Origin of the sequence: Pseudoalteromonas sp. SWYJZ12 (genome assembly GCF_015864395.1) — a bacterium.
Taxonomy (GTDB): Bacteria; Pseudomonadota; Gammaproteobacteria; order Enterobacterales; family Alteromonadaceae; genus Pseudoalteromonas; species Pseudoalteromonas arctica.
The window spans coordinates 1-57,671 of the sequence record NZ_JADYXH010000020.1; the positions used below are offsets into that span (position 1 = coordinate 1).

50 protein-coding genes and 10 tRNA genes (1 of these 60 running past the window's edge) are annotated in these 57,671 nt (G+C 39.7%); 40 read left to right on the forward strand and 20 right to left on the reverse strand.

The window, feature by feature from the left end; translation table 11 throughout:
- Position 1: 1 nt before the first annotated feature.
- The 5 genes from I6F42_RS16680 (at position 2) to I6F42_RS16700 (ending at position 1,224) form a co-directional block, all read left to right on the forward strand.
- A tRNA-Glu gene (locus tag I6F42_RS16680) sits at positions 2 to 71 on the forward strand.
- Positions 72 to 164: 93 nt separating this feature from the next.
- A tRNA-Glu gene (locus tag I6F42_RS16685) sits at positions 165 to 240 on the forward strand.
- Positions 241 to 333: 93 nt separating this feature from the next.
- Positions 334 to 409, forward strand: a tRNA-Glu gene (locus I6F42_RS16690).
- 183 nt (positions 410 to 592) lie between these two features.
- Positions 593 to 668 (forward strand) — tRNA-Glu (locus tag I6F42_RS16695).
- A gap of 289 nt (positions 669 to 957) precedes the next feature.
- The gene (locus I6F42_RS16700; protein ID WP_007585315.1) at positions 958 to 1,224 is read left to right on the forward strand and encodes a DksA/TraR family C4-type zinc finger protein; all 267 of its coding nucleotides are present in this window, start codon (positions 958 to 960) and stop codon (positions 1,222 to 1,224) included.
- A 283-nt stretch (positions 1,225 to 1,507) separates the two neighbouring features.
- Here I6F42_RS16700 and gloA read toward each other — a convergent pair whose 3' ends face one another.
- Complete coding sequence (gloA, locus tag I6F42_RS16705) at positions 1,508 to 1,909, reverse strand: lactoylglutathione lyase (protein ID WP_166379483.1); 402 nt, start codon at positions 1,907 to 1,909, stop codon at positions 1,508 to 1,510.
- Between the two features lie 647 nt (positions 1,910 to 2,556).
- On the opposite strand from gloA, the gene I6F42_RS16710 reads away from it, so the two are divergent.
- The 10 genes from I6F42_RS16710 to I6F42_RS16755 all read left to right on the forward strand — a co-directional run bounded on the left by I6F42_RS16710 (position 2,557) and on the right by I6F42_RS16755 (position 17,307).
- The gene (locus I6F42_RS16710; protein ID WP_007585320.1) at positions 2,557 to 3,435 is read left to right on the forward strand and encodes an NAD(P)-dependent oxidoreductase; all 879 of its coding nucleotides are present in this window, start codon (positions 2,557 to 2,559) and stop codon (positions 3,433 to 3,435) included.
- Between the two features lie 148 nt (positions 3,436 to 3,583).
- Positions 3,584 to 5,842: a polysaccharide lyase 6 family protein gene (locus tag I6F42_RS16715; protein WP_197152852.1), complete on the forward strand. Its 2,259-nt coding sequence runs from the start codon at positions 3,584 to 3,586 to the stop codon at positions 5,840 to 5,842.
- A 5-nt stretch (positions 5,843 to 5,847) separates the two neighbouring features.
- Positions 5,848 to 8,058, forward strand: a complete 2,211-nt coding sequence (locus I6F42_RS16720; RefSeq protein ID WP_024591531.1) for a heparinase II/III family protein — start codon at positions 5,848 to 5,850, stop codon at positions 8,056 to 8,058.
- A 5-nt stretch (positions 8,059 to 8,063) separates the two neighbouring features.
- Entirely contained in the window at positions 8,064 to 8,408 is a 345-nt protein-coding gene (locus tag I6F42_RS16725; RefSeq protein WP_002962963.1) for a cupin domain-containing protein, read from the forward strand.
- 2 nt (positions 8,409 to 8,410) lie between these two features.
- The gene (locus I6F42_RS16730; RefSeq protein WP_024592292.1) at positions 8,411 to 9,718 is read left to right on the forward strand and encodes an MFS transporter; all 1,308 of its coding nucleotides are present in this window, start codon (positions 8,411 to 8,413) and stop codon (positions 9,716 to 9,718) included.
- Between the two features lie 74 nt (positions 9,719 to 9,792).
- The gene (locus I6F42_RS16735; protein ID WP_197152853.1) at positions 9,793 to 10,725 is read left to right on the forward strand and encodes a sugar kinase; all 933 of its coding nucleotides are present in this window, start codon (positions 9,793 to 9,795) and stop codon (positions 10,723 to 10,725) included.
- Between the two features lie 428 nt (positions 10,726 to 11,153).
- Positions 11,154 to 11,771, forward strand: a complete 618-nt coding sequence (gene eda, locus I6F42_RS16740) for a bifunctional 4-hydroxy-2-oxoglutarate aldolase/2-dehydro-3-deoxy-phosphogluconate aldolase (protein ID WP_007585331.1) — start codon at positions 11,154 to 11,156, stop codon at positions 11,769 to 11,771.
- Positions 11,772 to 11,785: 14 nt separating this feature from the next.
- On the forward strand, positions 11,786 to 12,868 hold the full coding sequence (gene fbaA / locus I6F42_RS16745; RefSeq protein ID WP_007585332.1) for a class II fructose-bisphosphate aldolase: 1,083 nt from the start codon (positions 11,786 to 11,788) through the stop codon (positions 12,866 to 12,868).
- The gene (locus tag I6F42_RS16750) at positions 12,865 to 13,827 is read left to right on the forward strand and encodes a class 1 fructose-bisphosphatase (RefSeq protein WP_010555334.1); all 963 of its coding nucleotides are present in this window, start codon (positions 12,865 to 12,867) and stop codon (positions 13,825 to 13,827) included. Before fbaA ends, I6F42_RS16750 begins: the two co-directional genes overlap by 4 nt.
- Before the next feature lie 441 nt (positions 13,828 to 14,268).
- A complete protein-coding gene (locus tag I6F42_RS16755; protein ID WP_197152854.1) occupies positions 14,269 to 17,307 on the forward strand; it encodes a TonB-dependent receptor in 3,039 nt (1,012 codons plus the stop codon).
- A 154-nt stretch (positions 17,308 to 17,461) separates the two neighbouring features.
- Here I6F42_RS16755 and I6F42_RS16760 read toward each other — a convergent pair whose 3' ends face one another.
- Together I6F42_RS16760 and gloB are read right to left on the reverse strand one after the other, a co-directional pair.
- Positions 17,462 to 19,042 carry a LysM peptidoglycan-binding domain-containing protein gene (locus I6F42_RS16760; RefSeq protein ID WP_197152855.1) on the reverse strand — a complete coding sequence of 527 codons (1,581 nt, stop codon included), beginning with the start codon at positions 19,040 to 19,042 and terminating at the stop codon, positions 17,462 to 17,464.
- A 155-nt stretch (positions 19,043 to 19,197) separates the two neighbouring features.
- Positions 19,198 to 19,971 (reverse strand): hydroxyacylglutathione hydrolase, encoded by a 774-nt coding sequence (gene gloB / locus I6F42_RS16765; protein WP_165735687.1) that lies wholly within the window; start codon positions 19,969 to 19,971, stop codon positions 19,198 to 19,200.
- Between the two features lie 53 nt (positions 19,972 to 20,024).
- Here gloB and I6F42_RS16770 point away from each other — a divergent pair, with 53 nt between their 5' ends.
- Positions 20,025 to 20,810, forward strand: coding sequence for a class I SAM-dependent methyltransferase (locus I6F42_RS16770; RefSeq protein WP_101217180.1), 786 nt, complete (start codon positions 20,025 to 20,027; stop codon positions 20,808 to 20,810).
- Between the two features lie 162 nt (positions 20,811 to 20,972).
- Here I6F42_RS16770 and rnhA read toward each other — a convergent pair whose 3' ends face one another.
- Positions 20,973 to 21,437, reverse strand: a complete 465-nt coding sequence (gene rnhA, locus I6F42_RS16775) for a ribonuclease HI (protein ID WP_007378210.1) — start codon at positions 21,435 to 21,437, stop codon at positions 20,973 to 20,975.
- A 68-nt stretch (positions 21,438 to 21,505) separates the two neighbouring features.
- Between rnhA and dnaQ the strand changes: the two genes are divergently transcribed.
- The 8 genes from dnaQ (at position 21,506) to I6F42_RS16815 (ending at position 24,344) form a co-directional block, all read left to right on the forward strand.
- Entirely contained in the window at positions 21,506 to 22,219 is a 714-nt protein-coding gene (dnaQ, locus tag I6F42_RS16780) for a DNA polymerase III subunit epsilon (RefSeq protein ID WP_007586004.1), read from the forward strand.
- Between the two features lie 9 nt (positions 22,220 to 22,228).
- Positions 22,229 to 23,599 carry a TIGR03503 family protein gene (locus tag I6F42_RS16785; RefSeq protein WP_010555338.1) on the forward strand — a complete coding sequence of 457 codons (1,371 nt, stop codon included), beginning with the start codon at positions 22,229 to 22,231 and terminating at the stop codon, positions 23,597 to 23,599.
- Between the two features lie 97 nt (positions 23,600 to 23,696).
- Positions 23,697 to 23,773: transfer RNA gene (locus tag I6F42_RS16790), tRNA-Asp, on the forward strand.
- 27 nt (positions 23,774 to 23,800) lie between these two features.
- Positions 23,801 to 23,877: transfer RNA gene (locus tag I6F42_RS16795), tRNA-Asp, on the forward strand.
- Positions 23,878 to 23,904: 27 nt separating this feature from the next.
- Positions 23,905 to 23,981 (forward strand) — tRNA-Asp (locus I6F42_RS16800).
- A gap of 41 nt (positions 23,982 to 24,022) precedes the next feature.
- Positions 24,023 to 24,099, forward strand: a tRNA-Asp gene (locus I6F42_RS16805).
- A gap of 37 nt (positions 24,100 to 24,136) precedes the next feature.
- A tRNA-Asp gene (locus I6F42_RS16810) sits at positions 24,137 to 24,213 on the forward strand.
- A gap of 54 nt (positions 24,214 to 24,267) precedes the next feature.
- Positions 24,268 to 24,344: transfer RNA gene (locus tag I6F42_RS16815), tRNA-Asp, on the forward strand.
- A gap of 714 nt (positions 24,345 to 25,058) precedes the next feature.
- Here the strand turns inward: I6F42_RS16815 and fadE are convergent.
- Complete coding sequence (fadE, locus tag I6F42_RS16820) at positions 25,059 to 27,515, reverse strand: acyl-CoA dehydrogenase FadE (RefSeq protein ID WP_197152857.1); 2,457 nt, start codon at positions 27,513 to 27,515, stop codon at positions 25,059 to 25,061.
- A gap of 324 nt (positions 27,516 to 27,839) precedes the next feature.
- On the opposite strand from fadE, the gene I6F42_RS16825 reads away from it, so the two are divergent.
- Entirely contained in the window at positions 27,840 to 28,604 is a 765-nt protein-coding gene (locus tag I6F42_RS16825) for a class II glutamine amidotransferase (RefSeq protein WP_010555339.1), read from the forward strand.
- A 38-nt stretch (positions 28,605 to 28,642) separates the two neighbouring features.
- Here the strand turns inward: I6F42_RS16825 and I6F42_RS16830 are convergent, their stop codons facing one another.
- The 5 genes from I6F42_RS16830 to cmoA all read right to left on the reverse strand — a co-directional run bounded on the left by I6F42_RS16830 (position 28,643) and on the right by cmoA (position 32,990).
- The gene (locus I6F42_RS16830; RefSeq protein WP_007586948.1) at positions 28,643 to 29,377 is read right to left on the reverse strand and encodes a DUF3108 domain-containing protein; all 735 of its coding nucleotides are present in this window, start codon (positions 29,375 to 29,377) and stop codon (positions 28,643 to 28,645) included.
- A 16-nt stretch (positions 29,378 to 29,393) separates the two neighbouring features.
- Complete coding sequence (gene purN, locus I6F42_RS16835; RefSeq protein ID WP_007586949.1) at positions 29,394 to 30,041, reverse strand: phosphoribosylglycinamide formyltransferase; 648 nt, start codon at positions 30,039 to 30,041, stop codon at positions 29,394 to 29,396.
- The gene (purM, locus tag I6F42_RS16840) at positions 30,041 to 31,093 is read right to left on the reverse strand and encodes a phosphoribosylformylglycinamidine cyclo-ligase (RefSeq protein ID WP_002959993.1); all 1,053 of its coding nucleotides are present in this window, start codon (positions 31,091 to 31,093) and stop codon (positions 30,041 to 30,043) included. The genes purN and purM overlap by 1 nt, the downstream gene beginning before the upstream one ends.
- Before the next feature lie 190 nt (positions 31,094 to 31,283).
- Positions 31,284 to 32,252: a tRNA 5-methoxyuridine(34)/uridine 5-oxyacetic acid(34) synthase CmoB gene (gene cmoB / locus I6F42_RS16845; protein ID WP_007586955.1), complete on the reverse strand. Its 969-nt coding sequence runs from the start codon at positions 32,250 to 32,252 to the stop codon at positions 31,284 to 31,286.
- Positions 32,253 to 32,264: 12 nt separating this feature from the next.
- Positions 32,265 to 32,990: a carboxy-S-adenosyl-L-methionine synthase CmoA gene (gene cmoA, locus I6F42_RS16850; RefSeq protein ID WP_007378000.1), complete on the reverse strand. Its 726-nt coding sequence runs from the start codon at positions 32,988 to 32,990 to the stop codon at positions 32,265 to 32,267.
- Between the two features lie 116 nt (positions 32,991 to 33,106).
- Here cmoA and I6F42_RS16855 point away from each other — a divergent pair, with 116 nt between their 5' ends.
- Positions 33,107 to 33,793, forward strand: coding sequence for a DUF3334 family protein (locus I6F42_RS16855; protein ID WP_007586957.1), 687 nt, complete (start codon positions 33,107 to 33,109; stop codon positions 33,791 to 33,793).
- 152 nt (positions 33,794 to 33,945) lie between these two features.
- Here I6F42_RS16855 and I6F42_RS16860 read toward each other — a convergent pair whose 3' ends face one another.
- The 6 genes from I6F42_RS16860 to I6F42_RS16885 all read right to left on the reverse strand — a co-directional run bounded on the left by I6F42_RS16860 (position 33,946) and on the right by I6F42_RS16885 (position 40,544).
- Entirely contained in the window at positions 33,946 to 34,623 is a 678-nt protein-coding gene (locus I6F42_RS16860; protein WP_197152859.1) for a response regulator, read from the reverse strand.
- A 4-nt stretch (positions 34,624 to 34,627) separates the two neighbouring features.
- Complete coding sequence (locus I6F42_RS16865) at positions 34,628 to 35,986, reverse strand: ATP-binding protein (RefSeq protein WP_231616389.1); 1,359 nt, start codon at positions 35,984 to 35,986, stop codon at positions 34,628 to 34,630.
- Positions 35,987 to 36,208: 222 nt separating this feature from the next.
- Entirely contained in the window at positions 36,209 to 36,718 is a 510-nt protein-coding gene (locus I6F42_RS16870; protein ID WP_002959982.1) for a hypothetical protein, read from the reverse strand.
- Positions 36,719 to 36,754: 36 nt separating this feature from the next.
- A complete protein-coding gene (locus I6F42_RS16875; RefSeq protein ID WP_197152863.1) occupies positions 36,755 to 38,938 on the reverse strand; it encodes a YHYH protein in 2,184 nt (727 codons plus the stop codon).
- A 232-nt stretch (positions 38,939 to 39,170) separates the two neighbouring features.
- Positions 39,171 to 39,671, reverse strand: a complete 501-nt coding sequence (locus I6F42_RS16880; RefSeq protein ID WP_007586965.1) for a M48 family metallopeptidase — start codon at positions 39,669 to 39,671, stop codon at positions 39,171 to 39,173.
- Between the two features lie 24 nt (positions 39,672 to 39,695).
- A complete protein-coding gene (locus I6F42_RS16885) occupies positions 39,696 to 40,544 on the reverse strand; it encodes a DUF72 domain-containing protein (RefSeq protein WP_197152865.1) in 849 nt (282 codons plus the stop codon).
- Positions 40,545 to 40,791: 247 nt separating this feature from the next.
- On the opposite strand from I6F42_RS16885, the gene aspS reads away from it, so the two are divergent.
- From aspS to I6F42_RS16900, 3 genes are all read left to right on the forward strand, one after another.
- On the forward strand, positions 40,792 to 42,570 hold the full coding sequence (gene aspS, locus I6F42_RS16890; RefSeq protein WP_121954345.1) for an aspartate--tRNA ligase: 1,779 nt from the start codon (positions 40,792 to 40,794) through the stop codon (positions 42,568 to 42,570).
- A gap of 130 nt (positions 42,571 to 42,700) precedes the next feature.
- Complete coding sequence (locus I6F42_RS16895; RefSeq protein ID WP_197152867.1) at positions 42,701 to 42,931, forward strand: hypothetical protein; 231 nt, start codon at positions 42,701 to 42,703, stop codon at positions 42,929 to 42,931.
- A gap of 16 nt (positions 42,932 to 42,947) precedes the next feature.
- Positions 42,948 to 43,544, forward strand: a complete 597-nt coding sequence (locus I6F42_RS16900) for a pentapeptide repeat-containing protein (protein ID WP_024591307.1) — start codon at positions 42,948 to 42,950, stop codon at positions 43,542 to 43,544.
- Positions 43,545 to 43,616: 72 nt separating this feature from the next.
- On the opposite strand, the gene I6F42_RS16905 is transcribed toward I6F42_RS16900, so the two are convergent.
- The gene (locus tag I6F42_RS16905) at positions 43,617 to 43,940 is read right to left on the reverse strand and encodes a hypothetical protein (protein WP_010555318.1); all 324 of its coding nucleotides are present in this window, start codon (positions 43,938 to 43,940) and stop codon (positions 43,617 to 43,619) included.
- Between the two features lie 129 nt (positions 43,941 to 44,069).
- Between I6F42_RS16905 and I6F42_RS16910 the strand changes: the two genes are divergently transcribed.
- A complete protein-coding gene (locus I6F42_RS16910; protein WP_197152868.1) occupies positions 44,070 to 44,837 on the forward strand; it encodes an alpha/beta hydrolase in 768 nt (255 codons plus the stop codon).
- Positions 44,838 to 44,895: 58 nt separating this feature from the next.
- Here I6F42_RS16910 and I6F42_RS16915 read toward each other — a convergent pair whose 3' ends face one another.
- Complete coding sequence (locus I6F42_RS16915; protein WP_197152869.1) at positions 44,896 to 46,098, reverse strand: bifunctional alpha/beta hydrolase/OsmC family protein; 1,203 nt, start codon at positions 46,096 to 46,098, stop codon at positions 44,896 to 44,898.
- 267 nt (positions 46,099 to 46,365) lie between these two features.
- Here I6F42_RS16915 and I6F42_RS16920 point away from each other — a divergent pair, with 267 nt between their 5' ends.
- On the forward strand, positions 46,366 to 47,205 hold the full coding sequence (locus I6F42_RS16920) for an isopenicillin N synthase family oxygenase (RefSeq protein ID WP_033028806.1): 840 nt from the start codon (positions 46,366 to 46,368) through the stop codon (positions 47,203 to 47,205).
- Between the two features lie 200 nt (positions 47,206 to 47,405).
- Complete coding sequence (locus I6F42_RS16925; protein ID WP_165726647.1) at positions 47,406 to 48,800, forward strand: DEAD/DEAH box helicase; 1,395 nt, start codon at positions 47,406 to 47,408, stop codon at positions 48,798 to 48,800.
- Positions 48,801 to 48,971: 171 nt separating this feature from the next.
- Here I6F42_RS16925 and I6F42_RS16930 read toward each other — a convergent pair whose 3' ends face one another.
- Complete coding sequence (locus I6F42_RS16930) at positions 48,972 to 49,715, reverse strand: DUF3307 domain-containing protein (RefSeq protein ID WP_197152870.1); 744 nt, start codon at positions 49,713 to 49,715, stop codon at positions 48,972 to 48,974.
- Positions 49,715 to 50,338 (reverse strand): hypothetical protein, encoded by a 624-nt coding sequence (locus I6F42_RS16935; protein WP_165726645.1) that lies wholly within the window; start codon positions 50,336 to 50,338, stop codon positions 49,715 to 49,717. Before I6F42_RS16935 ends, I6F42_RS16930 begins: the two co-directional genes overlap by 1 nt.
- Positions 50,339 to 50,488: 150 nt before the next feature.
- On the opposite strand from I6F42_RS16935, the gene I6F42_RS16940 reads away from it, so the two are divergent.
- The 8 genes from I6F42_RS16940 to I6F42_RS16975 form a co-directional block, all read left to right on the forward strand.
- Positions 50,489 to 50,992, forward strand: a complete 504-nt coding sequence (locus tag I6F42_RS16940; RefSeq protein WP_024594121.1) for an NYN domain-containing protein — start codon at positions 50,489 to 50,491, stop codon at positions 50,990 to 50,992.
- 174 nt (positions 50,993 to 51,166) lie between these two features.
- Positions 51,167 to 52,087, forward strand: a complete 921-nt coding sequence (nudC, locus tag I6F42_RS16945) for an NAD(+) diphosphatase (RefSeq protein ID WP_197152879.1) — start codon at positions 51,167 to 51,169, stop codon at positions 52,085 to 52,087.
- A 9-nt stretch (positions 52,088 to 52,096) separates the two neighbouring features.
- Positions 52,097 to 53,278, forward strand: coding sequence for a cystathionine beta-lyase (locus I6F42_RS16950; RefSeq protein WP_024608065.1), 1,182 nt, complete (start codon positions 52,097 to 52,099; stop codon positions 53,276 to 53,278).
- Positions 53,279 to 53,421: 143 nt separating this feature from the next.
- Positions 53,422 to 54,249 (forward strand): ABC transporter permease, encoded by an 828-nt coding sequence (locus I6F42_RS16955; protein ID WP_197152871.1) that lies wholly within the window; start codon positions 53,422 to 53,424, stop codon positions 54,247 to 54,249.
- The gene (locus I6F42_RS16960) at positions 54,246 to 55,154 is read left to right on the forward strand and encodes an ABC transporter ATP-binding protein (RefSeq protein WP_197152872.1); all 909 of its coding nucleotides are present in this window, start codon (positions 54,246 to 54,248) and stop codon (positions 55,152 to 55,154) included. Before I6F42_RS16955 ends, I6F42_RS16960 begins: the two co-directional genes overlap by 4 nt.
- Positions 55,154 to 55,528: a PH domain-containing protein gene (locus I6F42_RS16965; protein ID WP_008172599.1), complete on the forward strand. Its 375-nt coding sequence runs from the start codon at positions 55,154 to 55,156 to the stop codon at positions 55,526 to 55,528. The genes I6F42_RS16960 and I6F42_RS16965 overlap by 1 nt, the downstream gene beginning before the upstream one ends.
- Positions 55,529 to 55,727: 199 nt before the next feature.
- On the forward strand, positions 55,728 to 56,522 hold the full coding sequence (locus tag I6F42_RS16970) for a putative porin (RefSeq protein WP_197152873.1): 795 nt from the start codon (positions 55,728 to 55,730) through the stop codon (positions 56,520 to 56,522).
- Positions 56,523 to 57,198: 676 nt separating this feature from the next.
- Positions 57,199 to 57,671: the 5' portion of a putative porin gene (locus tag I6F42_RS16975; RefSeq protein WP_197152875.1), read on the forward strand. The gene runs 331 nt beyond the window's last position; the window shows 473 of its 804 coding nt (coding positions 1-473); it begins with the start codon at positions 57,199 to 57,201; its stop codon lies off the right edge, out of view.

The window sequence follows — 57,671 nt, forward strand, 5'->3', positions numbered from 1 at the left end:
CATCGTCTAGAGGCCTAGGACACCGCCCTTTCACGGCGGTAACAGGGGTTCGAATCCCCTTGGGGACGCCACTTACTTATTTTAAATAGGGAAGTGAAGTGTTATTAAGAAAGCTCGCCTGAAACGAGTCTAAAAATTCAGTTGTCCTAGTGACACATTTATGTGTCCCCATCGTCTAGAGGCCTAGGACACCGCCCTTTCACGGCGGTAACAGGGGTTCGAATCCCCTTGGGGACGCCACTTACTTATTTTCAATAGGAAAGTGAAGTGTTATTAAGAAAACTCGCCTGAAACGAGTCTAAAAATTCAGTTGTCCTAGTGACACATTTATGTGTCCCCATCGTCTAGAGGCCTAGGACACCGCCCTTTCACGGCGGTAACAGGGGTTCGAATCCCCTTGGGGACGCCACTTACTTATTTTAAGTATTGTGTAAAGCAGTGTGACACCGCACTCTCTATGCACGACGTTATCAAGAGTACTAATCTCTTGGGGACGCCACTTACTTATTTTTAATAGGGAAGTGAAGTGTTATTAAGAAAGCTCGCCTGAAACGAGTTTAAAAATTCAGTTGTCCTAGTGACACATTTATGTGTCCCCATCGTCTAGAGGCCTAGGACACCGCCCTTTCACGGCGGTAACAGGGGTTCGAATCCCCTTGGGGACGCCACTTACTATTTTAAGTATTGTATTAGCAGTGTGATACCGCACTCTCTATGCACGACGTTATCAAGAGTACTAATTTCTTGAGGGCGCCAATTACTTGTTTTTTAATAGGGAAGTGTAGTGTTATTAAGATAAAATCCAAAAATCCAAAAATCCAAAAATCCAAAAATCCAAAAATCCAAAAATCCAAAAATCCAAAAATCCAAAAATCCAAAAATCCAAAAACATTCAGTACTTATAAAGATTCTATTTGGTAGCATAAATTTAAACATCCAACTTTATTAGGAGGATTTATGGCAAGTGGATGGGCACGAGACGGTGCAATTCAAGATCAAATTGATGCGAGTGTTAATGACGCCGTACAGTATGCAAGAAGCAATTTAATATCTGGCGCAAGTGCAGAGTTATGTGATGAGTGCGATGAGAAAATCCCACAAGCACGAAGGCTCGCGTTACCAGGAGTGCGCTACTGTGTTGTATGCCAAGCTGCAATAGAAGGTAATGATGCTAGCGCTAAATCGTTTAATAGACGTGGCAGTAAAGATAGTCAGTTGCGTTAAAAAGGTGCTGAAAAGCACCTTTTTATTTAATACCAACCTGCATAAATATTTGAACAATTTATAAAATTAAACCCCCCATAGTTATACCAACCAGCATAAATCTTTGATCAATTTAACGAATTAAATTGCACTATAACGTCGTTAAAAATTTTTTATTTAGAACAACTAGATACAAAAATTATTGCCTAGTCCTAGCGTAATTTTCTTAACGTTAAATAGACCCCATATATAAGCAGATTGGCATTAAGCAAATTGTTATAACTTGAACTAGTTGTTAAGTAATTTAAAATTTACTCATGTCATCTTTTTTCTGAATAAGTTCTATTGAATAACCATCAGGGTCTTTTACAAAAGCAATTTCAGTAGTGCCGCCTTTTACTGGTCCAGGTTCACGACTAACATTACCACCGGCTGCTCTAATATCAGCACAGGCCTTGTAAATATCATCAAACTCAATGGCAATATGACCATATCCATTACCCAGGTCGTAGCTATCCTCGTCCCAGTTATAAGTTAACTCTAATACTGTATTATCTGCTTCGTCGCCATATCCAATAAAGGCAAGAGTGTATCTGTATTCACTGTTATCAGCTCTGCGTAATTCCTTCATACCTAATACTTCAGTATAAAAAGCAATTGATTTGTCTAAATCCGCTACACGCAGCATAGTATGTAATAAACGCATTATTCAGTTCCTTTAGTGATTTTTCAAAGTTCAGTATATTTTTAACTAAGCGCTATTATTAAGCGCATTTTGTGGTTTTTATATGTATTAGCCATATATGTAGGCGTTACGTACAAATCACAACCTCAATACCATTTAGAGTTGGAAGCTGTTGACGTATGATCCTTATAATTTTACCAATAACATCAATTGTAAATTACCAATTAATGAACCATTTTATTGAATTTTGCATATTTAAATAAAGAACACTCAATTATTGGTCAACCTATTAGTATAAAAAAAGTTACTGATTGTTCAACAAAAGTTAACCTATGCCTGATTGGGTTTGTGATATCTAACTTTTTGTTTTTAATTGATATTAAATTTATTTGTATGTAATTTGTAAAAATATGGGATTTACTTGGTTAACTTATTGGTTGACAAAAAAGACGTATGGTAATACAGTTTTTGCATACCAATTGGTAAGTTGCTTGGTTTGAGTGAATACAATGTATTGGTAATTAATCAGAGTTACGTTTTGCACAGGTTAATTTATAAATAACTCAAGCTTAAAGTTACTCTACAAATTGAAACAAAGACACAGCGTATTTTAAAGTAGATTTTACTTGTTCTTATAAAAGTATGCGCCACATATTTAGGAGTTATTCATGTCAAAACCAGTCATCGGTTTCATCGGCTTAGGCTTAATGGGCGGCAACATGGCCGAAAATTTACAAAACAAAGGCTATGAGCTAATTGTTATGGACCTTAGCAAAGATGCGGTTGCAGCATGTGTCGCTAGAGGCGCAAAAACAGCAAGCACTGCTAAAGAGCTAGCTGAAGGTTCAGATATTGTTATGTTTTGTCTTACAACTTCTGCCGTTGTAGAAAAAATCATTTATGCAGAAGACGGTATCCTAGCGGGTATTAAAGAAGGTGCAGTACTAGTTGATTTTGGTACTTCTATTCCATCATCTACTAAAAAAATTGGTGCTGATTTAGCAGCTAAAGGCGCAGGCATGATTGATGCTCCTCTTGGTCGTACACCAGCACATGCTAAAGACGGCCTTTTAAACATCATGGCTGCAGGCGATATTGATACATTCAATAAAGTTAAACCAGTACTAGAAGATCAAGGTGAAAACGTTTTCCATCTTGGCGAGCTAGGTGCAGGTCATACAACTAAGCTTATCAACAACTTCATGGGCATGACTACAGTATGTGCTATGTCACAAGCATTTGCAGTTGCAGAGCTTGCTGGTGTTGACCGTCAACAACTTTTTGACATCATGTCGACTGGTCCATCTAATTCGCCGTTTATGCAATTTTGTAAAAACTATGCAGTTGATAATGTTAGCGACCTTGGTTTCTCGATTGCTAATGCAAACAAAGATTTAGGCTACTTCCTACAAATGGTAGAAGACCTAGGTACTGAATCAAAAATCGCTGAAGGTTCATCAGCTAACCTACAAGCAGCGTTTGACGCTGGTATGGGTCAAGGTAACGTTCCTGAAATTTTTGATTACTTCAAAAAGCTAGAAAAGTAATACTTCTCGACCTTATTGAGCGCTTTAAGCTTTTGGCTTAAGGCGCTTTAACACACATGACACCAATTGACTAAAGTCTTTGTGCAATGTCAGCTTTTTTAAATTCTGATGAAGCACTACTTTCAGTCACAACGAAAAAGAGTTAACTATGCGTTTGATTAACACAATAAAGCTTAGTCTAGTTCTCATCGGTTGCATATCCACACAAATAGCGGCCAAAGATTATTTTGTAGAAAGTAAACAAGCTTTTAATGATATCGCAGCTAATCTAGTTGCTGGCGACAAAGTAGTACTTAAAAATGGTACTTGGTCTGACTTCGAAATCCTACTTGAAGGCCAAGGTACAAAAAACTCTCCTATTTTATTGACCGCTGAAACTAACGGTAAAGTAATTTTATCGGGTCAATCGAACCTAAGACTTGCAGGTAAATACCTTGAAGCCTCAGGTTTAGTATTTAAAGACGGCTACACACCGAGCTCAGCTGTAATAGAGTTTCGTAAAAATAAAAATGAATTAGCCTACAATTCACGAGTTACTCAAACAGTAATCGATAATTACAGTAATCCAGACAAACGAGAGTCTGATTATTGGGTTGCATTATATGGACAACATAACCGCTTTGATCATAGTCATTTAGTTGGCAAACGAAATAAAGGTGTGACAGTTGCTGTTCGTTTAAACACTCAAGCAAGTCAGGAAAACTATCACCGCATAGACAACAACTATTTTGGCTACCGTCCAACTTTTGGTTCAAACGGTGGTGAAACCCTTCGTATTGGCACCAGCCATTACTCATTAACTGATTCACATACATTGGTAGAAAATAACTATTTTGAACGCACCAATGGTGAAGTAGAAATTGTTTCGGTTAAGTCAGGCAAAAACATTCTTCGTAATAACGTATTTTATGAAGCGCGCGGTACATTAACGCTGCGCCATGGTAACGGTAACCTTATAGAAGAAAATATTTTTATTGGTAATGGTGTTGACCACACAGGTGGTATTCGCGTTATCAATAAAGACCAAATTGTAAGAAATAACTACCTACAAGGTCTAACAGGGTATCGTTTTGGCAGTGGCTTTACTGTGATGAACGGCGTACCAAATTCATCTATAAATCGTTATCACCAAGTTGAAAATGCGACAATTGAAAACAACACATTTATAAATGTGCGTCATATTCAACTTGCCGCTGGTAGCGATGCTGAGCGTAGCGCTGCACCTAAAGATAGCGTAATGAAAAACAACTTAATCATAAATCAAGATAGTGAACAGCCATTTACAACATTTGATGATGTAAGCGGGCTGGTACTAAGTAACAACATTGCTGATACAAAAGTACTTTCTGAGCTAACGTACGGTGTAAAAAGAGAAAAAATCACGCTTAAAAAAGCAAGTAATGGTCTACTTTACCCAACATCTAAAAGTTTAAATGTAGGTGCAAAACGCGACTTAAAAGTACTTAAAAAAGAAGATACCGGTGTTAGCTGGTATGCAAAAGTACCAGCACTTGTTGAGTTTGATTCTGGTAAGACACATTCTGTTAAAGCTGATGTAAGTGCATTACTAGACGCTATTGATAATGCAGAGTCGGGCGATGTTCTAGAACTAGCGCCTGGCCAGTATGATGTTTCTAAACTGGTTAAAATTGATAAAACGTTGACAATTAAAGCAAAGCAGAACAAAAAGTCTAAACTTACTTTTCAACGCTCTACCTTGTTTGAAATACATGATGGCGGCAGCTTAAAACTAGATGGTTTATCTATTTCAGGTGAAAACGCGCCAGATGCAATAGGTAACAGCATTGTTCGTACGCAAAAATGGGGTATGGTTGATAATTACCGCTTTGTAATGACCAACTCAGAGTTAAATGCTTTAGATATTAATCATTCATTCCATTTCTTTATCACTGGTAAAGGTGCAATGGCTGACGAAATTATTGTTACAGGTAATACCTTTAATACAGTAACAGGTGACATTTTACGTCTAAATACTGAAATTGAAGACTTAGGTGTTTATAACGCGGAATACGTTATTGTAAATAATAATACATTTAATGATGTAGAAGGCGGTGTACTTAAGCTTTACCGTGGTGGTACTGATGAAAGTACATTTGGCCCTCATTTTGAAATGACAAATAACACGCTTAATAACGTCGGCCTTGGTAAGCGTAACAAAGAGCAAGCGAGCATTTATGTTCACGGTGTTCAGGTTACTAATATCAAAGATAATAAATTTGTTAAATCTGCTCCTATTGTTGTAGAGCACACAGTAGGCGAGCCTAAAACTGAAATCTCAGACAATACATTTGATGTAACTAAAGCACCAAGTGTTAAAGAACTAAGAGTTAAAGGCCCACATACAGCAGTATTAAAAAATAACAACATTTTAAATAAGGCAGGGTAAATACTATGTACTTATTAAAATGCCAAACAGGTTTTAAAATAGCGGCTGTAGCAGCACTTACATTACTTACATCATTGGGTGCGCATGCAGCGCACCCAAACTTAGTAATTACTACTGATGACGTAAGTCATATGCGCCAAGCAATAGGCAGCGAAGGTAAATTTTCTACTGCGTTTGAGCTATTAAAAGCGCAAGTAGACGAACAAATAGCTCAACCAATTGCGGTACCTGTACCAAAAGATGGTGGTGGTGGTTATACACATGAGCGTCATAAGAAAAATTACCAACTTATGTACAACGCGGGCATTATTTATCAATTAAGCCAAGATGATAAATATGCAAATTACGTGCGTGATATGTTGCTTGAGTATGCAAAATTATACCCAACGCTTGGTCTGCATCCAAAACGTAAAATGGACTCGCAAAATCCAGGTAAGTTTTTTTGGCAAAGCCTAAATGAAGCAATGTGGCTTGTGTACACAATACAAGCTTATGATCTAATTCATGACTCGTTAAATGCCGATAACATTAAAACAATCGAGGATGACTTACTACGTCCTGTTTCGTTGTTCACATCAGTAGGCCAACCCTCTACATTTAATAAAGTACATAACCATGGAACATGGGCAACAGCGGGTGTTGGCATGGCAGGGTATGTATTAGGTGAACCTGAGTGGGTAGAAAAATCATTATACGATTTAGAAAAGTCGGGTAAAGGTGGCTTTATTAAGCAGCTAGAAATGCTGTTTTCACCACAAGGTTACTATAACGAAGGTCCTTACTATCAACGCTTTGCACTATTACCCTTTGTAACGTTTGCTAAAGCGATTGAAAACAACGAACCACAACGAAAAATCTTTGAATATCGTGATGGCATATTATTAAAAGCGATTGATACGACGATTCAACTTAGCTACAACGGTTTGTTTTTTCCAATTAACGATGCAATAAAAAGTAAAGGTATCGATACTATTGAGTTAGTTAATGGTGTAACTGCAGCGTATGGATTAACTAACGACGCAGGCTACCTTGATATTGCTAAGCAACAAGACCAAATAATTCTCTCTGGTGATGGACTAAAAGTAGCTCAAGCACTTGATAACAACATGGCAAAACCTTATTCGTTTAAATCTGTTGCCTTCGGCGATGGTAATGACGGTAAACAAGGTGCTCTAGTTGTAATGAGAACGCAGGTAGGTGGCGATCAAGCTCTACTATTTAAACCTGCTGCACAAGGCTTAGGTCACGGTCATTTTGATAAACTAACATGGCAGTTTTACGACCACGGTAATGAAATTGTATCTGATTATGGCGCAGCACGTTTTTTAAATGTAGAAGCTAAATACGGCGGTCGTTATTTACCTGAAAACGAAACTTACGCTAAACACACTGTTGCGCACAATACGGTAGTGGTTGACGAAACAACGCATTTTAATGCAAATGTTGAAGTAGGAAATAGTAATTACCCTACACTTAACTTTTTCGAAACGAATGAATACGGCACGGTTTCAAGCGGCGAAATAAGCACAGCTTATAAAGGCGTTGATCTTGAGCGTACGCTTGCACTTATTAACTTACCTGAACTACAAAGTACAGTTGCACTTGATATATTTGATGTTGCAGCAAATAAAGCACATCAGCTTGATTTGCCTTTGCATTATAAAGGTCAGCTTATAGATACCAGCTTTGAGCTAAAAGCGAATGCAACACAACTGTCTGCATTAGGTACTAAAAATGGCTACCAGCATCTATGGCTTAAAGCTCAAGCGCAACCTCAAAGTGGTTTAGCTAAAGTAACGTGGTTAAACGAAAATGGTCGCTTTTATACGCAAACGAGTTTGGTGAAAGGTGATGAGTCTTTCTTGTTTACTCAAATAGGCGCAAACGACCCTGATTTTAACTTACGCAACGAAAACGGTTTTATTCGTCGTGTTGAGGGTCAAAAGCATCATAAATTTATATCTGTATTAGAGCCTCACGGTGAATACAATCCAAGTAAAGAATATACGTTAGAAGCTGTTAGTAGAGTTACAAAGCTTGAATATAGTCAGCAGGGCGATTTAACACTTGTTGAACTTGATATTAAAGGCAAGTCATATTTAGTGGCTATTAATAAAGCACCAACCTCAGCTAAAAATACATTCAATTATCAAAATAAAGAGTTCACTTTAAATGGCCGATTAGGCGTTTATATGATGAACAATAATCAGGAGTAAATAGGATGCAAAAGCAAAGCGCAAACTTTTCATTTGGCAACGAGACCGAAATTGAAGATTTAGGAAATGGTCTAAAACGTCAAATGCTAGGTTATAACGAAGAGCTAATGGCTGTTAAAATTTGGTTTGAGAAAGGGGCTATTGGTTATAACCATGCTCACAGACATTCTCAAGTAACGTATGTTGTTGAAGGTGAGTTCCACTTTAACATTGATGGCGTCACTAAAATCTTAAAACCGGGTGATAGCTGCTTAATCCCACCATTTGCTGATCATGGAGCTACCTGCCCAACAGGCGGAATCCTGATTGATACTTTTAGCCCAGCGCGTGAAGACTTTCTTGAGGATTAATTATGCAACTTAAAGGCTTACGTTGGTGGGTTATAGCGCTAATTGCGCTAGCTACCATTATTAACTATATCGACCGTCAAGCACTTAGTGTGCTTTGGCCGGACATCGTTGAAGATTTATTTCCTGATGAATCAGCGCTAGAACGCAAACAAATATACGCTAATATTTCAATTGTGTTTGTATTTGCTTATGCATTTGGTCAAGCCATATTTGGTAAAATATTTGACTGGGTAGGCACACGCTTCGGTTTTGTTTTATCGATAGGTGTTTGGTCTATTGCAACCGTTGCACATGCATTTGCACAAGGTGTACTTAGCCTTAGTATTTTTCGCGCAATCTTAGGTGTAGCAGAAGCCGGTAACTGGCCGGGCGCAGCTAAAGGTAATGCTGAATGGTTTCCTACTAAAGAGCGCGCCTTAGCACAGGGTATCTTCAACTCTGGCGCCGCAATTGGCGGTATTATTGCTATTCCTTTAATTGCTTATTTAACTATCTACTTTAGCTGGCAAATGGTGTTTGTTTTTGTGGGCGTATTAGGTTTTCTTTGGTTAGTGCCTTGGTTAATTTTAGTTAAAGCGCCGCCTAGCTCTCATCCTTGGCTTACTGCACAAGAGCGTGAATATATCTTAACAGGTCAAAGACGTGTTGATGATAATGGCGATGTAACAGGTGAAGACGAAGAAGAATATAACCCTTCAACTGCTGAGTTACTTTCTCGTAAGCAAAGCTGGGGTGTAATTATTGCCTCTGCTGCGATTGACCCTATTTGGTGGTTATTTGTTTTTTGGATACCTATTTACCTAAACGAAGTATACGGCATGGATGTTAAGTCTATTGGTATATATGGTTGGGTACCTTATGTTGGCGCTATGTTTGGTGCTTGGTTTGGTGGCTTATTAGCTCAAAACCGACTCAAAGCCGGTTGGAATACAGATAAAACACGTAAGCTAACTATAACGCTGGGCTGTTTAATTATGTTACCTGCATTACTTGCAATGGCAAATCCAGGCGGACCAACGACAGCGGTACTAATTATGGCTGTTATATTATTTGGTTTTCAAACTGCAATTGGTAACGTGCAAACACTACCAAGTGATTTGTTAGGCAAAAAAGCTGTAGGTACATTATCAGGTTTCTCTGGTATGGCGGCAAAACTTGGTGCTGTAGGCCTTACATCGCTTGTGCCTATTCTTACTGCTGATGGTAACTATACGCCAGCATTTGTTATTGGTGCTTCTTTAGCCATTATAGCAATGGCAGCTGTTTGGATTTTAATTCCAAAAATAGAACCTCTTAAAAAGCCTCAATAATCTAGATAATAACTGCTATGCCTACATGTTTTGTATAAGCGCATAGCAGTTAACTACATAGGGTAACTTCCAAGATGAAAAATATTTACTTTATCGGTGAATGCATGGTCGAGCTTAGAGCTATGAGCGCAGCCACACTACACCAATCATTTGCAGGCGATGTTTATAATTCTGCAGTGTATTTAAAACGTTGCTTCCCGCAGGTTACTACTTCGGTTGTTACGGCTTTAGGTCAAGATAATTTAAGTAAAAAAATGCTAGAACGCTTTGAAAGTGAACAAATAAATACACAACTCGTATTTGCTCACGATACCAAAGTACCTGGCATGTATTACATAGAAACCGATGAGCATGGTGAGCGTAGCTTTATTTATTGGCGTAATGATTCTGCAGCTAAAAAGGTTGTTGATTTTTTAGCTGCTGATGCACTCGAGCAACTTAGCCAAGGTGATATGTTTTTCTTTTCAGGAATTTCATTAGCAATAATTGAAGAAAGTGCACGTGAGCATTTTTGGAAAGTTGTAAAGCAGCTCAAAGATGCTGGGGTTAAAATAGTTTTTGATCCTAACTACAGAGCGCGTTTGTGGAATAGTGTAGAGGAAACTAAAGAGCAATATCATTTAGCCTTTACGCTTGCAGATATTACCCTACCTGGCGTTGAAGATTTAACAACACTTTATGACGTTCATAGCGTAGAAGCGGTTGTTGAATATTTAAAACCTTACCAAATTGAAGAAATTGTTGTTAAAAATGGCCCTGAATCAGTAGTGACAAAAGAGGGCAATACTCTTCAAAGCCACACTATAATACCGGTAACAAATGTTGTAGATACGACATCCGCAGGCGATGCTTTTAACGGTGTTTACTTAGGTGCTCGTTTATCTGATAAACCAATTTCGAGTGCTGTACAACTTGCTGCAAAAGCCGCCGGTGCGGTTATACAACAGCCAGGCGCTATTGCTCCAAAAGATATATTTCAGCTAGCAATGGTTGAAGCTGGTATCTGATACCAATTTTATTAAAAACATGATCACCTTAGCGTATTAAATAACTCACTAACTACGTTAAAAATTATTTATATAGAACAACTATGTATCATAATTTTAGCCTTGTTATTGAGCTATTTTCTTGTCGCTATAATAGCTCATTAATTTAATGCAATTGGTATAACAAAATAATTAACCTGAACTCTGGTTAAGAGATTTACTAACATATTGAATCATGGTGATATTTAAAATTATTTTCTCTAGCTAGAGATTTTCAGTGAAAACAAGGCGAATTTACGCGTCAATAGCGGGCCTATTGCAAGTAAATTCAACGCAGTTAGCGCTGAAAATAGCTGCTTGAGATAGATTTATTATCTAGAGTTCAGGTTAATCAAACATTAAAGGCCGCCATACCTCGGCCGCATTACTTTTTATAAAGGAACAACGTTATGACTCGCTTTTCTGAACTTATGTCAGGACAAACACTGCTACCTATAATTCAAGCTGATACGCCAGAGCAAGGTGTTCAAATAGCGAAAGCTATGGCTAACGCTGGCCTTACTTTAGTTGAAGTAGTACTAAGAACAGAGGCTTCTTTAGAAGCATTAAAAGCTATTAAGGCGCAAGTGCCAGAGCTAAAAGTCGGTGCGGGTACAGTCATAAATACTGACATTTTAGAGCAAGCACTTGAAGCGGGTTCTGACTTTATTGTAACGCCAGCGGTTTCTCCAGCGCTACTTACTGCTCTTGCTAAATGTAATGTGCCGGTACTTCCTGGTGTATCAAACACCGGTGATATTTTAATGGCGCTTGAATATGGCTTTGAAGAGCAAAAATTATTCCCAGCATCGCTTGCCGGTGGCGCTCCTTTTGTATCAGCTGTGTCGTCAGTATTTAGAGCAGTCAGCTTTTGCCCTACAGGTGGTGTTAGCGAAAGTAACAAAATGGACTATCTTTCTTTAAATAATGTATTCGCCGTTGGCGGTACTTGGATAGCGAAAAAAGAGTGGGTTGAACAAGAAAATTGGCAAGCAATTACTGATTCTTGTATCCAGGCTTTAAAATAGAAAGGATTTCATAAATGAATTATTTAGCCCCAACAATACTGCCAGGTGTAATCGTTGGCGATGAAGTAAGTGCTGTGTATGAACATGCGCGTACTAATCAATATGCGTTGCCAGCGGTAAATGTTGTTAGTACAACATCTATAAATGCGACGCTAGAAGCTGCTAAAAAGAAAAACTCGCCCGTTATTATTCAGCTTTCTAATGGTGGAGCTCAATTTTTTTGTGGTAAAAGCTTATCTTTACCGGAGCAACAATCAGCAGTGCTTGGGGCGGTAAGTGCTGCAAGATATGTACATTCAGTGGCAGCACATTATGAAGTAGCAGTGATGCTTCATACTGATCACGCAGCTAAAAAGCTACTACCTTGGATTGATGGTTTGCTTGATGAAGGTGAAAGACACTTTGAACTGACTGGCAAACCACTGTTTAGCTCGCATATGATTGATTTGTCAGAAGAGCCTTTAGAAGAAAATATCGAAATTTGTGAACGTTACTTAACGCGTATGGCAAAAATAGGTATGACGCTTGAAATTGAGCTTGGCTGCACGGGCGGCGAAGAAGACGGTGTTGATAACTCACACCTAGACAGCTCTTCTTTATACACTCAGCCTGAAGATGTTGCATTTGCTTACGAACGTTTAAGTCGTATTAGCCCTAACTTTATAATTGCAGCGTCTTTTGGCAATGTTCACGGTGTATATAAGCCAGGAAACGTTGTTCTTACACCAACTATTTTAAAAGATTCACAAGCTTACGTATCAGAAAAATTTAATCTACCAAGCAACTCAATTAACTTTGTATTTCATGGTGGTAGTGGTTCTGAGTACGATAAAATTGCAGAGTCTTTAACCTATGGTGTAGTTAAAATGAATATTGATACCGATACGCAATGGGCGTGTTGGACAGGTATTTTAGACTACTACAAAGATAACCAAGCATACCTACAAGAGCAAATTGGTAACCCTGATGGGGATGATAAGCCAAACAAAAAATACTATGACCCTCGCGTATGGTTGCGTCATTCAGAGCAAAGTATGGTTGCAAGACTAGAGCAATGCTTTGACGATCTAAATTGTGTAAATAGGTATAGCGCATGAAAAGACTAAATACAGTATTAAAAGAAGACGGTGTAGATACCGATCTTATTTTGCTTATTCGCACAATTTTAGCGACCAGTAAAGAAATTGCTTTTCGAGTAAGCCAAGGTGAATTAGCCGGTGTTTTAGGTTCAACATTGAATGAAAACATCCAAGGTGAAGTTCAAAAAAAGCTAGATGTAATTGCAAACCAACTACTTAAAGACATACTACTTGACGACAGCAGCGTTCGATCAGTTGCATCAGAGGAAGAAGATCATGCGGTAGGTGGCCATCCTGAAGGTAAGTTTATTGTTGCTTTTGACCCACTAGATGGCTCTTCTAATATTGATGTTAATGGGCAAATAGGCACTATATTTACTATTTACTTAGCCCGTGATGATGTTGCCTTCGACAGCGACGAGCAATTTAGTCAGCCTGGTGTAAATCAAGTATGTGCAGGCTATGTGTTATACGGCCCTTCATCATTACTTGTAATGAGTACTGGCGGTCCAACGCGTTGTTATACATTAGACTCAACGCATGGCGGTTATCTACTGACAAATAAGCAGTTAAGTGTGCCAGAGCAGAGTCGTGAATTTGCCGTTAATATGGCTAACTACCGTTATTGGGACGAACCGACACAAGTGTATTTTGATAAATTGCTTTACACCTGTGAAAGCTTTGAAAAAAGCTCAATGCGTTGGAATGCAGCGATGGTAGGCGACGTTCATCGTATATTATGCCGAGGCGGGTTATTTTTGTATCCGCAAGATAAACGCAGTGGTAACGATAACGGAAAAATAAGACTGCTTTATGAAGCAAACCCGTTAGCGCTTTTAGTTGAAAACGCAGGTGGTAAAGCAACCTCTAGAGGAACGCGTATTTTAGATATTGCGCCAACTAGCTTGCATCAACGTGTGCCTGTTGCTTTGGGCTCAAATGAGCCTGTAGAGTTTTATAATAACGCTATTTTATAAAGCATCACTTAGTATATAAATAAAGTAGGGGCAAGATAATAACCCCTACTTTTTAACAATTTATCTAACGCATTCCTAATATCCACTTCCCTTACTCAATCGGTATCAGAATCTAATTTCTTAAATACCTATTAAGTAACAGCATTAATTAATCCTTCAAACTTGGGTGTTATTAGCTCCGAGTACCTAGTTTTATTTGATTTAATTTTACTAATCATTCCTTGTTCTCAATTATTAGTATTCTTCGCTTCAAACCTATCTGACACCACGGTAATGATTGAAAGTGATAATTGGTATACCTATTGGTAATATTTAAATCTAAAATTGGTTGATCATCGTGCTGGGTTTAAGTATATTAATGTCAAAGGTCACATAAAATATACATCAGCATAACAAGCTAACACACTAAAATCACACAACAACAACCAGCGGAGAATTCAAATGTCGTTGAAGTCACGAGATAACAATAATTCTACAACAGGGCAGTTTGCAATGCGCCCAGTTGCAAAATGGGTAAGAACAGCGGTCATCGCAGGTATGGCAAGTTCTTGCGTATTTACAGCAAGCGCACAGGAAGATCAGGGAAAAGCGACAGAAGTTGAAGAAGACGTTGAAATAATTAGTGTTACAGGTACACGTAGAACGATACAAGACCAAATAGCAATTAAACGTGAAGCAACAACGGTAGTTGATGGCCTGTCATCTGAAGATATTGGTGATTTACCAGCACTGTCTATCGGTGAAGCACTGGAATCAATTACAGGTGCTGCATCTCACCGTGAAAACGGTGGTGCAACAGAAATCACTATTCGTGGTCTTGGTCCATTTTTAAGTGCAACGCATATCAATGGTCGTGAAGCGACTAATGGTAGTGGTGACCGCTCAGTTAACTTTTCGCAGTTTCCGTCTGAACTTGTAAAAAAAGTAGCAATTTATAAAACGCAAGATGCATCAATGATTGAAGGTGGTGTTGCAGGTGTTATTGCACTTGAAACAATAACTCCACTTGATTTTGGCAAACAACGTGTATCAGCTGAAGTTAAACTAAATTACAACCCAGATGAAGGTAATGTAGATAACTCACTTCAAAGTGACGCGGGTTACCGTGGCACGTTTAGTTATGTTGACCAGTTTGAATTTGATGACGGCCAAGCCGTTGGTGTATCGTTTGGTGTCCAGCGCCAAGATATTAGTCAACCAGAAGCTGAATACAGAAGCTCTAGCCCATCTGGTTCTTCATTATGGGCGTGTCTAAACGATCCAAATAATACCAATGAAGGTTTTTATCGAAGTAAAGCAGGCGACTGTGAAGATCAAGTAAGTGGCGAAAAATTAAAAAACCAAGGCTACCAAACCAAAATTGATTCACAAACGGGTAAAGCCGAAAGCGATGGTACTCCGTATGCTTGGACTGGCAGTAGCCGTAGTTACCGCCAAAACGAAACATCAGATGAGCGTGATGCCATGTTTTTTGCACTGCAGTACCAGCCGTCAGCTGATTGGGATGTTAACTTTGATGCACAAATATCAGATAGAACACAAAAAGAAGCACGCCACGATTTAATCTTTTTACAAAAACGTGCAACACCCGGTGTAACCGGACCAACACTTGTAACTAACGATGTAGGCGGTATTTTACATTGGGAAGGTGAAGAGCGCATTGAATCAGCGGGTGAGCAATTTTCTCGTGAAGAAAACTACCAAGGTTATGGCATAAATATAGAACATACAGTTACAGATAGATTAACTGTTGATTTAGATTTAGCGTACTCAAAAACAGAACGCGAAGAACTTCAAATATCTAACCGTGGTAGAACCTCAAGCCAAACTTTCTTTTCTTGGGACATGGGCGATGAGATCCCTCATTTCACACTGACAGATTTTGACGTAACAGATATTTCAAACTTTACAGATAGCCTAAGAACACGACTTGACCGTGAAAACGTACGTGAAAACGAAGTTATTTCAGCGCGATTAGATTTTGACTATGCGCTAGATGGCAATGTTTTTACCAGTGTTCAAGGTGGTATTAGAACATCTGAAATGACCTTCCTACAGTATGGTGGTGGCCAAGGTAACGGTTCAAGAAACGAATTTACACTAGACTCTGGTACTGAAGCGCTTGACGTATTACAAGGTTGTCAAATCGATTTCCCTGAATCAGGCTTTTTATCGAGTGTATCTGATGGCGATATCGTAACAAATGTTGATAGCGACGGTAACGTTGTAGCTAGCGGCACAGGTTCATCATGGGCTACTTACGACAACGTATGTTTCTCACAAGCTGTAGCGGGTTCTAACGTTGATGGTGTGTTTGCTTACCCAGAAGTTGAATATGAAAATACGGGTACAATTGATGTAACAGAAAAAACAACATCAGTGTACTTAATGGCTAACTACGATACTGAAATATTTGGCAAATTCATTCGCGGTAACTTTGGTCTTCGTATTGTAGACACAGAAGTAACTTCGATTGGTTTTAGAAATAGCTTTGACGTAGTAACAAGCGACACCGGTGTACTTTCTCTGGTTGAATCTGATAACGGTTCATTGGATAAAATAAAAAGCGGTGGTGACTACACTAAATACTTACCAAGCTTTAACCTAGTTATTGATTACAGCGAAGATATTTTATTCCGTGCAGGTATATACCGTGGTATGTCGCGTGCAGATCCATCTGATTTAGGATACAGCCGTACGTTCGAAGAAGATAAAGATGGTACAGCAACTTCAATCAGCGATTTATTAGTCGGTGTAAATGGTTCTGGTAACCCAGACACTCAACCGCTTATGTCGTGGAACTATGATGCTGCGTTTGAATGGTACCCTAACGAAGATTCAATCTTAGCGTTAAGCTTATACTACAAACAGTTCAACGGCGGCTTTCAGCAGCAAACAGTAATTGAAGATTTTACTGTTGGTGGTGAAACAGTTTCATTACCAATTACTAACTCTGTTACGTCAGACGATGACAGTGAAATACTAGGTCTTGAAGCTTCATTTTCTTACCGCTGGGATAATGGCATCGGTATGAAATTTGGTTACAACTATGCAGACACTGATTTTGAGTTCCAAGATAGCTTATACGGCGATACGTTTGAGACTGACGTAGATGGTAATACTACACAGTTAACTGACGGTATTATTGAGTCGGCTTCAGTACCTGGTTTCTCAAAGCATGTATTTAGCAGCCAGCTGTACTACCAAATTGGTGGATTTGATACTGCTGTTATTTACAAATATCGTAGTGAGTATTTCCAACCATATACTACAAATGGTACTCGACTTCGTTATGTTGATGGCGTAGGTGTGTGGGAAATGCGCGCATCATACAAAATCGATGAGCACTTCAGAGTTAAAGCAGAAGCAATTAATTTGTTCAGCGCACCTAAATCACAAGATTTCTTTGTTGAAGGTAACCTTGGTGAGGTGAATGACTACGGCCCACGCTTATTCTTAGGTTTAAGCTACAAGCTGTGACTGTTGTTTTAGCTTAATACACACTAAAAAGTAGCGCATGCGCTCCTTTTTAGTGTGTATTAAGTAGTGAATTATACCAATTGCATTAAATAAGTGAGCTATTTGGAATCTATTTTATGCGATAGGGTGATTATGTTTTTTAATAAAATTGGTATTAACTACTTCTGACATCTACTTTAAGTTTTAGCTTTTGGCCAGGTTGTAAGTATTTTTGACCGGCTAAGTTATTCCACTTAATAATTTCGTTAACGCTTAGATTAAATTTAGACGCAATACGTGCAAGTGAGTCACCTCGGCGTACTTTGTATGTAATAGTACGGTTGGTGCTTGCCGTTGCTTGTGGTTTATTAGCTGACTTATACACAGTTAGTTTTTGATTTAGGCGCAGTACAGAGTTTTTCTTTAGCTTATTCCATTTAGCCAGCTCATCCATAGTTACGTCATATTCGCGGCTAATGTCCCATAACGTGTCGCCACTTTTAACTGTGTGCGAAAGCTTTGTGCGAGTTGCTTTATTAGCAGCTAAACGCATCTGCTTTGGTAAATGTTCGCTATTTATAGCGCCATCAGTAAGCGGGACTAATAACTCTTGGCCTACTTTAATCGTATTTGATTTGAGTTTATTAAGCGATCGGATTGCGCTTGAGCTTGTTGTAAACTTTTTGGCAATTACCGATAAGCTGTCGCCTCGAGCCACAATATAACGCTGCCAGCGTAATCTGTTTTTAACATCAGTGTTTGCTAGTTTTTGGCTAAATTCCTCTGCTTTATCAACAGGCAATAATAAAGAATGAGGGCCATTTGGATCAGTTGCCCAGCGGTTAAAACCAGGGTTTAATCTGTATAGCTCAGTAAGCGTCATATCAGCCATATCAGCAGCAAGCGCTAAATCTATTTGCGAGCCAACATCAACCACTTCAACCACTTGTGCATTCATTACTGGTTGCCATGTAACGTTAAAATCATCTGAGCGTTTTAATAAATCGGCAAGTGCTAATAACTTTGGTACGTAGGCTGTTGTTTCGCTTGGTAAATCAAGAGACCAAAAATCGGTAGGTAAATGCTTTTTACGATTCTTTTTAATCGCGCGCATTAAACGCCCTTCACCTGAGTTGTAAGCAGCAATTGCATTTAGCCAATCGCCTTCAAGTGTTTTATGTAAATACGATAAGTAGTCAAGTGCTGCGCGAGTCGACTGCACTATGTCGCGACGACCGTCGTACCACCAGTTTTGTTTTAAATCGAATCGCTCACCGGTTGCAGGCATAAACTGCCAAATGCCCGATGCGCTGCGATTAGAATAACCAAATGGGTCAAATGCACTTTCTACAATAGGCAGTAGTGCAATTTCGATTGGCATTTCGCGCTTTTCTACTTCTTCAACGATAAAGTGTAAGTAAGGTTCTGCACGTTTAGAAATACGATCTAAATAGGCTTGGTGGCGAGCGTAATAATTACGTTCAGTAACAACAGGGCGGTTTTGCGGTATTTCGATAGAAAGTTGGTAGCGAATTCGCTCCCACACATCATCAAACACGGGAGCTTCTTGCTCATCAGGGTCAACTTGCTGATATTGTGCGTTTACCATCAATGCATTGTTAATGTCGTTAGGACTTGCGCCTTCGAGTTGTTGGTTTGCTTGCGTGGCGACTTGAGAGTCTGAGTCTAGAGTTGTCACAGTTTGACAACCACTTAGCGCTAACGCCAAGGCTACTAATAGGGGAGATTTATTCATAAATACCAATACATCGGGTAAAAAACTCGGCGAATACTACCTGTTATGAGTTAACATTGCCACTTAATGACTTTTTAAAACGCAGAAATAGAATCATCACTATATCTTAAGTTAATGATTCTAATAAAATAAATATTAAAGTATTAGTTTGTGCATTAAAAATTGTCTTTGAACTGCCTCAGACTAGCAAAGTTTCCCCAAGGTTCATTGTTTTTTGTAACCGAGATGAATTTTTCTGGCACTAACTCTGTAATGGTTGGCAAATCGCTACGCATAAATGGATTTATTTTTAGCTCCTGTCCAATAGAAGTGGGTAGGGAAATTTGGTTATTACTGCGTAATTCATCTACTTTTTTACTGTACGCAAGGAGTTCTGGGTTACGTGGTTCAACCGCTTTGGCAAAGGCAAGATTAGCTTGCGTGTATTCGTGCGTGCAATACACACTGCAGCTTGCAGGCAGCTCTCTTAGTTTATTAAACGATTCCCACATTTGCTTTGGCGTGCCTTCAAATAAGCGCCCACATCCACCGCTAAACAATGTATCGCCTGTAAAAGCAAGTTCATCATTTGTATAGCAAATATGATCAAGCGTGTGCCCAGGAGTTGCCAAAATATTAAAGTTAATATTAAGTACACTGATGCTTTGACCATCAGTGAGTGCGTGAGTGATGCCTTTAAATGGACTATTTGCGGGGCCATAAACCGATATATCTGGATAGGCGTCAACTAATGCAGCTACGCCATCAGTGTGGTCGTAGTGATGATGCGTAATTAAAATACCACCAAGCGTTAGTTTGTGCTCAGCTAGATACGCTAATACGCTCTGTGCTTGGCCTGGATCGACTACCCATGCTTGGTTACTATTATCGGTAGTTAAACACCAAATGTAATTATCAGAAAAGGCTTTAATTGCTTTGACTTGCACCATGGTAAATTGCTCTATAAAGTGACACTTACCGCATAGTATAACGAGCTCAAAAAATGAAACCAGCCCTTAGTTTTCAAGAAGGACCCAAACCACTGTCGTGGCAACAGTTTCCTCATGGGGATTATTTGCGCAAAGATATTGAACGCAAAATGGAGCAATGGCTGCCGCGTATGTTTGGCTATCATATGCTTAAGCTAGGTAATTTAAGTGGCGAATTAAATACAAGTATAAGTACGATTAAACACCAGGTGTGTGTTGCAGAGCCTGGGCCTTACACTGGGGTAGTTGCTGACATAGATGAACTGCCATTTTACGAGCACAGTATTGATGCATGCATACTAAGTCACTGCTTAGAGTATCATTCAGACCCACATCACATTTTACGAGAAGCACATCGCACACTTATTCCGGGCGGCTATATAGTAATTACGGGATTTAATCCGTTTAGTTTGTGCGGACTTGCACAAATGCTGCCTTTTAGTGGTCAGAAATTACCATGGACGGGGCGCTTTTTTACCCCTGCGAGGGTTAAAGATTGGCTAAACTTACTTGGTTTTGAAATTGTAAGTGACGAACGTTTTATTTATTCATCACTGGCAAGAGGTAATAGGCTATCAAGATTTGAGTTTTGGCGGACTTTTGCAAAACAGTATTTAAAACCGATGGGCAGTGTTTATATGCTGGTGGCACGAAAAAGAGTTGCGCCACTTACGCCAATAAAACCTAAGTGGCATGCAAGGCCGCAGTTTGCGCCAGTAAAAGGGGCAGGGCTTAGACAAACGTCAAAGCAACACTTTAAATCGTGCGAGCAAGAAAATAATACCAATTGCATTAAATAAGTGATCTATTATAGCGCTAAGAAAATAGCACATTAACAAGGCGAAAATTGTGACATGTAGTTGTTCTATATGAATAATTTTTAACGCAGTTAGTGAGTTATTTAATGCGATAGAATGAACATGTTTTTAATAAAATTGGTATAACAACTAGCTTTGAATAAATTAAGGCTGGTAGCCTACATCTTCTAGTAAATCTTTACTGCCAGCGGCATCGCGCGCTAAATCGTCAACTATTTCGTTGTACTTATGGCCGCTATGCCCTTTAACCCATTTCCAGGTTACATTGTGCTCGCTACAGGCTTTATCTAGGCGTTTCCATAAATCGACGTTTTTAACCGGCTTTTTAGCTGATGTTAACCAGCCACGTTTTTTCCAGTTAGTGATCCACGATTCAATACCTTGCTTAACATATTGGCTATCGGTTGTTAGATTTACTTCGCATTCTCGAGTGAGTGATTCTAGGGCTACAATAGCCGCGAGCATTTCCATTCGGTTATTCGTTGTGAGTTTATAACCTTGGCTCATTTCTTTTTCGTGGCCGTTATAAATCATAAAAATACCATAACCGCCGGGGCCTGGATTACCTAAACATGAGCCATCGGTGTAAATCTCTACGGTTTTTTGCACTGTTTTACCTTGATCTTATGTACAATAAAGTGATTATAGAAAGATACCAGAATCAGGCTAAATTCGATATGGCACGTAGACAAATAGTTTTAGATACAGAAACCACCGGCATAGACCCTAAACAAGGGCACCGTATTATAGAAATTGGGTGTGTGGAGTTAGTAAATCGCCGTTTAACAGGCAATAACTTTCACGTTTATATAAACCCACAACGCCCAAGTGAAGAAGAAGCAATCGACGTTCACGGTATCACTAACGAATTTTTACGTGATAAACCGTTGTTTCATCAAATTGCCCAAGAGTTTTTCGACTATATTGAAGGGGCAGAGTTAGTTATTCATAACGCACCGTTCGATGTTGGTCATATGGATAACGAATTTGCGCTGCTTAATCAGGGCTATCCTAAAACAGATACTTTTTGTCAAGTTCTCGACACGCTTAAAATGGCGCGTGACTTGCATCCAGGTCAAAAGAACAACCTTGATGCATTATGTCGTCGTTACGATGTAGATAACGGTAAACGAACGCTTCACGGCGCGCTACTGGATTCTGAGATTTTAGCCGATGTGTACCTTGCCATGACGGGTGGTCAAACAAAGCTAAATTTGAATCAAAATAAAGATGACGGCAGCGAGCAACAGAAGGGCGGTATAAAGCGTTTAAATAGTGATAGAGCCCCATTAGTTGTATTACGAGCAAGCGACGCTGAGCAAAGCGCACACGAAGCACGATTAGATCTTGTAAACAAAGAAGGCGGCCAGTGCATATGGCGCGCTGAATAAGGCGATTTAATGAAAACGATGTATTTTGTAACAGCGTTATGTGCCGCTAGTTTATTTACTGGCAATGCATATGGCGTAAAACAAGTAGAAGTGCTCAAGCGCGATGGGCATCAAAATGAGATCCCTTTACTTGATAATCGTTTTCGCATAGATAGCAAAATAGATGAAATAACACTGCTTTTTTTTAGAAAATCAGGTGCACCTGCTGTTATTTTAGTGAGGCCCGATGGCAGTAAGTACTTTGCTACTGACTCAGTTAAAAACCCTAACTTAGATTGGTTTGATGAACTCAGCTACGATTTAGTAACCATAAAAAAACCTATGGCAGGTCCTTGGCAAGTAATAGGCAGTATTTTACCCGACAGCAGAATAGTTGTATTAGGCGAGATATCTCTTGAAGCAGAGCCTCTTCCTTCAATGTTGTTTAGGGGGGAGACAATAAAAATCACCGGAAAAATACTAAATGACGGTGAGCCAATTAACACAAACCTATTTAGAGATGTTGTTAGCCTTAATGTTGACTTTGTAAGTACCAACAATGAAAACTTTGCTAACTTTGGCGCAGGCATTCAAGAAGTAGCGGAATTTAAAGACGATGGACGTGGATTTGATGAGCGTTCTAAAGATGGTGTGTTTACCGGCGAGTTTACTTTAGATTTTCCTGCGGGTGAATGGACACCAGAGCTTTACGTGGCAACACCTCTGCTGCAGCGTCGCATTGTGCAAAATACAATAGAAGTGCACGAGCCACCTTTTGTAACCGAAGTCGCGTTAGCAGAGCAAGACACAGACGAGCATCTGTTAACTATAAATATAGACCCAAGTATTGTTAAGCCAGAAACAGTCATCATCCAGGGAAAAATCTACTATCCCAATAACGAAGAGCAAATGTTTACCATAGATGCTGCTGCTAAAGACTCACGACAACTTAGTGTTAAAAATTATGATTGGGGTAGATATAGTGTTGAACTGTCTGTTTTTGGCACTAATATTAATGGTCGTGAATTTATGGCAACGCTACCAACGTATAAATTTGAGATAGAACGACCCATAGAAGCGGTGCCCGAAATTGATCCGGCAACGATTATTACGCCAGATAAAATGATTGAGAGTGAGCCTGTTGAAGAAAAAATGGCCACATCTACAATTATTAGTTTAATTGTAGGCTGCAATACGCTCATTTTATTACTCGGTTGGTTGTTAATTCGTATATTTGTTCAGAAAAAACCGATTAAATTTAAAGTGAAGCTGCCTTTTTTAAAGAAAAAGAAAACAAGTGAAGGTGATGTTGCCGACACAGAAAAAAATCAAGTCGGTAAAAACGGCTCAAAAAATGACAGATCAGGTGAAATTTTAAACCTTTCGATGACAGATGACTAAAAAACCTATAAAAAAACAAAAAAGCCCTTGACGAAATAGGGGTTGGTTCGTATTATTCACGCCGCTGTCAGGGAGACCTAAACAGCAACGGAAATATGGAGTGGTAGTTCAGTTGGTTAGAATACCGGCCTGTCACGCCGGGGGTCGCGGGTTCGAGTCCCGTCCACTCCGCCATTTTCGTAAAACTTGTAAGTAAAAGCTGGAGTGGTAGTTCAGTTGGTTAGAATACCGGCCTGTCACGCCGGGGGTCGCGGGTTCGAGTCCCGTCCACTCCGCCATTTTCGTAAAACTTGTAAGTAAAAGCTGGAGTGGTAGTTCAGTTGGTTAGAATACCGGCCTGTCACGCCGGGGGTCGCGGGTTCGAGTCCCGTCCACTCCGCCAACACTTACACAACGTATGGTTGTAAAACATATTCTTATTATGGAGTGGTAGTTCAGTTGGTTAGAATACCGGCCTGTCACGCCGGGGGTCGCGGGTTCGAGTCCCGTCCACTCCGCCAACAAATTAAGTAATAACAAGTATAATGATATCTCTGCGGAGTGGTAGTTCAGTTGGTTAGAATACCGGCCTGTCACGCCGGGGGTCGCGGGTTCGAGTCCCGTCCACTCCGCCATTTGATATCATGATTAAAATTAGTAAGTGCATTACCCCATGCACATACCACTGCGGAGTGGTAGTTCAGTTGGTTAGAATACCGGCCTGTCACGCCGGGGGTCGCGGGTTCGAGTCCCGTCCACTCCGCCACTTGTTATTTCCTCAATAACAAGTTTATAAAATCCTTGATTAAATAATTTAGTAAAACATTCTTTGGCTATCAGCTATCAGCTATCAGCTATCAGCTATCAAACACATTCCTTGCACGAACCTGATAATATTCCTTATTATCCGTATCAATACCTATATCAATCTGCCGATGCTCTGGTTAAGTGCTTGTGCATTGCGCTGTATCCCTTCTTTCGTAACTTTGAAACTTTTACCGCAGTTAACTTAACGCCAGGTTTAACCCCAATTCGCTTAATTAAGTAATCTATTTTGATGTAAGAAAAGCATGTCGATAATAAGGAATAATTCGTTATTTAGTTGTTTTCGGCAAATGATCCTGCATTGCTCTATCTCCTGCATCCATGCAGTCGTATATCAGAGACATTTAACACTGCTAGGCAGGCTCTAAGTATTATTGCTAATTGGTATAGTCATTAACTTTATAGTGTTGTACTTGTAGAGCTCTTGAGAGGGTTTAAGTTTTTACAGGAGTATAGAGATGAATTAAGGGTATTTAATCAATACAGAGCTTTTAGGGTTGGTTAGATGTCAGAGCTGCCTGTTATACCAAGCTGTATAATTATTTAAACAATCTAACGAATTAAACTACTCCATCACGTTGTTAAAACTTTTTATTGTGCACAAAAAAGCCAGCACGTTATATGCTGGCTTTTGGTCTGTAAATGCTTAGCTTAGTTAAGCAGCATCAGGTTCTTTTTTAACGCTATTACGCGCGGCTTTGCCTGCAAGTAAGTCAGCAGGGTCGAAGTCATCAACGTTAATAACATCTAAACGCGATTGCTCAACAGCAGCTAGTTTATCAGCCTCTGCTTGGCTTAATATGCCTGCTTCAAGCCCCATTTGCGCTACTTTATCAAGCTGGAAGAATGGTAGTTTAAGACCTTTTTCTTTGCATACACGGTCAAATAATGGCTCAACAGCAAGTACGTCTTTAAGCGTTTGCTCTTGACGACCTACAAGGTTAAGCGGCTCATTTGTTAAGTATACATAGCTTGCTAAACGGTTACGCGTTTCGCTAGGTACTTGTAGTAGTTGCGCAAGTTTATGCTCAAGTTGGTCAGTTGGTTTACGAACCGGGCGACCAAACGGGAATAACAATACTTTTAACACGGCACGTAGTGGAGCCGAAGGCATGTTATTAATTAAATCAGCAAGTGCACGTTGGCAATGGTAAAGGTGATCTTGGCAACTCCATTTTACTAGAGCAAAATCTTCTTTTTTACGGCCTTCATCGTTGTAACGCTTAAGCGTTGCAGACACTAAGTATAAGTAACTAAGTAAGTCACCTAAACGTGCTGAAATACGTTCTTTACGTTTTAGTGAACCACCAAATACTGCCATGCTAATGTCTGACATAAGAGCAAGTGATGCACTAAAGCGTGACGCTATACGGTAAAACTCAGCGGTTTCGTCGTTGTACGGCACACTTGTAAAACGAGCGCCGGTAAGAGCAAGCCACTTAGTACGTACAAGGTTCGACATAGTAAAACCAATGTGACCCATTAGCGCTTTATCAAATACGTTAAGCGCTTCTTCACGGTCTTCAATTTCGCACGCACCTAGCTCGGTAAGTACAAATGGATGACAGCGAATAGCACCTTGACCATAAATAATCATATTACGGGTCAAGATGTTTGCACCTTCAACGGTAATGGCAATAGGTGCACCTTGATAGCCACGACCTAAATAGTTATTTGGCCCAAGCATGATGCCCTTACCGCCAAGCACATCCATTGCATGAATAGTTGCATCACGCATTTGCTCTGTCAGGTGGTATTTAATAATGGCAGAAACAACAGATGGCTTTTCGCCTAAATCAACAGCACCCGTAGACATACTAACCGCAGCATCAGAGCTGTAAGCGTAACCAGCTAATTTAGCTAGTGACTCTTCAACACCTTCCATTTTACCTATAGGTAAACGGAACTGACGACGAATGCGGCTATAAGCACCTGTCGCAATAGCAATCATTTTAATGCCACCGGCAGAGTTTGACGGCAATGTAATTGCACGACCAACCGATAAACATTCAACCAACATGCGCCAGCCTTGACCAGCCATATCTGGACCACCAATAATATAATCAAGTGGTACGAAAATGTCTTTACCGCGAGTAGGACCATTTTGAAATGGTACGTTAAGCGGGAAATGTCGACGACCAATTTCAACTCCAGGAGTATCCGTTGGAATAAGTGCACAGGTGATGCCTGGCTCTTTATTGTCGCCAATTAGGCCGTCTGGATCTTGTAATTTAAACGCAAGTCCAAGCACGGTAGCCACTGGGGCAAGTGTAATGTAACGCTTATTCCACGTTAAACTAACACCGACAACCTCTTCACCATTCCATTGCCCTTTACATACCACACCGTAGTCTGGAATTGAGCTTGCATCAGAACCCGCTTCTGGCGAAGTTAACGCAAAACATGGAATTTCTTGACCGCTCGCTAGGCGCGGTAAGTAATGATCTTTTTGCTCTTTTGTACCATAGTGTTGTAATAATTCACCTGGGCCTAAAGAGTTCGGTACACCAACAATTGACGAAAGTAATGTTGATTTACTTGTTAGTTTTTGAAGTACACAAGACTGTGCAAATGCAGAAAACTCTAAACCGCCGTATTCTTTTTTGATGATCATGGCAAAGAATTTATTATCTTTTAGATATTGCCATACATCTTGAGGAAGGTCGGTTAACTCGTGCGTTGCTTCCCAATCGTCCAACATGCTACATACTACTTCAACAGGGCCATCAACAAAGGCTTGCTCTTCAATAGTAAGTTTAGGAACTGGGTATTGGTGAAGTTTTTTCCAATCTGGGTTACCGCAAAATAAGTCAGCTTCCCACCACGTCGTACCGGCATCAATAGCTGATTTTTCAGTATCAGACATGCTTGGCGTTACTTTTTTAAACGTAGCAAAAATAGGCTTGATGATATATTGCTGACGAAGGCCAGTAACAGAAAGAGGAACCGCGATGATCAAAAAGATCAACCAGCTAATTAAACCAAAAGCACCTGCAAAGGTACCAATTAATAAAGTTATAGCCGAAACACCAAGTGCTGTGTTCCAACTTGCTCTGTGGTAAACCGCAGTGCAAAGCAACGCGATTAGAACCAGTGTAAATATGAGTGTCATTTTTATTCCTTAATAGAGGTCAGACCACCTCACTTAGAGTAGCGCTAGTAACAGTAATTTTCAAGTACATAACGATGTTAAATTGTAGTAGAAAGTAACTTAAATACGATATTTAATTACCCGACAGAGGAACGCACAATAACTATCGTATAGTCAAAGCATTAACCGTAAGTAGTGTTAACGTAAAAATAAATAAATCTAATAGCAAAATGACACTTTTTAAGTAAGTATAGCCGTTATAGCGGGCTGCAAATTAGTGTACGCTTAATACACAAATATAACGCTATTTATTTTAATGTATGGTTTTTAAGGGTTATTTTATTAATGTGTGAATTACTTGGCATGTCAGCCAATGTGCCTACCGATATTTGTTTTAGTTTTTCAGGCCTTTTAGAGCGTGGCGGAAACACGGGACCACATAAAGATGGTTGGGGTATTACATTTTACGAAGGTAAAGGCTGTAGAACCTTTAAAGATCCGCAGCCGAGTTATCAATCTGAAATTGCAAAGCTCGTCAAAGCATACCCCATTAAAAGTGTCTCGGTTATTAGCCATATTCGCCAAGGTAACCGCGGGAGAGTATGCCTTGAAAATACTCATCCTTTTACGCGAGAGTTATGGGGGCGCGAGCTTACTTACGCTCATAACGGGCAGCTATCTAATTATCATGATTTAAAACCGCAGTACTATCGCCCAGTAGGTAACACCGATAGCGAACTCGCTTTTTGTTGGTTACTTGATAAAATTCGTGAAAAATACCCAAAGCGTCCAAGTAATATGGCGTCGGTTTTTAGATACGCCGCTAAGCTTTCGCATACCCTTCGTGAAAAAGGGGTGTTTAATATGTTATTGACCGACGGGGTGTTTGTTTTAGCGTATTGCACTAATAACTTACATTACATAACGCGCCGTGCGCCATTTGGTAAAGCAACGTTGATTGATGCCGACATGGTGGTTGATTTTCAACAAGAGACTACACCAAACGATGTAGTAACAGTTATAGCTACAAGGCCTTTGACGAATGATGAGCGTTGGCAAAAAATGGAGCCGGGGGAATTTGCATTGTTTAAAATGGGTGAGCTAATTTAGCCCACCTATTTTAAATATTAACTTTAGTTTAATTAAATTTAGTTAGCTTCTTGAGGTTGTTGTGCTGTTGCAGGCGCAACAGCTGTAGGCGCAGTAACAGTAAATGAATTCATTTGAACTTCAAACTGCTCCATACCTTTTTCGCCTTTCCACATACGTACCAGCATGTAATCCATTTCTGGCGCAAACCATGCAATTGCTTGGCGTTTATCGTTATCGTATAAACGTTTTACTTTAATGGCTTCTACATTACCGATAGGTAGGGAGATCATCTCTTTTTCAACAACTTCAAAGTTGTAGTCGCGGCGGTTACCTTTTTTGTCTATAAGCGGGAATGAAAAGCTCGTTTCGCCTTTTTTCAATCCTTCGCGCACTTGCACTTGGTATGAAATAGCATCCTGAAATTCATCAGTCCATTCGCATTTAAGTGGGTATTCGCTAGCGCTGCTAGTCACTACTTTGTTTGTTGTATCAAAATCAATTTTATAATCTTTATCTGGGCCTGTACCGGTGCGGATCATATTGTAATGATGCGGGGTAACCTTGCCATCTTTAAAGGTAAACTTTGATGTTTCTTCACGAGAATCAGAGAAAATCATCCACTCAATATTGCTGTGGTATGTTAGTTCATAAGTATCGTCGCCCATTTTTTTGAGCTCACGAACAGCCTCACCATGATTTTTACCTTTGCGTAAAATATCGTAGTTAGCTTGATATTGGGTCAATTCGCCTGCAATTAGGCTAGTTGGAAGTAAAGCGCCCGCACATAACAACAGGGCACTTATTTTTTTATTGTGAGTAGTGCGCGCCGTGTGCAGGAAGTTGTTTTTTGTCAAGAACTGCATAATCTGCTTCCATAGTAAGTCTGTGTTCACTGAACCACTTGACCACCAAAGGATAAATTATATGCTCTTGCTCATGCACGCGTTTTGCTAATGTTTCTGCTGTATCATCCTTGAGTACAGGTATTTGCGCCTGAAGAATAACGGGACCGCCGTCTAATTCTTCAGTAACAAAGTGAACACTTACGCCATGAACATCGTCTTTTGCATCAATTGCTCTTTGGTGGGTATTCAGCCCCTGATACTTAGGCAACAAAGATGGATGAATGTTCAACATTTTTCCAACATATTTTTGCACTAAGCCAGGAGTAAGAATACGCATAAACCCAGCTAATACAACTAGATTTGGCATAAAAGAGTCGATAACGTTCATTAATTGCGCATCGTACGCTTCGCGCGAGTCAAAATCTTTATGACTGAGCACTTTTGTAGCAATACCTGCTTTTTTTGCACGCTCTAGGCCATAAGCGTCTGCTTTGTTACTAATAACAGCCGCTATATGTCCGTTTATCTCGCCACGTTCGCAGGCATCTATGATGGCTTGTAAATTAGAGCCACTACCTGAGATTAAAACTACCAGACGAGTCGGTGCCATTACTTAGCACCACCTACAATTTCAACTTGCTCTTCGCCAGCTGCGGCATCTTGAATTTCACCAAGGTGCCATGCATTTTCACCCAAGTCTTTTAGCATTGTTAAGCTTTGCTCAAGTTTGTCTGCAGGAACTACTAAAACCATACCTACACCACAGTTAAATGTACGGTACATTTCGTGTGTAGTAATATTACCGTTTTCTTGTAGCCAGTTAAAAATAGGTGGCCACTGCCAGCTATCACCTTTAACTACTGCTTTTGCTGAAGCGGGTAATACACGTGGAATGTTTTCCCAAAAACCGCCGCCAGTAATATGCGAAAGCGCATGTACGTCAACGTTTTTGAATAACTCAAGTAAAGGTTTTACGTAAATACGAGTAGGCTCAAGTAAGGTTTCGCCTAATGTTTTACCTTCAAAGTCAGCGCTGGTATCAGCTTTTGACACTTCAAGTACTTTACGAATTAAAGAGAAGCCATTTGAATGAGGGCCGCTTGAAGCAAGTGCAATAAGCTGATCGCCTGCTGCTACTTTTGTGCCATCAATAATTTTTGATTTTTCTACAACGCCTGTACAAAAGCCTGCCATGTCGTAGTCTTCACCATCATACATACCTGGCATTTCAGCTGTTTCGCCACCAATTAGGGCACAACCTGAAATTTCACAACCTTTGCCAATACCTGTAACTACGTCAGCTGCTGTGTCTACATCTAGTTTACCAGTTGCATAGTAATCTAGGAAAAACAGGGGTTCAGCACCTTGAACAATTAAGTCGTTTACACACATTGCAACTAAATCAATACCAACAGTATCGTGTTTTTTTAAGTCGATTGCTAAACGTAGTTTAGTACCAACGCCATCTGTGCCTGCAACTAATACTGGTTGCTTGTAGCCTTCAGGAATTTCGCAAAGTGCGCCAAAACCACCAATTCCGCCCATTACTTCAGGACGACGAGTTTTTTTAACTACGCCTTTAATACGCTCAACAAGTGCATTACCAGCGTCGATATCTACGCCCGCGTCTTTATAGCTTAGAGACTGTTTTTGTTCGCTCACAGGTTTTCCTCAAAATAGTTGTTTTGGGTTGCTTAGAAACGCGCGTATTTTACAACAATTGCAAGGTCGCGGCTAGCTCAAATGTAATTTTGAAATAATTAACAAGGACACTTGTCCGCTGCCTGTTGTTTAAATAAACAAAAAAACGCCCGTAGGCGTTTTTTTAGTATTAAAGGCGTTAAATTAACAGCTATGCTTTTGCGGTTAATATGGCTCGAAGTGGAGCGGGGTAGCCTTCAATTGTTTTACTTGTATCGTTTGGATCTAAAAAGTCGATTAACGATTCGTTTTCCATCCAATCGGTTTTGCGTTGCTCTTCAAGCGTGGTAATAGCGCAATCTTTTATTTGCACATCTTTAAAGCCAACGCGTTCCATCCAGAGTTTTAATGCTGCAGTACTTGGAATAAACCAAACGTTGCGCATTTTAGCGTAGCGGTCGGTAGGGACTAATACTGTGTTTTCATCACCTTCAATTACTAGCGTTTCAAGTACGAGTTCGCCGCCGGGGCGAAGCTGCGCTTTTAACTGTGCTAAAAAGTCGATAGGTGAGCGACGATGATAAAGTACGCCCATCGAAAAAACCGTATCAAACGCTTTAAGTTCCGGTAATGCTTCAACGCCTAGTGGCAGTAAATGCACGTTTTCGTCTGGGTTGTAGTGTTTAATTGCCTGAAACTGACATAAAAATAAATCAGACGGATCAATACCCACTACAAACTCTGCGCCTTCACCGCGCATACGCCATAAATGATAACCTGAGCCACAACCAATATCTAAAACGGTGCGGCCTTTTAATGGCTCAATATGAGGTAGGAGTCTGTCCCACTTCCAATCACTGCGCCACTCTGTGTCTATTTCAATTCCGTGCACACTAAATGGGCCTTTGCGCCATGGCATCATGCGTTTTAATAAATGCATGGCTTGCTTTTGCTCGCCATCACTCATCTCCCCTGGTGCGCCAATTTCTACCTTAGTAGAAATATCAACGTGTGTTGTAGCCACCTCTGGCAAGTTTTTAAGTACTTTTTGCCATTTAGGTAAATCACCGTGGCTAGCCTCGTTTTGCCAATGTTTTAATTGTGCAGGCAAGGTTTCTAGCCAATGACTAAGTGGGCTTTGTGCGATAGATGCGTAAAATTGGTTAAACCATTGAGACATGGATGACTCTCTTTATTTAATTGCTACCATTGAGCAAAAATTAAAACATTGATACCACACTTGAGTTTGGCTAAAACCAATATCTTGTAAGCGAGTAAAGTGAGCGCTTAGTGTATCTGGGCGCATAACGTTTTCGATGGCGGTACGCTTTTGGCTTATTTCAAGCTCAGAGTAGCCATTGTGACGTTTAAAGTCGTGGTGCAAATCAATTAATAGGTTATCGCATTGCTCGTTTTCGGCTTTAATTTTTTCGCTTAGCAGCAATACACCACCAGGTTTTAAATTAGCGTATATTTTCTCAAGTACGGCTTGGCGCTGTGCGTGTGGAATAAACTGCAGTGTAAAGTTCATTGCCACAACCGATGCGTTTTGAATCTCAAGCTCGTTAATATCGCCCAAAGTAACAGTAACCGGCACATCCGATTTAAAACCTTGTAAGTGCACCTTACAACGTTCAACCATAGCTTGAGAATTATCTACCGCTATTATATGGCAGTTATCGGTGCGAATATTACGGCGCATGCTAAGCGTGACTGCGCCAAGAGAGCAGCCTAAATCATAAAGATTTGAGTTACTTTGTGCGTATTCACCCGCAAGTTTACCCATAGTGCTTACAATGGTGGCATACCCAGGTACAGAGCGCTGGATCATATCTGGAAAAACTTCGACTACATTTTGGTCAAAGCTAAAATCTTTTACTTGTTGCTCAGAGGCATAAATACTGTCTTTTATGGTCACGAAGGCAGTCTCTTTGTAAATAATGGCGCTATTTTAACATTTTATACTGGATAGTCAGTGATAAATTCAGTAGCTTGACTAGAATTATGAATAATAAGTATAAAAGAGAAGATTAAATGAGCAAAAGTAAGGTCATCAGCACAGACGATATATTAGCAACCCTTTGTCATTCAGTGACAGGCGTGCTCACATCAGCCAGCGGTAATGGTATTAGTTACTCAGCCATGGTGCAAAAAATAACACGTACATGTATGCGACCAGATATTGGCTGCTTTGTTTTATTTGACGGCGGTTTTACAGGGCTTGTAATTACCAACTTTACTTCGCAAGCGGCGATGGAAATTTATGGCGATTACATGCGAAACATGGGAATGCCAGAAGATGAAATAGCGCATAGCCATTTATCAGACGACGTATCAAACGTACTAGGCGAGTTGATGAATCAAATTGTTGGCGACTTTACGTCTAAAGTGCGCGAGCAGTTACATACTTCAATTACACAAAACCAGCCAAAAATGATGGCAATAAACAAGCAAGTGCAAATATCGGTAGATACCACCATGGATCGCCCGCAAGCCCGCCGCGTAACATTCACTACAAGTAAGCAAAATATCTTTTACTTGGAATTAGCGATGGATAAAACAGAGTTTATTAAATTACACGACTTTGATATTGCAGAAGCACTAGACCCAGACGACATAATTGAAAACGAAGCACGTAAAAAAGCGGACAAAGAAAAAGCATCTACAGCAGTAGAGCAAGACGATGCCGATGATGATTTCATGGCAGGCTTAGGGCTTTAAGTCTATTTACGTAGGTTTGGTTGAGTGAAACGAAACCCAACGACTGCTCAGCTATTAATCTTTAGCTGTTAGTGATCAGATTAGTGATTAAAATAAAAGCGCGATTTATATCGCGCTTTTTCGTCATGTTAGCTTTATTTGAATAAGTAAACCTACTCTTTAAACTTATAACCCACACTATAAACCGCAGCTATTGGGTTTAGTCCTGCTTGAACGTCGTTAATCTTTTTTCGTATATTTTTAATGTGTGTATCTATGTTGCGATCGGAGATGTCGGTTGTGTCGCTGTATACGTTATTAATAATATCTTCGCGGGTAAAAACACGACCTACGTGGCTTATAAATAGTAAAAATATTTTAAACTCGACGGCGGTAAAGCCAATACTTTTGCCGTTTAGGCGGGCTTCGTAATCGTCTTTGTGTAATTGAAAATTATTATGATTGATGATGTTGGCTTTAGGCTGGCTTGTTCTTCTTAGTACGGCTTTTATGCGTGCTATAACTTCTTTGGGGCTGAAGGGTTTGCATATGTAGTCATCGGCGCCGAGCTCTAAACCCAGTAAGCGGTCTATTTCTTCACTTTTTGCGGTAAGCATAATAATAGGCACGCTTGAAAAGGCTCTAATGTGCTTACATAGCTCTATGCCATCAACATCTGGCAGCATTAAATCAAGAAGCATTAAATCTACTGCGTTTTGTTTTACAAAACTAACTACACCTTTGCCACTATTAAAGTGCTCAGTTTCGTAATCTTGTTGCTTAGCATAGGCAATAAGTACCTCAGCAATGTTTTCTTCGTCTTCAACGATAAGTATTTTTTGTGGTGCCATTATTTTAACCTAAAAGTGTCAGCGTTATTTTTACTTCTAGCCCACCAAGTGGTGAGTTGTGCAACGATATTTGACCGCCATGTGCTTCTACTATTTGTTTGCAAAGCGCAAGTCCTAAGCCCGAGCCGCCGTGCTCTCGGCTTCGAGATTTTTCAACGCGATAAAAACGCTCAAACAATTTTTGTAAGTCGTTTGGTAAAACACCTGGGGCTGAGTCTTGTAAAATAAGCTCAATGTTATTGGGTGTTTTGTTGGCAAGTATTATTACTTGCCCACCTTTATGCGTGTATTTGCAGGTATTTTCTAACAGGTTTGAAAATAATTGTACAAGGCGTTCTTTATCGCCATTTATTATACATTTACCGGCTTTGGTTAAGCTTTTGCTATCTACATTTAATTCACGCTCTTTAAAGCGAGCGGTGTAGTTTTCAATTGATTGCTCAAAAATAGTGATTAAATCAATGCGCGCATTGTTATAGGTTAAATTAACGCTATCTGTTTGTGCTAGTTGGGCTAGGTCGTCAACAATGTGACTTAAGTTATCTACTTGGTTTATGAGTAAATTAATGCGCTTTGTGTCGGCTGTAAATACGCCATCTTGTATGGCTAGTAAATGCGAGCGTAGTACGGTAAGTGGGGTTCTTAATTCGTGGGATGTGTCTGACACCCATTGAAATCGCATTTGTTGGTTTTGCTCAAGCGTGTGGGCTAAGGCGTTAAAGTTGTTGGATAGAGTACCTAGCTCATCTTTACTAGAGGAGGATATTCTGCTGGCAAAATTTCCTTTTGTTAACTCATCGGCGCCAGTCACTATTTGCTTTATCGGTTTTATTAAATGGCGAGATAACACAATAGCCATAATAAATGCGAGCACAATAACGAGTAACGTGATCATAAAATAGTTATGAAATTGCGCTGCTAAAAATGCTTTTGCTGGGCTACTTTGCACAAGTTTTGAAGGGACTAAACCTATCCAGCCTATAACGTTATTGCTTAATAAAATAGGCTCTATATGTGGGTTATCATTTAAATTAGTTCTACCAACAACAACTTTTTTATTTTGATCATATAAACTTATACGTTGCCCTGTTTTAAGGGAACCCGCAGGTAAGTGTACCCACAATAAAGAGGGCGTTGCTTTACTGCTATTTGGTTTGGGTGGGGTGCTTGTGTGTTTATTAGTTTTAGGTTCGCCTGGCTTTTTTTGCGGCTCAACAATAGAGCGCCATAATTGCGTGTTTTGCGTAATGGGTTGCCAACTGCCTAATTCGCTATAAAGCTCAATAAGTTGCTGCTTAACCATTGCGACATGCTTTGTTTCTTCTTGTTCAACAAAGTCGTTAAACCCTGACGAAAAGGTCATGTATATAAACACAAACATAAGCCCAACAAGGGCGATATTAGTGATAAAAAAAGCTAAAAAGAATTTATGTATTAATTTCACTGATTGGCAAATAGTAAAAATCATGACGTTAACGTACCAAGCAGTATTGCATATTGATTATGTGCCTACAATTAGCGTATTTAGGGAGTTGCTTACTAAAATCCTTTTTAAGTAAGCTTTTTAGGTATGTTGATATTTGGACTAGAACTTTATTTTTGCGGTATCGCCAGCACCCAGTAACTTATATTGTGGTTTTACAAAGCTTGCGTGTACTGCACCTAAACTTTTAGGGAACGATATGGCAAGCTCATCTACTGTTGTAAATGTGTGCTTCGCTTGAAAAACAATTTCTAGGTCGTGCGCTTCGTTGTTGTTGCTGGTGGTAAAAGCGACGCGTTCAAACACGATAACTTGCTGATTTACACGTAAGCTCGTTTTTTGTTTAAGCGCATTTTTTACAAACTCTTCTTGTTGCTCTGCACTTAAGTTTGTAGGCATAAGCTTATCAATATCGCCCATAAGCCATGCTTGCTCGCTTTGCAGCGCTGAAATTAAATGCTCAGCATTAGTTAATACTTTAACCTCAACTTGCCCGTCTCTTAAAATTACTTGGGCTGTTGTGTTTTTTAATACATGGGCGCTCACTTGAGCGCTCATACTTGTTAAAATACACGCTAGCATTAGCCATTTTAATTTTTTTAAAAAATACATAATTGCTACCTTTTATTGAGGCGGTTGACCTTTTGTTTATTGAGGTTGCTCAATAGTTGCTTTACAAATAAGGGTGTTGTCGGTTTCTAAGTCTTCGCCCCATATGAATTTTGCATTTTCATCCCAGTTAATATCGTCGTAACCGTCTTTTGGTCCTACATCGGCAAAGTTGTGCTCTACTGCATTAGCCCAGTTTGCGTTATCAAAGTTACTTTGCAGCCAGTTAGTTGGCGCTTCTTTTGACATAAACGTACAAACGCCTTCGCCCGCGACTGGGTTTGATTCGCTTTCGCATAATTTGTTAAGCGGCGCTTTGTGAAGTATTTCGCATTTAAAGCTTTGATCGCTTACGGCAACTACTTTATTTGTATCGGTGTCGGTAAGTTGCATAATAAAACCGCCATCACCCATTTGCTGATTTTTAGCACCGATGTATTCAAGCCCAGAGTCGTTTTGCTTAAAGTCTTTAATTATTAAATTAAGCTCAATAGGGTAGTTTGCAGAAAACGTAATGCTTTCGGCATTAAATGAGCGCTCTGTGGTTATAGGCACAGAATCTTCAACAAGTAACTGCTCGCCTATGTAGGCTGTAAACCAGTTATCAGCCCATGCTTCTAGCTTTAAGTTATGCTTGCCTGTAATGGCAGAATTTGTATTTTGCTTAGTGACTGTAGGAGTAAGGTGATTTGGTTGCGGACCTCTACAAAATGTACCTGTTTGAACTTTGCCACCATTACTGATAGTTTTTTGTTTAAAGCTATAGCAGTCTTTTCCCTGTGATGCAGGGCTGTAAGTAGTAAAGTAGTTTTCACCTTTGTATGAATAGCTCATTGTACGGCTGCCGTTTTCAGAGATTGTGTGCGTTAAGTTTTCAACGCCTCCTTGTGGCGGGCGCAAATCGGCTCTTATACCTTGAGTATCGCCACTCAGTGGTGACACTCTTGGTAATTTTGCGGTATCTACTTCACCTACTAAGCACTGAATAATATACGGCGGTGTAGCTGATGTTTGGTAGCGATAGCCAAATGTGTCATCGGTTTGTCCGTTACATACATCAAGGTCACCTTTGGCAATTGCACTGCCGTCTGGGTTTTTACTGCCATACAGCGGGTAACCATCGTAAGCCCAACCAATAATGGCATCGCTTGATTGGTTTTTCATTGTGTCAATCATACACGTTGGCGATACATGATAATGGTAGTCATCACCTCGTCCTGCGTGTCCGCCACATATATCTAACTGTCCGAGTGCTAAAGTGTCGTGTTTTTCATCGTAGCTATTTACGTCCAGTTCACCTTGCGAAGAATAGTCGTATATTGGTACGCCATTAACGGCAACACCTACGGCTGCATCAATTGTTGTAATTGTTTTTGCTTTTTTAGGGTTTAGTTTTATAGGTGCGGCGTAGTCTTTAGCTGGAACGGGTATTTGCTCGTTAGTACCTGTAATACCAGTCATTACGTCATGATCAGGATAAGTAGATGAGGCAATATAAGCATATTGTTCATCGCACGTAACAGATACGCTTTGATCAAACCCTGCATTACTTACTGATTGTGTAATAGCATCACAACGAGGTGATTTTACGTTAGCGGTTAAATATGATTTATCAGGCTTTGGTTGCTCGTTTGGCTTTGGTTTTGAATCCGGTTTGTGCCCGGCGCTACTGGCGCTTCGCGAGTATTTGACCGTCATACTTGCAGTATCGAGAGTAATATCTTTTACAGCGGCGAGTAATGCTGAGCGATCTACTTTTGTATCGCTATTAAAGGTAACCGGTGCAGATAATGCGTACACAGTATAAGTATAGCTTTTTTCACCCGGGCCTTTAGAGCAAGGTGGCGCGTATTGGTTTAAATCGTTTACGCTATTAGAGGCTACTTCACCGAGAGTTTCGCCTGCTTTAATTTGTGTTTTATCGGCGGCAATATTGTACATGGTCCAATACCAATGCATTCCCTCTGGCGCTTTATGATCCATAATTAACGCATAATATTTGGTTGTGTTAGGTGCACCGCTCCAGTTAAGTGGAGGGCTAATGCTTTGCCCATCGCACGTATAAGTAATAGGCAAGTTACCGCCATCGCTTACCTTTGAGCTTGTTAGCGTAAAATCATTGAGGTTTGATTGTTTAAGCGATTGGCTGTTTTGCTCGTTGCAGGCACTTAAGGTTACACAGCACAGTGCACTGAGTAAAAAGGCATGGGTATTTTTCATCATTTAAAACTCCAAAGATTAAGAGTACATAGAAAGAATTAGCTATTAAGAGTGTAGTTCTCAAATGTAGGGCAATTATGTAGTTTTAAACTTTTTTGTTTTTATTAAGCGAAAAGGCGTTAAGTTGTGAGCTACTTACGTGGATAAGAGATTGGGTACGCGCGCTTGGGCATGAAAGGAAATATTAACTTAAGCATGGGCTTTATTTTCACTCAGTTAAATAACGCTAAAATCCTTATTTTAAATAAGGATTTTCACCCATCGCCACTACCACACAAAAAATTCTTAGATCTAACTCTAGCTGGTGGTAACTCGGTTCCATATGACAGCAAAGTTGATAAAAGCCTTTGTTATGGTCTTTTTCTTTAAAGTGGGCGAGCTCATGTACCACTAACGCTTTTAATAACGGCTCGGGAGCGCGGAGCAAGTCGCTGTTTATCGCTAAATCGTGCTTACGGGTTTTACCTTGCATTCGATACGTATGTGTACCGAGTGCATTGGTGACCATATCGCCTTGCTTTTTAAAAGCAGCGCGCCCAAATGGTGGCGCATTTTTTAAATACTGTTTTTTAAGCTCGGTTGCATAGCTATAAAGTAGTTTATCGCTGGTAATAGTGTGTGCTTGCGGATACTTTTTAAGTAAGTAGTCACATACCTTTTTGTTATTTATAAGGCTTAATACTTGCTCAACAATGTTAGCTGGGTAACCGGTAAAGTAACGTGCGTATTCACTCATTATTATTTCTCTGTCGTTTTACTTTTAAAAAAGTGCTTGCTGCTGGGCTTCTTTTTCGCCAGTAAATGGGTTTAATGCTTTGTGATTATAACCAAGGTCTTTACAAAACTGCCTTGCTAATAATGGCGCTTCTCGGTTATCTGCCGTATGAAAAAACACATAGGGCGTTTTTCCTTCATCAAGCCATTGTTTTACTTTACTCAGCCACGGTTTATAAAAGGGTTTATAGTCGTTTTGTAAATCGGCGATAACAAAGCGCGCCATGGGTTGCGTGCTTGTAGCAATGGCATGCACGGGTAAATGCGGCTTTTTTTGCTGTGCATCTATTAGCGCTTCGGTGGTTGGTTTTACCGCAAATAGGGCGCGAGTATCCATCGATATGCGATTTATGTTATTTGCCATTAATAACTGATTAAGCGCTATTTCGGCTTTGCCCTTTTGAAAAAACGCAGTATGACGTACCTCTACACCGTAATTAACCTCTTTTGGTAATAGGCTAATAAATTGTGCGAGTTTGGGTAAGTCACCAGGACCAAATGCTTTAGGTAATTGCAGCATGATTTGCCCGGTTTTTTCTAAAATAGGGGTAAACAAGTTTAGCCAATCAGTAAGCTCGGTTTGAACATTGGTTAGATGCAGCTCGTGGCTAAAGCGACGATTAAACTTAAAAGTAAATTTAAAATCGTCGGGTACGCTGTTTGCCCAGCGCAATACGGTGCTTGGCGAAGGGTCAGCGTAAAAGCTGGTATTGCCTTCAACAGAGTTAAAGTGTTGGGCGTATTGGCTAAGCATATCGGCGTTTTTACATTGGCTTGAAAATAAATTGCCTTTCCATGCATTACTCGACCACTGCGGGCATCCAATATATAACATACAAACTAGCGCCTTATTATAAAGTGGCAATAGTGTAGCAAATAACAAAACGAGCTGCTGTAAATTCAGGGGCAAAAGCGGCACACGCCCTAGCATCTTAATGTTAGTTGAGTATAATGCAGGGCTTAATTTGATTATTTTTAGATTGCTAGCGGCTTTATTTGTATTGTGGTGACCTGTTTTTTAAATCACACGCCTTAAAACAAATAAGTTTAGCCGTTTAAGCCTTTTATCTGACAGGAAAACTATGCGCTCTATATATTGCGGACAGCTAAATAAAACTCACGTAGATCAAGAAGTTGAACTATGTGGCTGGATCAACAAACGACGTGACCTTGGTGGACTTATCTTTGTCGATTTACGCGATAGAGAAGGTTTAGTACAAGTTGTATTCGACTCTGACATTGAAGAGTTAATGAGTTCAGCTAACACACTTCGCCAAGAATTTTGTGTTCAGTTAAAAGGTATTGTTCGCGCACGCCCAGACAGCCAAGTAAATAAAGACATGGCAACAGGGGAGATCGAAATTTTAGGTAAAGAGCTTAATATTATTAACCGCTCTGAGCCATTACCGCTTGATTTTAACCAAGTAAACTCAGAGGAGCGTCGTTTAAAATACCGCTACCTAGACCTACGTCGTCTAGAAATGAGTGACCGTATTAAATTACGTGCTAAAGCAAGCAGCTTTGTTCGTCGCTTTTTAGATGAAAACGGCTTTTTAGACATCGAAACACCTGTACTTACTAAAGCAACGCCAGAAGGCGCGCGCGATTACTTAGTGCCAAGCCGCGTTCATAAAGGTAGTTTTTACGCATTACCACAGTCTCCACAGTTGTTTAAGCAATTGTTGATGATGTCTGGTTTTGACCGTTACTACCAAATTGTTAAATGTTTCCGTGATGAAGATTTACGCGCCGATCGCCAACCAGAATTTACCCAAATAGATATAGAAACCTCTTTCATGAGCTCTGATCAAGTACGTGGTATGACTGAAAAAATGATCCGCGAGATGTGGCAAACATTGCTAAACGTTGATTTAGGCGATTTTCCAATCATGCCTTACAGCGAGGCAATGAGCCTTTACGGTTCTGATAAGCCAGATTTACGTAACCCAATGAAATTGGTTGATGTTGCAGATTTAGTTAAAGACGTAGAGTTTAATGTTTTCTCAGGTCCGGCTAACGACGAAAAAGGTCGCGTTGCTGTGTTAACTGTACCGGGTGGCGCTAAGCTTTCTCGTAAACAACTTGACGATTACACTAAGTTTATTGGTATTTACGGCGCTAAAGGCATGGCGTGGATGAAAGTAAACGACCACACTGCGGGCGCTGAAGGCGTTCAATCACCAGTGGCTAAGTTTTTAAGCGAAGACGTAATCACTAAATTACTTGAGCGTACTAATGCACAGTCTGGCGATATCATTTTATTTGGTGCCGATAAGCGCAACACAGTAAATGAAGCAATGGGCGCACTGCGCGTTAAGATTGGTGTTGATTTAGAAATCACTAACCTTAATAGCTGGGCACCACTTTGGGTTGTAGACTTCCCAATGTTTGAAGAAGATGACGAAGGCACATTACATGCTGTACATCATCCATTCACTGCACCAAAAGACATTAACGCCAGTGAGCTTGAAGCAAACCCAGCAGCTGCTATTTCAGATGCCTACGATATGGTATTAAACGGCTACGAAGTGGGTGGCGGTTCGGTACGTATTCATAATGCAGATATGCAAGAAACTGCATTTAGAATTTTAGGTATTAACGAGCAAGAGCAACAAGACAAGTTTGGTTTTTTACTTGATGCACTTAAATACGGCACACCACCACATGCAGGTTTAGCATTTGGCCTTGACCGTTTAGCAATGCTTTTATGTGGTACCGATAACATTCGTGACGTTATTGCTTTCCCTAAAACAACACAAGCGTCGTGTTTATTAACCAACGCGCCAAGCAAACCTAACCTTGACTCGTTAGCTGAGCTTGCAATTAGTGTTGTAGAAAAAGAAGTATCAAGCGAAGAGTAATTTTTGCTTAGCTTTTAAGCTAATTTTAAAAACCCTTAAGTTATATGCTTGAGGGTTTTTTTGTGGTTAAATTTAAAGCAGTTTAAAGGTTTGTGCCGATTGCTATTATCCATATTGAAAAGGAGTTCTTATGTCGTTTCATCTAACCTTATTTGGTGAGTTTTTAGCTTTTTTTATTATATTATGTATCCCTATTTTTGCTGTAATTAGCTACAAAATAGGTAAGCGTAAAAGTACTATGCCGGGTGTTTTAGCTTTTGTGGGTGGCTGTTTAGCGCTATTTCCACTATTTGCTTTGATTTTTATTGCAGTGCTTGCGCTTAAAAAAGATTTACCTAAAAGTAATGGCTACACGGGTTAAATTTAATAGGTGAATTGTGTTGTTAAGTAACAATAACCAGTATTTTGATGAGCAATTTAATGCTTTGCAGTACGCAGAGCAGCTAACTGAAAACTCTGAGTTTGAAGAATGTATATTTATCGATTGCGACTTTTCAGGCGGGCAGTTTAAAAATTGCCGATTTATAGAATGTAGTTTTAAAAACTGTAATTTATCGTCACTAAAATGGAACTACAGCTCGCTTGAAAATGTAAGTTTTAGCCACTGTAAATTAAATAGTTTGCAATGGGCTGATGTAGATTGGCCAGCGCTTAGTATTAACGCACCGGTGAGTTTTAATTATTGCGAGCTCAGTAATAGTTCTTTTTTTGAATTAACCCTCAAAGCCCTCAAACTAACACACTGCTTTGCCAAAAATGTTGATTTTAGACATGCAGATTTAAGCGGTAGTGAATTTACAGGAACAGATTTTCGCGATAGTGAGTTTTTTCAAACTAACTTAACAAAATGTGATTTTGTAGGTGCGACAGCGTTTAATATAGATTTGAATAATAATATTTTAGCGAATGCTAAGTTTGATCGCTTCGAAGCACTTAATTTGCTTACCTGCCTTAATATAGAATTGTGTGATTAATTTAGTTTAATATGATTACATATCTAGAAGCGACAGCTTGGCTGGGCTTCTAGATACTGCGTGACTGGGTAATTAACGGCTTGGGCCATTTTTATTACGTGCACTGGCAAGCTGTCTTGCGATTTCTAATAACGCAGGTGAAATATCTTCAGCGCCATCTTTAATTAGTTTTGTAACGTCACCTGACGAAAACAAACCGTCACGTGGTGATTTAATACCTAACTCACGAACAAAATCCTTCGTTTTACCTGTGCTGCCTGTTTCAATAAACTTAAAAATAATACGTTCATTGTTGTTTTTAGCAGGTGCTTTTAGTGTTTCGATTTCGTCATGTATTGCCGTTAGTTTGTCTTCTAGGATTTCTATACGTTCTTGAATGCTATTGTATGATTTCATTTATTGGATCTTTTACTAAATATATTTAAACAATGGCGGCTATTATCGCATAGTTTGACAATAGAGAATGCAAAGCTATAAAGTAAAAGTTATTTTTAATTAAAAACAATAATTTATATAAATTTAAATATGCAAAAAACACTTAAAAAGCTTTTTATATTAAGCGCACTAGCTCTAAGTACATCAGTTATAAGCACATCAGTAATAGGCGCAACAAGCTATGCAAACGATGGCGTTATAACTGATGAAAGCCGCAATCGCACTATTCCTATCAATATTACATTACCAAGTAACAATGCTAAGTGTACAGCTCAAGTAAAATGCTCTGTAGCGTTTATTAGTGCGGGCTACGGGATTAGCCATAACGAATACACGTTTGCTAGTAATGTGTTTAATCAGCGTGGATATTTAACAATAGCCGTTGCACATGAACTAAAAAGCGACCCTGACCTTAATCGTGAGCAGCCTTACTTAACAACGCGTATGGAAAACTGGCATCGTGGCGTAGTAACGCTTAAGTTTTTAGTTAATGAGCTAGCGAGTAAATACCCAGCGTACGACTTTACAAAGCTCACCTTATTTGGGCACTCAAACGGCGGGGATATTTCGTCATTATACGGCTCTATTTACCCCAATGAAGTTAGCACTATTATTACGCTCGATCATCGCCGCATGTTGATCCCACGCAATAAAAATATACGCGTACTTACTCTACGCGGTAGTGATTACCCAGCTGATGCGAATGTGCTGTTAAACGATTCAGAGCTGGATAAGTTTCCTGTTACACAAACACTAATAGAAAAATCTCGCCATAACGATATGTACGATGGCGGGCCAAAATGGCTGGTGGACAGAATGAGTAAAGAAGTAGAGGGATTTTTAGATAGTAAAAATTAGGTTTATAAAAGTTAAATCACAACGCAGTGTTACCTGCGCTATATTAATTTTACGGCAGTTATTCTACCAGTTCACTTACAATAACTGGGTTATTATGTAGTGTTTTATGCACAGGGCATTTGTCGGCTATTTCGAGTAAACGCTGGCGTTGTGGCTCTGTTAAGTCGCCACGTAAAGTGATTTTACGGATAATTGCTTCAAGGTTACCTGTTTGCTCACAATCGTCGCAATCTTTGTTGTAATCGCGAGTGTGATCAAGCTCTACTTTTACATGCTCTAGTGGTAAGTTTTTACGTGTAGCGTACATACGCAGTGTCATGGCCGTACAGGCACCAAGCCCCGCTAATAAGTGATGATACGGATCAGGACCTAAGTTTTTACCACCTACTTTTATTGGCTCATCTGCAAGCCAAGTATGATCTTTTGTACTTACGTGCTGAGTAAATACATGGTCTTTTTCTTCAACGAGTACATTGCCACCCGTTAAACTTGCCGTGTATTTAGTTTTGTCGTACTTAACATAACGGTTTGCCCACGTTGCAATTATTTGTGCTGCGTAGTCGGCATCGTTTTTATTTGTTAAAAGGTGATCGGCGTTATCTAGGCTAATAAAGCTTTTAGGATGCTTGGCTGATGCATAAATTTTTTCAGCTTCACTAATATTTACCGTCGCATCAATAGGGGAGTGCATTACTAATAATGCGCGCTTAAGTTTACTTATGTGGCTTTTATCGTACTTGGCTATATCGTCAATAAATTGCTTTTTAATGGTAAATTCACGACCAGCTAAGTTAACTTTAGCTTCACCTGCTGCGTTAATTTCATCAAGGTGTGCTTCAAAGTTATGCGCTACGTGCTGCGCATCTGACGGTGCACCAATGGTTGTAATAGCCGATACTTCAGGAATATGCTCCGCAGCAGCAAGAACGGCAGCCCCGCCTAAACTGTGGCCAATGAGTAGTTGCGGCGCCGCAAAATGCTCACGTAAATGATTTGCCGCAGATACTAAATCTTGAATGTTTGATGAAAAGTTACTGTTAGCAAAGTCGCCATCGCTATTACCTAAACCGGTAAAGTCGAAACGTAGTACGGCAATGCCTTGCTGTGTTAAAGCTCGGCTAATACGAGTGGCTGCTGCAATGTCTTTACCGCAGGTAAAGCAGTGTGCAAATAGCGCGTAAAACTTAACGTCACCAGAGGGAAGTTCAAGTTGGCCGGCAAGTTCTAAATCGCCGCTTTTAAAAGATACTTTTTGTCGCATGGGGAGCCTTATTTACACAAATAAAATATATTATATTAGTAGACCATATATAAGCACTAAACCTTGCAAATTCAACGTTTTTTTATAAGTTGATCTTGATCAAGCCAAGTGGCGGTGACTATGCTTTGCGGACATATGTCCTTATGTTTTTGAGGTCATTTGTCTATCCTCGCATAGCGCTATAATGAAGGCTTTGCTACTTTATATAAGTAATTTAGCACTATTAAAAGCAACTCACTTCACACAACCTATTCACTGGAACGTACAATGCAATTACCTACTGTTGATTATAAAGCTCCCGATGCGGCTGCACAATTTGTTGAATCGTTAAGAAATACTGGATTTGGCGTTTTAAAAAACCACCCAATCCCACAGTCTTTAGTTGAGTCTATTTACAAAAATTGGCAAGACTTTTTTAACTCAGAGCAAAAGCACGACTTTTTATTCTCTAAAGAAACTCAAGACGGTTATTTTCCGCCTTCAGTATCTGAAGTAGCGAAAGGCTTTACAATAAAAGACATTAAAGAGTACTTTCATGTGTACCCTAAAGGTCGCGTTCCTGCCCAGCTTGAAGCTGATGTACGTCAATACTACCGTTTAGCAAGTGAATTTGCTGGCACATTGTTAAGCTGGGTTCAGGCTGAATCTCCGGCTGATGTACGTGCTAAGTTTTCGATTGATTTAAAAGACATGATTGCAGGCTCTGAGCAAACATTGTTACGTATCCTACATTATCCGCCTATGACGGGTGATGAAGAGCCAGGTGCTATTCGCGCAGCAGCCCATGGCGATATTAACTTATTGACTGTATTACCAGCTTCTAATGAGCCTGGTTTACAAGTTCAAAAAACAGATGGCGGTTGGTTAGACGTGCCATGTGATTTTGGCAGCTTAATTATTAATATCGGCGACATGTTACAAGAAGCGTCGGGCGGGTATTTCCCATCGACAATTCACCGTGTAATTAACCCGACGGGTAAAGCATCTACTAAATCGCGTATATCACTACCGTTATTTTTACACCCGCATCCAGATGTTGTGCTTTCAGAGCGCTACACGGCAGATAGCTACTTGCAAGAACGCCTGCGTGAGTTAGGTGTTAAGTAACTCTTATACTTAGAGTAATTAAGTATAAATATAAAACGGCTTATGGCCGTTTTTTGCATTTTTAAGCAACTTGAGCACAGGTTTAATTTTATTAAGCTATGCTCAATTGCTCGCAACGTAAATAATGGCATGCATTCTTAGCTACTACAGGTATAATGCGCGCAACTGGCTAACGTAGCCTAATTTAAAAGAGAGTTTATATGAGTTTTGAAGGTTTAGGTTTATCACAGTCTTTGGTTAATGCGGTTTTAGAAAAGGGCTATGAAACGCCAACGCCGATTCAGGCTCAAGCAATTCCTGCAATTATTGAACGCCGTGATGTTATGGCAGCAGCGCAAACAGGTACAGGTAAAACAGCGGGTTTTACATTACCACTTATTGAGCGTTTGTCGTCAGGCCCTAAAGCTAAAAGTAACCACGTACGTGCACTTATTTTAACGCCTACACGTGAGCTTGCTTTGCAAGTAAGCGAAAACGTTGAAGAGTACGCTAAGCATTCGGATGTGAGCTCATTTGTAGTTTACGGTGGCGTTAAAATTAACCCACAAATGCAGCGTCTTCGTAAAGGTGTTGATATTTTAGTAGCAACGCCGGGTCGTTTAATCGACTTACATAATCAAAATGCAGTTAAATTTGATAGCGTTGAAGTGCTTGTACTCGATGAAGCTGACCGCATGTTAGACATGGGCTTTATTCACGACATTAAACGCTTAATTGCTAAAATGCCTGCTAAACGTCAAAACTTGATGTTTTCGGCTACATTTTCTGACGAAATTCGTGCATTAGCAAAAGGGTTAATTAATGACCCTGTTGAAATTTCAGTTGCTGCAAAAAATACCACTGCAAAAAGTGTTACTCAGTGTGTTTATGCGGTAGATAAAACACGTAAAACAGCATTGCTAAGCCACTTGATTCGCACTAACGATTGGCAACAAGTGTTAGTGTTTAGCCGCACAAAGCACGGTGCTAACCGCTTAGTTAAACAACTAGAGCGCGATGACATTGTAGGCGCGGCTATCCATGGTAATAAATCACAAGGCGCACGTGTTAAAGCACTTGATGGTTTTAAAAGTGGTGAAGTACGCGTACTAGTAGCAACAGACATTGTTGCACGTGGTTTAGACATTGTTGAATTACCGCATGTTGTTAACTACGACTTACCAAATGTATATGAAGATTACGTTCACCGTATTGGCCGTACAGGCCGTGCCGGTGCGTCGGGTCATGCGATTTCGTTTGTAACAACAGAAGATGCTGTTGATTTATACGGTATTGAACGCTTTATTGGTGAGCTTATCCCACGTGCTGAAGAAGACGGTTTTGAGCCTATTAACCCAGTCGCTGAACGCGCATTAGATGCTCGCCCACTGCCGGCTAAAAAGCCTAAGAAAAAGCAGCCTTTTAATAAGCCTAAATCTGATAGCAGCAAGCCTAACAGTAAAAAGCCGAACAATGGTGGTAATGGTACCGGCCCTCGTCGTGGTGGTTCTAAAAAGCCAGCAGCTAAAACAGATGATAATGCGCAAAACCCATGGGCAAAGCGTGAATCTGTTGGCGGTAATGGCCAGCGCCGTCGTCGCACAAGTAACGATTAATCATTATTAACGATTAATCATTATTAACGATTAATCATTATTAATGATTATATTGGCGTTTAATTAATTTAGAACTTGATTAAAGGTTGATACAAAAAACGCGCTCCCTTCTTTTTAATCGATAGAAGTAGCGCGTTTTTTATTGTCTGTAATTTGTACTTACTGTATTGCCTACCTGATTAAATAGTTAATACCCAAGCCGACAAATAAAGTAACACTTACGCTAAGTAATGTGCCGAGCATAACGTACTCGGTAAGTTTTTTATCTTTACTTGCACTTAAATCGCCAAACCTAAATACTGACTTTGCTGCAAGTAAAAAACCAAGCCCTGCAAATTGGTCAAGCAATATAAAGCTCAGCATAAGTACGCGCTCAAGCATACCAATGCTTTGCCCTGCAAGCGGTAAGCTACCAGTACTTGAAAAGTTACTTGTTAAACGCTCTAACATCATTCTTATAAATACGGCGCTAGGACTTAAAATAATTAAATAACCGCATACCACCCACAGTATTTTGGGATCAGTGAGCATATTATTAATTGCTGTCATAAAGCTGCTGTTATCAGTTAGCCAAATACTGAGCGCAATAATAACGAGTATGTGCGCTATTTGATCAAGTAAAAAAGGCACCACGCCTTTATTAGAATACGATTTAGCTATATCAATAAAATAATGGCTCAACATAATGCTCGCCGTGGCAATTAAAATACTGCTTAGTTGCTGCCACCCGAATGTGTATTCCCACACGGTAATAATAAGTGCACTTGTTATACCATGCACTAGTACATGAAAATAAAGCTTACTGGCTTTAAAGTGACGGGTGTTTCTGTCGTTTACCCAACTCATAGGTTGCCAGTAAAAATCAGCGAGTAAGTGGCCAATAATAAGCGCGACCAGTAAAAGTGCAAACTCCATTATTCACCTCCTTTAATTATATTTTTTATAAAGTGTTGTGTGTGTTTAATAAAGCGTTCTATAAGTTGGTAGTGCGCTAAATTTAGTAGTTTGGTTACATTTTCGCGACTTGTTTTAAGCTCTTTAGCCAGTGCCGCGTGGCTGTTGTCTGATGATGTTAAATAGACATACAGGGCATTTGCTTGTTTTTGCGTGATTTTAGTGAGTAATACGTCGGCAAAGGCTAAATTAAGATTTAAGCTTTCATCAAGCTGCTGCTCATTAATATTAAAAACAAAGCGTTGATTACCTATTTTATCAAGGCCTTGCCCCGAAAGGGTAAAAGCAGAACCGGTTGCTGTTTTTATATCGCTGCGTGGGTTATCTATTTGCCCAAGTGCCAAGCTTTGGCGCAGCTCATAACCTGACGATTTAAGGTGTAAATATACAAGTATGGCATTTTTAAAAAGGAGCTCAGGATTATTAACTTGTAACTGAAAGGCATCGCCTCGGTATATATTCCAAAGTGTTTGCTCCCCCGAAATGTTTCGCAAACTTTGCTCTAGTTGATAAAGCATGGCATCGTATTGCTGCTTAGGGATTGTTTGCGATTTAATAATATCGCCGCTGATCACACCAATCATAAAAATCTCAAAATGGTTACTTTTTAATATGTAACCAATATTGGTTACATAAGGGTATGTAACTAATTTAGGTTACTTAAATATAAATTGCAAGGTACACTTATTTTATAATGTTACTTTTATTGCTATTAATCCTCACTAGGACACTAAATGACTTTACAAAACGAGCAGCAAAGCACGAAACCACGCGTAGGTATTTTTGTTGATGTGCAAAATATTTATTACACGTGCCGCGAGAGTTACGGAAAAAACTTTGACTACAATGCGTTTTGGCGGGTAATGCAGGCGCAATACAATATTGAATGTGCTTTTGCGTACGCTATTTATCGAGGTGATGAAAAGCAAAATCAGTTTCAAAATATTTTGCGTGCGATTGGCTTTGACGTAAAGCTAAAGCCATTTATTCAACGTCGTGATGGCAGTGCAAAAGGTGACTGGGATGTAGGCATAACAATAGACATGTTAGAGCAGGGTAAGAATCTTGATAAGGTTATTTTGCTCTCTGGCGATGGTGACTTTGCTTTGTTACTTGGGCATTTAAAAAATCAATATAATGTACCGTGCGATGTATACGGTGCTGACCGGTTAACTGCAGAGGTATTAAAACAAAGCGCTGAGCAATTTCATTTAATTGATAATACCTTGCTCCTTTAACAGCAAAAAATAGTTAAAAAGGTGCAAGCTAAGTGCCTGCAACATGAGAGATTTTAATACAAAGCCGTAATAGATGAATTAAGCCTTATATAGGCTTTTTTTATTACTGTAATCAATTGGGTTTGCTAAATGATTATGGTAATTTTAAAGCATAACGAGTTACCAAGGACTTACATGCTTCATTACAGCAACATGCCACTAGATAGAGGCTCAAATTTTCGTAAAGACCCATCGTGGCTTAAAGCGCAAATGTCGGCGCAAAGTAAATGGGTTTTAGTTAAAAATAATCAAACCCTATTTATTAAAGATACCCCTAAAGTAAGCTATTTAACGTATCAACAAGTGGCGCATTTAGATTTAACGAGTGCTATTTTTGTTGGTTTAAATAATGCTAAACATGGTGTGTTTGCATTGGATGTATCTGATCTGGATGAAAGCGTACTTTCGCCTTTAATAGAGGGCGCTCAGTTTTTTGATATTCGCCAATATGGGCCTCAAGTAACCATTAAATATGCCTCAATAGCCGCCCTTGCGAGAGGGTTATGTTATTGGCATGCCACGCATCGTTTTTGTGGGCGCTGTGGTAGTAAAAACCGTTCAGTGGAAGCCGGGCACTCTAGAGTGTGTGAAAACGAAAACTGTAAGCATCCTACATTCCCGCGTACCGATCCTGCGGTAATTATGGTGGTTACTAAGGTATTTGCTGACGGAGTAGAGCGATGCTTGTTAGGTCGCCAAGCTACGTGGCCTACTGGTATGTATTCGTCGCTTGCTGGGTTTGTTGACCCAGGTGAAACACTGGAACAAGCTGTTGCGCGTGAAGTTAAAGAAGAGGCAGGCATAGAGGTTGATAACGTACGTTATGTTGCATCTCAGCCATGGCCGTTCCCATCGTCAATTATGCTTGGTTTTTTTGCAGAGGCGACATCTGAGGAAATTAACGTAGATAAAGAAGAGCTAGACGATGCAAAATGGTTTAGTCGTGAAGACTTAGAGCAATTTGGTAATTGGCACGAAGAAGGGGAGCATTTAAAGCTGCCCAGAACCGACTCTATCTCTCGTTATTTAATTGAGCATTGGCGCACAAACCCTTAAGGATTAACAATGTCGAGTAAAAGTAATAAAAACACTCAGCTGGTATCATCAGGGCGCAAAAAAGCCTATACACATGGCGTAGTAAATCCCGTTGTACAGCGTGCATCTACCATTGTATTTGATACTGTAGCAGATTTAAAAGAAGCTGCTAAAACCCGTGGCGATAAAACGTTATTTTATGGGCGCCGGGGCACAACAACACACTTTGCACTACAAGAAGCGATTACAGAACTTGAAGGCGGCGAAGGCTGTGCACTATACCCTTGTGGCGCAGCGGCGATTAGCCAAGTATTTTTATCGTTTTTAAAAACCGGTGATCATATTTTAATGGTTGATAACGTGTACGAACCAACTCGCGATTTTTGCGATAAAATTTTAGTGGGGCTGGGCATTACAACAACCTACTACCCGCCAACCATTGGCGCAGGTATTAAAGACTACATTCAGCCAAATACCAAAGTATTGTTTTTAGAATCCCCAGGTTCTATTACGATGGAAGTGCAAGATGTGCCTGCTATGGTAAAAGTAGCCAATGAGCATAGCGTAATGACCATACTTGATAATACCTACGGCAACGGTTTGCATTATCGTCCGCTAGAGCACGGTGTTGATATTAGTATTCAGGCTGCAACGAAGTATATTGTCGGCCATTCAGACGTGATGATGGGTGTGGCTGTTGCTAATAAAAAGTACTGGCCAACCTTGCGCGAAAACTCGTACTTACTAGGGCAATGTACCAGTGCCGATGATGCGTATTTAGCGCTTAGAGGCCTTCGTACAATGGGTGTGCGTTTAAATCAACATGAAAAAGCAGCAATAGAAGTAGCTAAATGGCTTGAACAACATGAGCTTGTTGATCATATTCGCCACCCTGCATTTGAAACCTGCCCAGGGCATGAGTTTTTTAAACGTGACTTTGATGGCAGTAATGGGTTGTTTTCATTTGTTATGAAAACTGGCAATCAAAAAGCGATTGATGCATTTTTAGATAGCCTTGAGCATATTAAAATGGGCTTTTCGTGGGGCGGTTTTGAAAGTTTAGTAACCGCTAATTTAACTATGAAAGGGCTGCGTTCAAATACAGGTTGGGATTTAGGCCCGGTTATTCGCTTGCATATTGGTCTTGAAGATGTTGAAGATTTAATTAGCGATTTAAGCCAAGCACTTGAGGTTTATAAGCAGCATTTATAATTTATATCGCAATTTATGCTGTTACATTTAAATGTATTGTTACAAAGCTCACCATAGGTGGGCTTTTTTTTGCTGGTAATTCAAGGTGTTTACACTTAGTGTGGATAAATACACAGAAAATAAAAAGTCATTAAGGATAGTCAATGGCAACACCATTACCGATAAACGTAGGGCGATTAACGCAAATAGCGGGATTTGAGCTTGTACGTATGTTTTTAACTAAACGTGGACTTATTGCATTAGCAGCCTTTGCATTGGTGTGGCTAATAATACTGCGCTACCCAATAGGGCAGGCAGTAGGCATTGTAAGTGCGCCCGATTTTGAGCAAATAGCCCGTGATATATCAGGCTCCATTGGTTTAAGTAAGCTGCTTGATTGGCCTGAGGCCGAATTTGCTATGTACTGGTTAATAGCCCTGTATAGCTTTCCCGTTTTTGGTTTATTTATTTGTAGCGACCAAACGGTAGGCGATAGAGAGCGCGGCACACTAAGGTTTTTATCACTGCGCTCCACTCGCTTTGAAATACTGTTTGGTCGTTTTTTAGGACAATTAGCGATATTAGCCTGCTTAGTGGGCATTACTCTTGTGGCTACGCTTGCTGTACTAGGGTTTAGAGATCCAAGTTTACTGGCTGGTGGTTTTGCTCGTGCGCTTTCTATATTTTTAATATTGGTTGTTACTTTATGTCCATTTGTAGCACTTATGACGTTAATAAATACCTTTGCTCGCTCATCGCGTTTATCTATTGTATTGGCAATTTTATACTTTGCAGCAGGCGGTATTGTAGTTGGTATATTGCAATGGCAAATACCCGCATTAGGCTTGCTTGATTATTTATTTCCGGGTGTGCAAATAGAGTTATTAGCGGGGCAAAATTTACCATTATTAAGCGCTGTGGCTATTCCCCTTGTGCAAACTGCGGTGTTACTAATCGTCGCTCAACGTATTTTTGCAAGGAGCTCACTATGAGACCATTGATTACAGCCAGCGGTTTGAGTAAGTCGTATGGTGCAAAACTTGCGCTTAATAATGTGAACTTTGAAATTAATAAAGGCGCGCCAGTGGCCCTTGTTGGGCCAAATGGTGCGGGTAAAACCACCTTATTTAGTTTGTTATGCGGCTATATTGCGCCAAGTAAAGGCAGCCTTGAAATATTAGGGCATAAACCAGGGAGCGCTGCTTTATTTAATAAAGTAAGTGCATTACCGCAAGACGCACAACTTGACCCTCGTTTTAATATAGACAAGCAACTCGCTTTTTATGCAAAACTGCAAGGTATGGGCGCTAAGCAAAGCCAAACTGAGGCGCTACGTGTACTTGACTTGGTTGGCTTAAAAGAGATTGCAAAGCAGCGTGCAGGGGATTTATCGCACGGTATGCGCAAGCGCGTTACGATAGCGCAAGCACTTATTGGCGCGCCACAAATTGTAATGCTTGATGAAGCAACCGCAGGGCTTGATCCTATTCATGCCAGAGAAGTGCGCGAGCTAGTATCTGAATTAAGTGAGCAGGCTACATTTATTTTAAGCTCTCACGATTTAACTGAGCTTGAGCGACTATGCTCACAGGTACTTCATTTAGATAAAGGCGTACTGAGCGAGCATCAAACAAAAACAAATAATACCGATAAACACTTTTATACATTAATGCTAAGCGAAGCTTATCAAAATGTTGAGCAACAGCTTCAAACAATTGCAGGTGTGAGCCGGGTATATATGAGCCAACATAAAGAATATGTAGTTGAGTATCAGCCAACGAGCGATCCACTTGATATTGCACTGCTGAGCTTTTGTCATCAGCACAATTGGCAGTACAGGCAGTTAGTTAACGGGCACACATTAGAGAATCAAATATTTAAACAGGAGAGAGTATAATGGGTTTACTTAGCGGACTTATGGGTAATGCAAGCGAAGTTGACGATTCTGATTTAGAGAAAATACTCGCCAATACATTAATTGAGGGTGAGCAAGTAGAAAAAGCATATAAAGTAGTACGTGATATGTTTATTTTTACGAATAAGCGCTTAATTTTAATTGATAAGCAAGGTATGACTGGCTCTAAAATGGAAATGGTGAGTATTGCTTACTCTAAAATCACCAAGTTTAGTAAAGAAAGTGCAGGCCATTTTGACTTAGATGCCGAGCTAAAAATATGGGTTGGCTCAGATCCAACACCAATTAGTAAAGAGTTTAAGTCTGGCGATAATATTAACGATGTTTACCGTATAATTAGCCAGCACGCGCTTTAATACAGTACATGTTTTAAGTAGTTGTTGACTAGATGTTGCAGCTACTTTAATTTTACAGTTTACAACACTTCCTTACAATTAACTTAATAAATACAATTGGTTAGTTAAGTTTTCATTCAGTTTCTTAGCGTTAGCATGTGCCTCGACTTTAGCAATACAGCTAGAGCATAAAAAACAATGCACATAGGGAAGTCTTACAATGAAAAAATTAGCAGTTATTATTTCGAGCATTTTATTATCTAGCACTGCGGCTGCTGCAGACAGCTATAACTCAATTAGTAACCTAAGCTACAAAAATAGCGATAACAACGACACCGTTGCTGTAGATTCTATTTACTACTTATCTCCTAAAAAAACTTTGGGCCCGTACGATCAATTTGAGTACATTAATAAACAAACTAACGTATATGGTAGCTACGCTGATGACGACCTTGGCGATTTAACTTCAGTTGGTGGTGAATACTTCATTAATGAGTTTGTTGTTGGCGCATCTTACGAAAACCAAGACTCAGATTCAGGCTCTAACAGTGAGCTTTATAAACTGACGGGTAGTTACTTTTTCAACCCTGATTTACTTGCAAAAGTAACGCTAGTTGAAAACAAAGACGGCGATGATTACGCATTATTTGATTTAGCTTACAACTACATGCTTAATGGCACAGATTACGTAGGTGTTACACTTACATCAGACGACGATTTTGATTACCGTGCAGTAGCTGCTAAATACTTTATTGATTTACAGCAAGGTAACTACCTTACTTTTGAAGGTAAATACGAAAGCATTGATGACGCCCAAAACCAATGGGTAGCAGAAACTAACTACTACTTCTCAAAAGCAACATCTGTATTTGCTAACTATAACAAGCAAGATACTTATAGCTTTGGTGCTCAACACTTCATCAATAAAAATATTGGTGTAAAAGTGGGTTACGAAAACAACGCTGATGATTCAGATAACGATGCTTACTTTGCTAACATGCGTTTTCAGTTTTAATTAAGTCCCGTACTTAGTTAATACAAAAATAATATTAAAAAGCCCGCTAAATTTAGCGGGCTTTGTCGTTTTTATACGTTTGAGCTTTTAACTATAAACTTTTACCAGCCATAATTATGGCCTTTATTTTGCTCATCTAAATAACTCATTTTAAGTTATAAATAGAGTCGCCATGAATGGCTTAATTATTACTAAAGTCATTAAGTGCAGCCGATGATAATAGCTATAAAATAGTAAGTATTGGAGTTGTTTTTGCTAGTAAACAATGGTTATTGGAAAAAAACAGATAAAAATATGCACTGATACAAACCTATTTTTCATTATAAATACAGAAATAATGAATTAAATAGAGTAATTTTTTGAGAAATTATAAAAATATAGTGAGAGGAGGTTATATTGATGAGGTTTATCGAATAATTAAGTTGTATTCAATTTAGCGACACTTTGTACCGTACTTATAACTTTTTAAATTTAAATGATGACATGCTATTGTTCTGTATATTCAAGAGATACTCTATGTTTACATTTATGTGTAAATATTTACAAGTTCACCACCTGCATTTGGTTTTTATTTGGCCTTTCATTCAGTTTTTGTTCACTTTTTTGGCGTTAGGATGCGCCTCGACTTTGGCTAGACAGCTGAAGCATTAAAAGTAACATTTATAGGGAATTTAGAATGAAAAAATTAGCAATTATTATTTCAAGCATTTTGTTATCAGGCGCTGCAACCACTGCAATGGCAGCAGACAGCTATAATTCAATAAGTAATTTAGGTTACCAATTTACAGACAGTAATAATGATGACCAGTTTAGTATCGATTCTACTTATTATTTCTCTCCTAAAAAGACATTAGGTCCTTACGACCAGTTTGAGTACATCAATAAGCAAACTAATGTTTTTGGTTCGTACACAGATAACGACGCAAGCGATGTAACATCGGTTGGCGGCGAATATTTTTATAAAGATGTTGTTTTTGGTGCTTCTTACGAAAACAGTGACTTTGGTTCAAATGATGAATCTTACGCGTTTACAGCTGGTTACTTTTTCAACCCAGATTTACTTGCAAAAGCGAAATTTGTTGAAAATGATGACGGCGAAGACTACGCGTTATTCTCTTTAGCATATAATTACATGCTTAATGGTACTGA

What these genes read in the sequence shown, in the direction of transcription:
- I6F42_RS16700 (WP_007585315.1), top strand. Translation starts at nt 958, where the DNA reads ATGGCAAGTGGATGGGCACGAGACGGTGCAATTCAAGATCAAATTGAT.
- gloA (WP_166379483.1), bottom strand. Translation starts at nt 1,909, where the DNA reads ATGCGTTTATTACATACTATGCTGCGTGTAGCGGATTTAGACAAATCA.
- I6F42_RS16710 (WP_007585320.1), top strand. Translation starts at nt 2,557, where the DNA reads ATGTCAAAACCAGTCATCGGTTTCATCGGCTTAGGCTTAATGGGCGGC.
- I6F42_RS16715 (WP_197152852.1), top strand. Translation starts at nt 3,584, where the DNA reads ATGCGTTTGATTAACACAATAAAGCTTAGTCTAGTTCTCATCGGTTGC.
- I6F42_RS16720 (WP_024591531.1), top strand. Translation starts at nt 5,848, where the DNA reads ATGTACTTATTAAAATGCCAAACAGGTTTTAAAATAGCGGCTGTAGCA.
- I6F42_RS16725 (WP_002962963.1), top strand. Translation starts at nt 8,064, where the DNA reads ATGCAAAAGCAAAGCGCAAACTTTTCATTTGGCAACGAGACCGAAATT.
- I6F42_RS16730 (WP_024592292.1), top strand. Translation starts at nt 8,411, where the DNA reads ATGCAACTTAAAGGCTTACGTTGGTGGGTTATAGCGCTAATTGCGCTA.
- I6F42_RS16735 (WP_197152853.1), top strand. Translation starts at nt 9,793, where the DNA reads ATGAAAAATATTTACTTTATCGGTGAATGCATGGTCGAGCTTAGAGCT.
- eda (WP_007585331.1), top strand. Translation starts at nt 11,154, where the DNA reads ATGACTCGCTTTTCTGAACTTATGTCAGGACAAACACTGCTACCTATA.
- fbaA (WP_007585332.1), top strand. Translation starts at nt 11,786, where the DNA reads ATGAATTATTTAGCCCCAACAATACTGCCAGGTGTAATCGTTGGCGAT.
- I6F42_RS16750 (WP_010555334.1), top strand. Translation starts at nt 12,865, where the DNA reads ATGAAAAGACTAAATACAGTATTAAAAGAAGACGGTGTAGATACCGAT.
- I6F42_RS16755 (WP_197152854.1), top strand. Translation starts at nt 14,269, where the DNA reads ATGTCGTTGAAGTCACGAGATAACAATAATTCTACAACAGGGCAGTTT.
- I6F42_RS16760 (WP_197152855.1), bottom strand. Translation starts at nt 19,042, where the DNA reads ATGAATAAATCTCCCCTATTAGTAGCCTTGGCGTTAGCGCTAAGTGGT.
- gloB (WP_165735687.1), bottom strand. Translation starts at nt 19,971, where the DNA reads ATGGTGCAAGTCAAAGCAATTAAAGCCTTTTCTGATAATTACATTTGG.
- I6F42_RS16770 (WP_101217180.1), top strand. Translation starts at nt 20,025, where the DNA reads ATGAAACCAGCCCTTAGTTTTCAAGAAGGACCCAAACCACTGTCGTGG.
- dnaQ (WP_007586004.1), top strand. Translation starts at nt 21,506, where the DNA reads ATGGCACGTAGACAAATAGTTTTAGATACAGAAACCACCGGCATAGAC.
- I6F42_RS16785 (WP_010555338.1), top strand. Translation starts at nt 22,229, where the DNA reads ATGAAAACGATGTATTTTGTAACAGCGTTATGTGCCGCTAGTTTATTT.
- fadE (WP_197152857.1), bottom strand. Translation starts at nt 27,515, where the DNA reads ATGACACTCATATTTACACTGGTTCTAATCGCGTTGCTTTGCACTGCG.
- I6F42_RS16825 (WP_010555339.1), top strand. Translation starts at nt 27,840, where the DNA reads ATGTGTGAATTACTTGGCATGTCAGCCAATGTGCCTACCGATATTTGT.
- purN (WP_007586949.1), bottom strand. Translation starts at nt 30,041, where the DNA reads ATGGCACCGACTCGTCTGGTAGTTTTAATCTCAGGTAGTGGCTCTAAT.
- cmoB (WP_007586955.1), bottom strand. Translation starts at nt 32,252, where the DNA reads ATGTCTCAATGGTTTAACCAATTTTACGCATCTATCGCACAAAGCCCA.
- I6F42_RS16855 (WP_007586957.1), top strand. Translation starts at nt 33,107, where the DNA reads ATGAGCAAAAGTAAGGTCATCAGCACAGACGATATATTAGCAACCCTT.
- I6F42_RS16860 (WP_197152859.1), bottom strand. Translation starts at nt 34,623, where the DNA reads ATGGCACCACAAAAAATACTTATCGTTGAAGACGAAGAAAACATTGCT.
- I6F42_RS16865 (WP_231616389.1), bottom strand. Translation starts at nt 35,986, where the DNA reads ATGACCTTTTCGTCAGGGTTTAACGACTTTGTTGAACAAGAAGAAACA.
- I6F42_RS16870 (WP_002959982.1), bottom strand. Translation starts at nt 36,718, where the DNA reads ATGTATTTTTTAAAAAAATTAAAATGGCTAATGCTAGCGTGTATTTTA.
- I6F42_RS16875 (WP_197152863.1), bottom strand. Translation starts at nt 38,938, where the DNA reads ATGATGAAAAATACCCATGCCTTTTTACTCAGTGCACTGTGCTGTGTA.
- I6F42_RS16880 (WP_007586965.1), bottom strand. Translation starts at nt 39,671, where the DNA reads ATGAGTGAATACGCACGTTACTTTACCGGTTACCCAGCTAACATTGTT.
- I6F42_RS16885 (WP_197152865.1), bottom strand. Translation starts at nt 40,544, where the DNA reads ATGTTATATATTGGATGCCCGCAGTGGTCGAGTAATGCATGGAAAGGC.
- aspS (WP_121954345.1), top strand. Translation starts at nt 40,792, where the DNA reads ATGCGCTCTATATATTGCGGACAGCTAAATAAAACTCACGTAGATCAA.
- I6F42_RS16895 (WP_197152867.1), top strand. Translation starts at nt 42,701, where the DNA reads ATGTCGTTTCATCTAACCTTATTTGGTGAGTTTTTAGCTTTTTTTATT.
- I6F42_RS16905 (WP_010555318.1), bottom strand. Translation starts at nt 43,940, where the DNA reads ATGAAATCATACAATAGCATTCAAGAACGTATAGAAATCCTAGAAGAC.
- I6F42_RS16910 (WP_197152868.1), top strand. Translation starts at nt 44,070, where the DNA reads ATGCAAAAAACACTTAAAAAGCTTTTTATATTAAGCGCACTAGCTCTA.
- I6F42_RS16915 (WP_197152869.1), bottom strand. Translation starts at nt 46,098, where the DNA reads ATGCGACAAAAAGTATCTTTTAAAAGCGGCGATTTAGAACTTGCCGGC.
- I6F42_RS16920 (WP_033028806.1), top strand. Translation starts at nt 46,366, where the DNA reads ATGCAATTACCTACTGTTGATTATAAAGCTCCCGATGCGGCTGCACAA.
- I6F42_RS16925 (WP_165726647.1), top strand. Translation starts at nt 47,406, where the DNA reads ATGAGTTTTGAAGGTTTAGGTTTATCACAGTCTTTGGTTAATGCGGTT.
- I6F42_RS16930 (WP_197152870.1), bottom strand. Translation starts at nt 49,715, where the DNA reads ATGGAGTTTGCACTTTTACTGGTCGCGCTTATTATTGGCCACTTACTC.
- I6F42_RS16935 (WP_165726645.1), bottom strand. Translation starts at nt 50,338, where the DNA reads ATGATTGGTGTGATCAGCGGCGATATTATTAAATCGCAAACAATCCCT.
- I6F42_RS16940 (WP_024594121.1), top strand. Translation starts at nt 50,489, where the DNA reads ATGACTTTACAAAACGAGCAGCAAAGCACGAAACCACGCGTAGGTATT.
- nudC (WP_197152879.1), top strand. Translation starts at nt 51,167, where the DNA reads ATGCTTCATTACAGCAACATGCCACTAGATAGAGGCTCAAATTTTCGT.
- I6F42_RS16950 (WP_024608065.1), top strand. Translation starts at nt 52,097, where the DNA reads ATGTCGAGTAAAAGTAATAAAAACACTCAGCTGGTATCATCAGGGCGC.
- I6F42_RS16955 (WP_197152871.1), top strand. Translation starts at nt 53,422, where the DNA reads ATGGCAACACCATTACCGATAAACGTAGGGCGATTAACGCAAATAGCG.
- I6F42_RS16960 (WP_197152872.1), top strand. Translation starts at nt 54,246, where the DNA reads ATGAGACCATTGATTACAGCCAGCGGTTTGAGTAAGTCGTATGGTGCA.
- I6F42_RS16965 (WP_008172599.1), top strand. Translation starts at nt 55,154, where the DNA reads ATGGGTTTACTTAGCGGACTTATGGGTAATGCAAGCGAAGTTGACGAT.
- I6F42_RS16970 (WP_197152873.1), top strand. Translation starts at nt 55,728, where the DNA reads ATGAAAAAATTAGCAGTTATTATTTCGAGCATTTTATTATCTAGCACT.